This is a genomic window from Butyrivibrio sp. NC2002, assembly GCF_000702265.1.
Taxonomy (GTDB): domain Bacteria; phylum Bacillota; class Clostridia; order Lachnospirales; family Lachnospiraceae; genus Butyrivibrio.
The window spans coordinates 1-57,671 of sequence record NZ_JNKZ01000011.1; the positions used below are offsets into that span (position 1 = coordinate 1).

At 40.5% G+C, this 57,671-nt stretch carries 56 protein-coding genes and 1 rRNA gene; 2 read left to right on the plus strand and 55 right to left on the minus strand.

The genetic code is table 11. The features are described from left to right. The 3 genes from T543_RS06565 to T543_RS06575 form a co-directional block, all read right to left on the minus strand. A 16S ribosomal RNA gene (locus T543_RS06565) occupies window positions 1-188 on the minus strand; the annotation flags it as partial. Window positions 189-539: 351 nt separating this feature from the next. After that, a complete protein-coding gene (locus tag T543_RS06570) occupies window positions 540-1,484 on the minus strand; it encodes a hypothetical protein (protein ID WP_035767040.1) in 945 nt (314 codons plus the stop codon). 21 nt (window positions 1,485-1,505) lie between these two features. Then, window positions 1,506-1,799, minus strand: coding sequence for a hypothetical protein (locus T543_RS06575; protein ID WP_035767042.1), 294 nt, complete (start codon window positions 1,797-1,799; stop codon window positions 1,506-1,508). A gap of 276 nt (window positions 1,800-2,075) precedes the next feature. On the opposite strand from T543_RS06575, the gene T543_RS06580 reads away from it, so the two are divergent. After that, window positions 2,076-3,293 (plus strand): iron-containing alcohol dehydrogenase, encoded by a 1,218-nt coding sequence (locus tag T543_RS06580; protein ID WP_035767044.1) that lies wholly within the window; start codon window positions 2,076-2,078, stop codon window positions 3,291-3,293. A gap of 20 nt (window positions 3,294-3,313) precedes the next feature. On the opposite strand, the gene T543_RS06585 is transcribed toward T543_RS06580, so the two are convergent. The 5 genes from T543_RS06585 to T543_RS06605 all read right to left on the minus strand — a co-directional run bounded on the left by T543_RS06585 (window position 3,314) and on the right by T543_RS06605 (window position 7,525). Further along, the gene (locus T543_RS06585) at window positions 3,314-3,943 is read right to left on the minus strand and encodes a regulatory protein RecX (protein WP_035767045.1); all 630 of its coding nucleotides are present in this window, start codon (window positions 3,941-3,943) and stop codon (window positions 3,314-3,316) included. Window positions 3,944-3,946: 3 nt separating this feature from the next. Next, entirely contained in the window at window positions 3,947-5,017 is a 1,071-nt protein-coding gene (gene recA, locus T543_RS06590; protein ID WP_035767046.1) for a recombinase RecA, read from the minus strand. 341 nt (window positions 5,018-5,358) lie between these two features. Further along, entirely contained in the window at window positions 5,359-5,769 is a 411-nt protein-coding gene (locus T543_RS06595) for a hypothetical protein (RefSeq protein WP_035767047.1), read from the minus strand. 2 nt (window positions 5,770-5,771) lie between these two features. Then, window positions 5,772-6,536: an RNA polymerase sigma factor region1.1 domain-containing protein gene (locus T543_RS06600; protein ID WP_035767048.1), complete on the minus strand. Its 765-nt coding sequence runs from the start codon at window positions 6,534-6,536 to the stop codon at window positions 5,772-5,774. Window positions 6,537-6,643: 107 nt separating this feature from the next. Next, the gene (locus T543_RS06605) at window positions 6,644-7,525 is read right to left on the minus strand and encodes a membrane protein (protein WP_035767050.1); all 882 of its coding nucleotides are present in this window, start codon (window positions 7,523-7,525) and stop codon (window positions 6,644-6,646) included. A 366-nt stretch (window positions 7,526-7,891) separates the two neighbouring features. Here T543_RS06605 and T543_RS06610 point away from each other — a divergent pair, with 366 nt between their 5' ends. Continuing rightward, window positions 7,892-12,169: a 2-hydroxyacyl-CoA dehydratase gene (locus T543_RS06610; protein WP_035767052.1), complete on the plus strand. Its 4,278-nt coding sequence runs from the start codon at window positions 7,892-7,894 to the stop codon at window positions 12,167-12,169. A 119-nt stretch (window positions 12,170-12,288) separates the two neighbouring features. On the opposite strand, the gene T543_RS06615 is transcribed toward T543_RS06610, so the two are convergent. From T543_RS06615 to T543_RS06845, 47 genes are all read right to left on the minus strand, one after another. Further along, window positions 12,289-12,750, minus strand: coding sequence for a hypothetical protein (locus T543_RS06615; protein WP_035767053.1), 462 nt, complete (start codon window positions 12,748-12,750; stop codon window positions 12,289-12,291). Between the two features lie 108 nt (window positions 12,751-12,858). Beyond that, window positions 12,859-13,827: a homoserine O-acetyltransferase MetA gene (metA, locus tag T543_RS06620; protein WP_035767055.1), complete on the minus strand. Its 969-nt coding sequence runs from the start codon at window positions 13,825-13,827 to the stop codon at window positions 12,859-12,861. Between the two features lie 46 nt (window positions 13,828-13,873). Continuing rightward, the gene (gene ligA / locus T543_RS06625) at window positions 13,874-15,898 is read right to left on the minus strand and encodes an NAD-dependent DNA ligase LigA (RefSeq protein ID WP_035767057.1); all 2,025 of its coding nucleotides are present in this window, start codon (window positions 15,896-15,898) and stop codon (window positions 13,874-13,876) included. An 18-nt stretch (window positions 15,899-15,916) separates the two neighbouring features. Next, complete coding sequence (locus T543_RS06630) at window positions 15,917-16,636, minus strand: pseudouridine synthase (RefSeq protein WP_035767060.1); 720 nt, start codon at window positions 16,634-16,636, stop codon at window positions 15,917-15,919. A gap of 197 nt (window positions 16,637-16,833) precedes the next feature. Continuing rightward, the gene (locus tag T543_RS06635) at window positions 16,834-17,658 is read right to left on the minus strand and encodes an adaptor protein MecA (RefSeq protein ID WP_035767062.1); all 825 of its coding nucleotides are present in this window, start codon (window positions 17,656-17,658) and stop codon (window positions 16,834-16,836) included. A 68-nt stretch (window positions 17,659-17,726) separates the two neighbouring features. Then, window positions 17,727-18,722 carry a hydrogenase expression/formation protein HypE gene (hypE, locus tag T543_RS06640; protein ID WP_035767065.1) on the minus strand — a complete coding sequence of 332 codons (996 nt, stop codon included), beginning with the start codon at window positions 18,720-18,722 and terminating at the stop codon, window positions 17,727-17,729. Continuing rightward, window positions 18,719-19,765 carry a hydrogenase formation protein HypD gene (gene hypD, locus T543_RS06645; protein WP_035767068.1) on the minus strand — a complete coding sequence of 349 codons (1,047 nt, stop codon included), beginning with the start codon at window positions 19,763-19,765 and terminating at the stop codon, window positions 18,719-18,721. The genes hypE and hypD overlap by 4 nt, the downstream gene beginning before the upstream one ends. 3 nt (window positions 19,766-19,768) lie before the next feature. Then, entirely contained in the window at window positions 19,769-19,987 is a 219-nt protein-coding gene (locus tag T543_RS06650; RefSeq protein ID WP_035767071.1) for a HypC/HybG/HupF family hydrogenase formation chaperone, read from the minus strand. A gap of 1 nt (window position 19,988) precedes the next feature. Further along, entirely contained in the window at window positions 19,989-22,394 is a 2,406-nt protein-coding gene (gene hypF / locus T543_RS06655) for a carbamoyltransferase HypF (RefSeq protein ID WP_035767072.1), read from the minus strand. A 3-nt stretch (window positions 22,395-22,397) separates the two neighbouring features. Further along, a complete protein-coding gene (locus T543_RS06660) occupies window positions 22,398-22,907 on the minus strand; it encodes a 4Fe-4S dicluster domain-containing protein (RefSeq protein WP_035767073.1) in 510 nt (169 codons plus the stop codon). 25 nt (window positions 22,908-22,932) lie between these two features. Next, the gene (locus T543_RS06665; RefSeq protein ID WP_035767074.1) at window positions 22,933-24,015 is read right to left on the minus strand and encodes a hydrogenase large subunit; all 1,083 of its coding nucleotides are present in this window, start codon (window positions 24,013-24,015) and stop codon (window positions 22,933-22,935) included. 67 nt (window positions 24,016-24,082) lie between these two features. Beyond that, complete coding sequence (locus tag T543_RS06670; RefSeq protein WP_035767075.1) at window positions 24,083-24,415, minus strand: NADH-quinone oxidoreductase subunit C; 333 nt, start codon at window positions 24,413-24,415, stop codon at window positions 24,083-24,085. After that, entirely contained in the window at window positions 24,415-25,059 is a 645-nt protein-coding gene (locus T543_RS16460) for an NADH-quinone oxidoreductase subunit B family protein (protein ID WP_051638601.1), read from the minus strand. The genes T543_RS06670 and T543_RS16460 overlap by 1 nt, the downstream gene beginning before the upstream one ends. Before the next feature lie 11 nt (window positions 25,060-25,070). Further along, window positions 25,071-25,937 carry a respiratory chain complex I subunit 1 family protein gene (locus tag T543_RS06680; RefSeq protein WP_035767077.1) on the minus strand — a complete coding sequence of 289 codons (867 nt, stop codon included), beginning with the start codon at window positions 25,935-25,937 and terminating at the stop codon, window positions 25,071-25,073. Beyond that, window positions 25,937-27,877 (minus strand): NADH-quinone oxidoreductase subunit 5 family protein, encoded by a 1,941-nt coding sequence (locus tag T543_RS06685; protein WP_035767079.1) that lies wholly within the window; start codon window positions 27,875-27,877, stop codon window positions 25,937-25,939. The genes T543_RS06680 and T543_RS06685 overlap by 1 nt, the downstream gene beginning before the upstream one ends. 131 nt (window positions 27,878-28,008) lie before the next feature. After that, window positions 28,009-28,464: a MarR family winged helix-turn-helix transcriptional regulator gene (locus T543_RS06690; protein WP_035767080.1), complete on the minus strand. Its 456-nt coding sequence runs from the start codon at window positions 28,462-28,464 to the stop codon at window positions 28,009-28,011. Window positions 28,465-28,642: 178 nt separating this feature from the next. Continuing rightward, window positions 28,643-28,927 carry a cell division topological specificity factor MinE gene (gene minE / locus T543_RS06695; RefSeq protein ID WP_035767082.1) on the minus strand — a complete coding sequence of 95 codons (285 nt, stop codon included), beginning with the start codon at window positions 28,925-28,927 and terminating at the stop codon, window positions 28,643-28,645. Window positions 28,928-28,938: 11 nt separating this feature from the next. Next, window positions 28,939-29,730 carry a septum site-determining protein MinD gene (gene minD, locus T543_RS06700; protein ID WP_035767084.1) on the minus strand — a complete coding sequence of 264 codons (792 nt, stop codon included), beginning with the start codon at window positions 29,728-29,730 and terminating at the stop codon, window positions 28,939-28,941. A gap of 46 nt (window positions 29,731-29,776) precedes the next feature. Continuing rightward, window positions 29,777-30,556: a septum site-determining protein MinC gene (locus T543_RS06705; protein ID WP_035767086.1), complete on the minus strand. Its 780-nt coding sequence runs from the start codon at window positions 30,554-30,556 to the stop codon at window positions 29,777-29,779. A gap of 154 nt (window positions 30,557-30,710) precedes the next feature. Beyond that, entirely contained in the window at window positions 30,711-31,661 is a 951-nt protein-coding gene (gene tsf, locus T543_RS06710) for a translation elongation factor Ts (RefSeq protein ID WP_035767089.1), read from the minus strand. Between the two features lie 36 nt (window positions 31,662-31,697). Continuing rightward, the gene (gene rpsB / locus T543_RS06715; protein ID WP_035767091.1) at window positions 31,698-32,438 is read right to left on the minus strand and encodes a 30S ribosomal protein S2; all 741 of its coding nucleotides are present in this window, start codon (window positions 32,436-32,438) and stop codon (window positions 31,698-31,700) included. 290 nt (window positions 32,439-32,728) lie between these two features. Further along, a complete protein-coding gene (locus tag T543_RS06720) occupies window positions 32,729-33,604 on the minus strand; it encodes a hypothetical protein (RefSeq protein WP_155843196.1) in 876 nt (291 codons plus the stop codon). A 70-nt stretch (window positions 33,605-33,674) separates the two neighbouring features. Then, a complete protein-coding gene (locus tag T543_RS06725; RefSeq protein ID WP_197023940.1) occupies window positions 33,675-34,784 on the minus strand; it encodes a DUF6115 domain-containing protein in 1,110 nt (369 codons plus the stop codon). A 172-nt stretch (window positions 34,785-34,956) separates the two neighbouring features. Further along, entirely contained in the window at window positions 34,957-35,307 is a 351-nt protein-coding gene (locus T543_RS06730; protein ID WP_035767097.1) for a hypothetical protein, read from the minus strand. Between the two features lie 154 nt (window positions 35,308-35,461). Next, window positions 35,462-37,045 (minus strand): FapA family protein, encoded by a 1,584-nt coding sequence (locus T543_RS06735; protein WP_035767100.1) that lies wholly within the window; start codon window positions 37,043-37,045, stop codon window positions 35,462-35,464. A 24-nt stretch (window positions 37,046-37,069) separates the two neighbouring features. Continuing rightward, window positions 37,070-37,843 (minus strand): FliA/WhiG family RNA polymerase sigma factor, encoded by a 774-nt coding sequence (locus T543_RS06740; RefSeq protein ID WP_035767101.1) that lies wholly within the window; start codon window positions 37,841-37,843, stop codon window positions 37,070-37,072. Between the two features lie 26 nt (window positions 37,844-37,869). Further along, a complete protein-coding gene (locus tag T543_RS06745) occupies window positions 37,870-38,397 on the minus strand; it encodes a hypothetical protein (RefSeq protein WP_035767103.1) in 528 nt (175 codons plus the stop codon). Further along, entirely contained in the window at window positions 38,394-38,879 is a 486-nt protein-coding gene (locus tag T543_RS06750) for a chemotaxis protein CheD (RefSeq protein WP_035767104.1), read from the minus strand. The genes T543_RS06745 and T543_RS06750 overlap by 4 nt, the downstream gene beginning before the upstream one ends. 15 nt (window positions 38,880-38,894) lie before the next feature. Further along, on the minus strand, window positions 38,895-39,530 hold the full coding sequence (locus tag T543_RS06755) for a chemotaxis protein CheC (RefSeq protein ID WP_035767105.1): 636 nt from the start codon (window positions 39,528-39,530) through the stop codon (window positions 38,895-38,897). A 49-nt stretch (window positions 39,531-39,579) separates the two neighbouring features. Further along, a complete protein-coding gene (locus T543_RS06760; RefSeq protein ID WP_035767106.1) occupies window positions 39,580-40,059 on the minus strand; it encodes a chemotaxis protein CheW in 480 nt (159 codons plus the stop codon). 43 nt (window positions 40,060-40,102) lie between these two features. After that, window positions 40,103-42,247, minus strand: a complete 2,145-nt coding sequence (locus tag T543_RS06765; RefSeq protein ID WP_035767108.1) for a chemotaxis protein CheA — start codon at window positions 42,245-42,247, stop codon at window positions 40,103-40,105. Between the two features lie 125 nt (window positions 42,248-42,372). Next, window positions 42,373-43,446: a protein-glutamate methylesterase/protein-glutamine glutaminase gene (locus T543_RS06770; protein ID WP_035767111.1), complete on the minus strand. Its 1,074-nt coding sequence runs from the start codon at window positions 43,444-43,446 to the stop codon at window positions 42,373-42,375. Then, window positions 43,447-44,169 carry a flagellar brake protein gene (locus T543_RS06775; RefSeq protein WP_035767113.1) on the minus strand — a complete coding sequence of 241 codons (723 nt, stop codon included), beginning with the start codon at window positions 44,167-44,169 and terminating at the stop codon, window positions 43,447-43,449. A gap of 52 nt (window positions 44,170-44,221) precedes the next feature. Then, window positions 44,222-45,124, minus strand: a complete 903-nt coding sequence (locus T543_RS06780; protein ID WP_035767115.1) for a MinD/ParA family protein — start codon at window positions 45,122-45,124, stop codon at window positions 44,222-44,224. Between the two features lie 81 nt (window positions 45,125-45,205). Then, complete coding sequence (gene flhF, locus T543_RS06785) at window positions 45,206-46,507, minus strand: flagellar biosynthesis protein FlhF (RefSeq protein ID WP_035767116.1); 1,302 nt, start codon at window positions 46,505-46,507, stop codon at window positions 45,206-45,208. A 1-nt stretch (window position 46,508) separates the two neighbouring features. Further along, on the minus strand, window positions 46,509-48,572 hold the full coding sequence (flhA, locus tag T543_RS06790; RefSeq protein WP_197023941.1) for a flagellar biosynthesis protein FlhA: 2,064 nt from the start codon (window positions 48,570-48,572) through the stop codon (window positions 46,509-46,511). A 218-nt stretch (window positions 48,573-48,790) separates the two neighbouring features. Then, on the minus strand, window positions 48,791-49,939 hold the full coding sequence (gene flhB, locus T543_RS06795) for a flagellar biosynthesis protein FlhB (RefSeq protein WP_035767117.1): 1,149 nt from the start codon (window positions 49,937-49,939) through the stop codon (window positions 48,791-48,793). Next, window positions 49,926-50,705, minus strand: a complete 780-nt coding sequence (fliR, locus tag T543_RS06800) for a flagellar biosynthetic protein FliR (protein WP_035767118.1) — start codon at window positions 50,703-50,705, stop codon at window positions 49,926-49,928. The genes flhB and fliR overlap by 14 nt, the downstream gene beginning before the upstream one ends. Before the next feature lie 16 nt (window positions 50,706-50,721). After that, window positions 50,722-50,991 carry a flagellar biosynthesis protein FliQ gene (fliQ, locus tag T543_RS06805; RefSeq protein WP_035767119.1) on the minus strand — a complete coding sequence of 90 codons (270 nt, stop codon included), beginning with the start codon at window positions 50,989-50,991 and terminating at the stop codon, window positions 50,722-50,724. A gap of 47 nt (window positions 50,992-51,038) precedes the next feature. Continuing rightward, window positions 51,039-51,971, minus strand: coding sequence for a flagellar type III secretion system pore protein FliP (gene fliP, locus T543_RS06810; protein ID WP_242839489.1), 933 nt, complete (start codon window positions 51,969-51,971; stop codon window positions 51,039-51,041). Between the two features lie 3 nt (window positions 51,972-51,974). Next, window positions 51,975-52,319 (minus strand): flagellar biosynthetic protein FliO, encoded by a 345-nt coding sequence (locus T543_RS06815; protein ID WP_035767121.1) that lies wholly within the window; start codon window positions 52,317-52,319, stop codon window positions 51,975-51,977. A 25-nt stretch (window positions 52,320-52,344) separates the two neighbouring features. Continuing rightward, window positions 52,345-53,589, minus strand: coding sequence for a flagellar motor switch phosphatase FliY (gene fliY, locus T543_RS06820; protein WP_035767122.1), 1,245 nt, complete (start codon window positions 53,587-53,589; stop codon window positions 52,345-52,347). Between the two features lie 4 nt (window positions 53,590-53,593). Next, window positions 53,594-54,577 (minus strand): flagellar motor switch protein FliM, encoded by a 984-nt coding sequence (gene fliM / locus T543_RS06825; protein ID WP_035767123.1) that lies wholly within the window; start codon window positions 54,575-54,577, stop codon window positions 53,594-53,596. Between the two features lie 65 nt (window positions 54,578-54,642). Next, a complete protein-coding gene (locus tag T543_RS06830) occupies window positions 54,643-55,176 on the minus strand; it encodes a flagellar basal body-associated FliL family protein (RefSeq protein WP_035767124.1) in 534 nt (177 codons plus the stop codon). A gap of 111 nt (window positions 55,177-55,287) precedes the next feature. Next, on the minus strand, window positions 55,288-56,268 hold the full coding sequence (locus T543_RS06835) for an OmpA/MotB family protein (protein ID WP_035767126.1): 981 nt from the start codon (window positions 56,266-56,268) through the stop codon (window positions 55,288-55,290). Then, window positions 56,268-57,071 (minus strand): motility protein A, encoded by an 804-nt coding sequence (locus T543_RS06840; RefSeq protein WP_035767128.1) that lies wholly within the window; start codon window positions 57,069-57,071, stop codon window positions 56,268-56,270. The genes T543_RS06835 and T543_RS06840 overlap by 1 nt, the downstream gene beginning before the upstream one ends. 79 nt (window positions 57,072-57,150) lie before the next feature. Then, window positions 57,151-57,399: a flagellar FlbD family protein gene (locus T543_RS06845; RefSeq protein ID WP_035767130.1), complete on the minus strand. Its 249-nt coding sequence runs from the start codon at window positions 57,397-57,399 to the stop codon at window positions 57,151-57,153. Window positions 57,400-57,671 lie beyond the last annotated feature (272 nt).

Here is a 57,671-nt window from a genome sequence, read left to right on the forward strand (position 1 = left end):
TATTAACAGTCGTTTCCAACTGTTATCCCCCAGTACGAGGCAGGTTGCCCACGCGTTACTCACCCGTCCGCCACTAAGATCTAACAAGCTTTGACCGAAGTCTCTGCAGCGTTAAATCTCCGTTCGACTTGCATGTGTTAGGCACGCCGCCAGCGTTCATCCTGAGCCAGGATCGAACTCTCACGTTAAATATCTATCTCTTCACCTCTCGGTGATTTGATCGTTCGTCTGACCAGAACTAAAGCTTGGCTTTGTTCTGTCCGTTTTACCTTTGTTAGGTTTTGTTCTCTGAATATTCTTTAATGGAATTTTCAGGGTTGCATTACTATTTTATTGTCAATGTGCTTAAATACTGGGCTTCCGAGCTTTTTTGTTGTTTGCCGTGCGCCGCAGCGATATTTAATATATCACTCCCCTATATACATGTCAACAACAATTTTCAACTTTTTTTAAAAAAAATTGCAGTTTCCTTAGAAACCGCAATTTTACTGGCTTTACCAGAAATATTTTTTTGTAATTTTTGGTTGTTTTAATGCAAATCAAGCTGTTCTGGGCTTATTTACCTGAATAATTTTTGATGCTTCAAGATTTCGTAATAATAGAAGTCTTGCTTCTCCTACGCACTCAGGCTTTAACATATAATGACAATACGTTTCTATTAAAGAGAAGAGATTAGCTGTTCTTCCCTCTATCTTAAAGTTATTTATTCCCATAGGAACATATTTCTCCCACATAAGCTCAGGCGAAATATATGTATTATAGTCTTGTATGGTATAAATGCAGTTTTTATCTCCATATTCGCACTTCCACGGAATAAGAGGTTTTTGCTTATCCTTGGGAAGTTTGCGGTTCTCTCTGATTATATTCTGGTTCATTGCAATATTTTTGTAATGATCACCTCTCCTGTGGCAATCAGGTACACAACATGCATTTACAAGAACTTCCAGTTTTTCCTTGTGCTGAATTTTTTCTATAATATCCCACTGATTATTCATATTATAATCAAGTACGACATATTTATAGTCTTTCTCAAGTTCAGCGTTAAGTGAATCCAGGTCTTTTATTTCTTTGCAGGTTGTAGAATCGATTTTATATGAAGGATAGTTTTTTCTAATATATTCTTCTAGTATAGGTGAAAAAACAAGAACCTCATTATTTCCATTATCTCCCGCTTTCATACAGAAGTTGCAAAAAGGATCATCTAAGTCTTCTTCTGTTATCAAGGGGTTGGTAAATGTATATCTAACAGGAACACCTTGCGCGTTAATGCTGCTTATTACTCTCTTAACAAAAGCCTCATCACATTGATCGTTTGTGATAAGTCTGCCTCCGTTCCATAATGAAAAAGGAAATGAGCCGAAGAAAGATGCTATTTCGACGCCCTCTCTAAAATACTGAGGATATTGTTTTAACATGCTCATCCAAAACATGTTTAACGGGTAATTATATCTTAACCCCGGAAGATGAAATCTTACTGTACTCATCAAAAAAGCCTCCTGGAATCTTTATCCCTGCATTCCTGCAGATTGTCTAATCATATCTTCTACTACAATGTCGTAGATTTCTCCTACAGTATTGCAGTATTCAAGAACTTTCCATGGTTCATTTGTATGGAAATGGATTTTGATTATTTCCTCATCTCCGGCAACAATTAAACTGTTTCCTTCAAAATGTTCCATGATGTAGTCCTGAATCTTATCTTCATCAAGATCTTCATCTCTTCTGTCAATTAAAAGCTGAGTATCATATCTGTATGCAAATGCATCATCTTCAGCATCAATATTTACAAAATCTGCCATTAAGTATTTCCTCCTGTATATCAATTTTGCAGTCCGCTAACAATTATAATGCTTTAGTTACTATTATTACAATGCCTAATTATTTTTATTTCATATATTATATAAATATACAAATGATACATATTTTTATCTAAATTCAATTGAATTTTATGCACTTTTTATATATAATGAAATAGGGTTACGTTATTTTTTTAACATAGTGTGATTTGTGATTTTTCTTGTAATTTATATATGTAGGATCTCAAATCACAAATTTTATTGTAGGAGGTATTTTGCATGTCACGTTTTACACTACCAAGAGATATTTATCATGGCAAAGGGGCTCTGGAAGCACTAAAAACCTTTGAAGGAAAACGCGCTATCATTTGTGTTGGTGGCGGTTCCATGAAAAGGGGAGGATTCCTTCAGAAGGTTGAAGATTATTTAAAGGAAGCCGGCATGGAAGTTGAGCTCTTTGAAGGCATAGAGCCTGATCCTTCAGTTGAAACTGTTATGAAAGGTGCTGAGGCTATGCAGAAATTCCAGCCTGACTGGATAGTAGCAATTGGTGGCGGTTCACCGATTGATGCAGCAAAAGCAATGTGGATCAAATATGAATATCCGGAAACTACATTCGAGGATATGTGCAAGGTCTTTGGTCTTCCCAAGCTTCGTACAAAGGCAAAATTCTGCGCTATCTCTTCTACTTCCGGAACTGCTACAGAGGTTACCGCATTTTCAATCATTACAGATTATCAGAAGGGTATCAAATATCCTATAGCAGATTTTGAGATCACACCTGATGTTGCTATTGTTGATCCCGATCTTGCTCACACAATGCCCAAAAAACTTGTAGCACATACAGGTATGGATGCTATGACTCATGCCGTAGAAGCATACGTATCTACAGCTAACTGTGATTACACAGATCCTCTTGCTATCCATGCAATAGAGATGATCCAGGATAACCTTGTTAAATCCTATAATGAAGACATGGATGCCAGAGATAGGATGCACAACGCACAGTGTCTTGCAGGTATGGCATTCTCCAATGCTCTTCTTGGAATCGTTCACTCCATGGCACATAAGACAGGTGCTGTATTTGCTGACCTTGGTGCACACATTATCCATGGTGCTGCAAATGCTATGTATCTCCCTAAGGTTGTTGCATTCAACGCAAAAGATGAGACAGCTAAGAAACGTTATGGTGTAATAGCTGATTACATGCACCTCGGCGGATCTAATGATGATGAAAAAGTAGATCTACTTATCAAATACTTAAGAAAGATGAATGATGATCTGAATATACCTCACAGCATAAATCACTATGGTGCTGATGGTCTTCCTGCAGATCAGGGATTTGTTCCCGAAGATGTATTCCTTGAAAGGCTTCATGATATTGCAGCAAATGCTTTGCTTGATGCCTGCACAGGATCAAATCCTCGCCAGCCAAGTCAGGAAGAAATGGAAAAGCTGCTTAAGTGCTGCTATTACGATACAGAAGTTGATTTTTAATTTAAAAATGCAGGTTGGATTTATTCCAGCCTGCATTTTTCATATTCTGTCATCGCTTTTTGAATAACATCATTTCCAAAGCCTTTTCTATATAGGAATGCTCTGAGTTTCTGATTTTCCTCAAAAGTAGTTGTATCTGGATCGTACTTTTTCTTTTGTAAAAGCTTTATGCACATTTGTATTTCCGGATTTTCATCAATCTCGCTATAACAATCCTCAAAAGCCGACTCTATAATTTCATTGGAAATTCCTTTAGAAATAAGATCCTGCTTAATCCTATTCTTGCTACGTATATTCATGTGGTATGAAATGTAATCCGTAGCATATCTGTTATCATCTAAATAGCGCATACCCTTAAGATAATCTATAGCTTCATCTATTATTTCTGCGGGATACTCACCTTCTTTTAGTTTTTGCCTCAGCTTGTATTCTGTATAATCTCTTTTTTGAAGAAGATTCATAGCTCTTAGCTTAGCTCTCTTTGGAAGTACCTGTTCCATTATTTCTGAAAAAACAGGTGAGGATATTTCCTCGCCTGTTTTTAAATGGAGCTCTCGAATCTCTCCCTTGTATAGGATAAAGGCAAACTCTCCATCAATAAAAATCTTCGATCTTTTATTGTCAAAGGGCACGATATCCGTAACAATCATTTATTATACCTCTTCTGCCTTTGAAGCTTTGGATGATTTCTTGGCAGGAGCTTCCTCCTTCTTTACAGTAAGAGCATCTTCCTGCAGTCCGTAATGAGCTCTTACCTTTGCAGTTACTTCTGCAAGAATATCAGGATGCTCCTCAAGATATGTCTTGGCATTCTCTCGTCCCTGGCCGATTTTCTCATTATTATACTGATACCATGCACCGCTCTTATTGATAATGTCTACACTTGCTGCAAGATCAAGAACATCTCCTGTATATGAGATTCCTTTTCCATACATAATATCAAACTCAGCTTCCTTAAACGGAGGTGCGATCTTATTCTTAACTATTTTTACGCGTGTTCTGTTACCGATAGATTCGCCGCTTTGCTTAATGGTTTCAATTCTTCTTACATCCATTCTTACTGAAGAATAGAATTTAAGAGCTCTACCACCAGTTGTTGTCTCAGGGTTGCCGAACATTACACCAACCTTCTCACGAAGCTGGTTAATGAATATAACTGTACAGTTGGACTTGCTGATAACTGCAGTAAGTTTACGAAGAGCCTGTGACATAAGTCTGGCCTGAAGTCCCACATGAGAATCTCCCATGTCTCCATCAATTTCTGCTTTAGGTACAAGTGCTGCAACAGAGTCAACAACAACTATATCAATAGCACCTGATCTAACCATTGTTTCGCAGATTTCCAATGCCTGTTCTCCTGAGTCAGGCTGTGAAATATATAAATTATCTATATCTACGCCAATATTTTTAGCGTAAACAGGGTCAAGAGCATGCTCAGCATCAATAAATCCGGCAATTCCGCCTCTTTTCTGAACTTCAGCGATCATGTGAAGTGTAACTGTAGTTTTACCACTGGATTCAGGTCCATATATCTCTACTATACGTCCCTTGGGTATTCCGCCAAGGCCAAGAGCTATATCAAGGCTCAATGATCCTGTAGGAATTGTCTCCACGTTCATCTGGGCAGATGAATCACCAAGTTTCATCACAGCTCCTTTGCCAAACTGTTTCTCAATCTGTCCAAGTGCTGCTTCTAATGCTTTTTGCTTATCTTCTCTTTCCATACTAATCTCCTTCTTTTTCAGAACAAACGTTCTAAGATGATATTAAAACAAATGTTCGAAACTGTCAACTTGTTTTTTACTTATTTTTTCTTATTTGGGAATGATAAATATGAGCAAAGATTTACTCATTCTATTTAAATAGTTCTTCTTTGCCGAATATTCAAATGAAAAAGTTCGCATCTGTAAACATTTGAAAATATTTATCTTTCCTCAAAACTCAAAAACTAAAAATGGAATATACGGCGATTCACCGTAGTCAAGACTTTTGTATATTACAAAAATTCAACATATGTGTCAATAGCAAAATCCCCTCATAAGTCTCAAAACTTTTTTATATAACATTAAACAGAAAACATCAAAAGCCCCAGTTTTGACAGTATCAGCTCCCGTATAATAAAGCCTTTTTCTTCTTTTTCTTCTAAGGAAAAGGAAGAAAGCTGATCCATGGTGTAAACAGATTCGGTGTATCTGTCTGTCGTGCCTTTTTTGTATTGAGTAACACGCACCTTCGCCTTAAGCTGTTTAAAAACTCTCCACTCAGGGCTGTTATTGTCCAGATGATAAAGATGACTTTCAAGTGTGCTGCTTTCATCAAGATCTCTTAATATATATCTCTCAAGAATAGTCTTAAACTTAAAAGGTGCCATCTCGTCATCTATGATCTCTTTGTAGGATAGTCTTCCTCCAAAGTAGTATCTTGATACATCCTGCATTATATATTTGAAATCGTCTTCATTAACTATGTTATACAAAATCAGTTTTCCTTCTCGGGTTTATAGTCAATATCCTCAATCTGGTTGCCGCTTACTTTGATGGCTTCCAATATTTTGCCTCTATCCATTCCAGTCTCTTCACATAATTCGTCAACAGTGCAGCTGCGTCTTAGTTCCTGAGCCAGTTCTCTTGCCTTGTCGGCAACTTCCTGAACAAGTGCTACCGCTTTCTGACCTCTTGAAGTTTCAGCCATATCATCCTCGATCGCTGCTTCCATTGCATCCATTATTACCTGTCCCAGAAACCCTTCACATTCTGAGGGCTTATCGATTTCGGAAAGTTGTGTAACAGCTTTGGTAAGTGCTATGTTACCTTCACCTATAAGATCTTCCAGATATACTCCCTGTTCAGAATATAACTTGGCTATATCGACAACTGTTGAAAGGCTTATCTCTATAAGTCTGCCCTGGGCAGTTTTGTCCCCCGCCATAGCAGACATTATAATTGCTTCTTTCTCGCCTTCTGTAGCAGCTTCTATTCCTTTTAAATCCTCCAGGTAGTTTTCAAGATAGCCTGATTCCTCACTTGTCAGATATTCAGATGGATCGATTGCTTCACCTATACCGATATTATGTTTTTTTAGATAATCCTTTATAAGATCAAACTGGCTATCACTTAGTTCAAGTTCCTCAAAGGCCTGATCTATCTCTTCCTGAGTTATCACACCTCCCTGCTTTCTTGCGCTTTTTGTAACATCTGCAAGAATACTTGCAAATAACTGTTCTTTATTTTCCAGATTACTCATTTATTCCTCTTTTTCTCATGAAGACTGCATTCCTTTAGTCGTTTCATGAATTCTCGAATTCGATTTAATTAAATAATACTCACAAATATGTCCAATAAGTCGGACACTTATTTTACATGCTCATGTGTAAAAAGATGGTCTTTGCAATATTCATAGTTGCCATTACATTTTGAGCAGAATCTGAACTCACCGTCAGGATAATCCTCCTCAGTCCTTCCGCACACAGCACACTTATGCCTCGAGATTCCAGGCGGAGTCATCTTTACCGACCTTTTAAACTGATTTCTTCTCTTGATCTCTCTGGGACGAAGGTGCATAAATCTGCCGCTTGTAAGCCAGAATATTGCAAATGTCATAAGTGAAGCCGCTATAGGCATAAACACATAATAAGCTCCGCGAACAAGACCGTTTAATGCTTCAAATGCAAGGTAAATGCCGTAGAAAATACCAAGCCACTTCATCTTGAGCGGAATAATAAACATAAACAAAATGACATTGTCAGGAAATGTTGCTGCAAATGCAAGCAAAATGGACATATTTATATAATATGTGCTCATGTATTGCATCGAAATAAGCTGCATTAAACCGGCTATAGTCTCTTGGTTATCGGTTCCTACCTGAAAACATATTATTATGTATGTCAAAAATGCTGCAACGATCATGAGAATAAGTCCGGTAAATATATACAGGTTATACTTATATCGTCCCCATACACCCTCCATGGTCGTACCTATGGAATAATAAAAATACAGCATGATAAGTGTAAAGAAAATATTGGATCCGCCGCTGTTCGGAGGCACTAGTATCCATGAAACCAGTCTCCATACCTGACCATGCAATATTTTATACGGATCAAGCGTTAAAAAATCAAGTATTTGAACACCACTTGGTGCGTAATACAGGATATATCCAATTATGTAACATGCTATCAGTTTGATCGTCAGATTCTTGACAGCATATTTTCCAAACTTCTTTTCAAATTCACTCATATTTGTACTCCCATTTTATAGATTATTGTTTTTCATCAGAAAAACAATAATCGTACTGGACTAGGTCCTCGCGAAGCGAGGGGCGTATCCTGCAAAGCAGGATTCTTGCGGGCGATTTCCGCTTTTGCCCGCAAGAAGTTATGACTTCTTGCAGACATATGTAGAAATTCTAACATAGATTATAGTTATTTGCACGAAAGAATTGCACAAACAAAGCCTTGCTAAAGCATCATTATTAAAGAGTTTGTTCAATTGATTTTTATTATTTTCGATAGTATAATGAACACTAATGCGCGTTCGAAAACAAAGCATTATATAAATAAGTAGTAACAAAGTATTTTTTACATAAAAAAGGGGTAGTAATTCATGATATCCAAAGACTATACATTAGGCATTGATATAGGTTCAACGACTGTAAAGATCGCATTGTTGGATTCTGAAAAGCATATAGTTTTTTCTGATTACAGAAGACACTATGCCAACATACAGGAAACACTTCTTGCTCTTTTACAGGAGGCATCTAAAATAAGCGGAAATGTCACTCTGCATCCGGTTATTACAGGTTCCGGCGGACTTACTCTTGCCGGACATCTTGATGTTCCCTTCGTTCAGGAAGTAATTGCTGTTTCAACAGCTCTTAAAGCTCTTGCTCCGAAAACCGATGTTGCAATTGAGCTCGGTGGTGAAGATGCCAAGATCATATATTTTGAAGGCGAAAATGTTGAGCAGCGAATGAACGGTATCTGTGCCGGTGGTACAGGCTCCTTTATTGACCAGATGGCATCTCTTCTTCAAACTGACGCATCAGGTCTTAATGAATATGCCAAAAATTATAAGAGCCTTTATACAATTGCTGCTCGTTGCGGTGTTTTTGCAAAATCAGATATTCAGCCGCTTATCAACGAAGGTGCAACCAAAGAAGATCTTGCAGCATCAATATTCCAGGCTGTTGTAAATCAGACGATCAGTGGTCTTGCCTGCGGAAAACCTATACGCGGACATATCGCATTTTTAGGTGGTCCTCTTCACTTCTTATCTGAGCTTAAGCAGGCCTTCATAAGAACTCTTAACCTTGACGATGAGCACATTATTGATACCGACAATTCTCATCTTTTTGCTGCTATCGGATCAGCCATGAATGCTTCCGAAGAGAGCTTTTATACCATGGAGGAGATGACAAGCAAGTTATCTTCAAAAATTACTATGGCTGCTGAAGTTTCAAGACTTGAGCCACTTTTTGATTCAGAGGATGAATACAAGGAATTCCTCGACAGGCAGAGCAAATACAGAGTAAAAACTGCAAAACTGGATAATTACAAGGGCAATGCCTTTCTTGGAATAGATGCCGGTTCAACAACAACGAAATGCGCTCTGGTTTCAGAGGATGGAGATCTTCTCTATTCATTTTATTCCAGTAATAACGGAAGCCCTCTAAAAACAGCTATCAGTTCTATTCAGGAAATCTACAAGCTTATGCCGGAAGGAGTTACGATAGCCCGTTCATGTTCAACAGGTTATGGTGAAGCTCTTCTTAAGTCAGCTCTTATGCTAGATGATGGTGAGGTAGAGACTATTGCTCACTACAACGCAGCTGCCTTCTTTGATCCGGAAGTGGATTGTATTCTTGATATCGGTGGTCAGGATATGAAATGTATTCATATAAAGAACGACACCGTTGACAGTGTTCAGCTAAATGAGGCATGCTCTTCCGGATGCGGAAGCTTTATCGAAACCTTTGCAAAATCACTTAATTACAGCGTTCAGGATTTTGCAAAGATAGCACTTTTTGCTGAAGCTCCTATTGACCTTGGAACAAGATGTACTGTTTTCATGAATTCACGAGTAAAACAGGCTCAGAAAGAAGGAGCATCTGTCTCCGATATTTCTGCAGGTCTTGCTTACTCAGTTATCAAGAATGCCCTGTTTAAGGTAATCAAGGTATCAGATGCAAAAGAACTGGGTGAACATATTGTTGTTCAGGGTGGAACTTTCTACAATGATGCAGTATTAAAGGCATTTGAAAAAATTTCCGGAGCTCAGGTAACAAGACCTGATATCGCCGGTATCATGGGTGCGTTCGGTGCAGCACTTATTGCCAGAAACAGATTCCATGAAAAAGATGCCATGCCTACAACAATGCTTTCTATCGATCAGATAAACAAGCTTCAGTACTCTACCAGCATGACAACTTGTCAGGGATGTACAAACCACTGCAGACTTACAATAAACAGATTCACAGGTGGTCGTCAGCATATTTCAGGTAACAGATGCGAGCGTGGAATCGGTAAGGTAAAGAATGCCGAGGGTATCCCCAATCTGTTTGATTATAAATATAAGAGAATATTTGACTACAAGCCTCTTACTGAAGATAAGGCCAAAAGGGGAACTGTTGGTATCCCGAGAGTTCTTAATTTCTATGAGAATTATCCTTTCTGGTTTACATTCTTTACAGAGCTTGGATATAAGGTAGTGCTCTCTCCCAGATCAACACATCAGATTTATGAGCTTGGAATCGAGTCGATTCCAAGTGAATCAGAGTGTTATCCTGCAAAGATTTCTCATGGTCACATTGAATGGCTCATTAGAAACGGAGTAGATTTCATCTTCTATCCCGGACTCTTTTATGAAAGAGAAGAAGTAGAGGGTGCTACAAACCACTACAACTGCCCTATTGTTACCTCATATTCCGAGAATATCAAAAACAATGTTGAGGCAATCACAGAGGGAAAGGTTAAGTTTCGCAATCCTTTCATGTCGTTCTCATCATTAAAAACAGCAACAGATGCGCTTGTGAAGGAATTCGCAGAAATACCTTCTGCAGAAATCATTCGTGCAGCAAAGATGGGCTGGGACGAAATGGCAAATGCAAGAAATGATATAAGGAAAAAGGGTGAAGAGACTCTTAAGTGGATGGAAGAAAATAACAGACACGGTATAGTTGTCGCAGGACGTCCCTATCATGTCGATCCTGAGATAAACCACGGTATACCCGATATGATCTGTTCTTACGGAGTAGCTGTACTTACCGAAGATTCCATCTCCCATTTGGGCTCGCCCGAGAGACCACTTATCGTGTCAGATCAGTGGATGTATCATTCAAGATTGTATGCTGCTGCAAGTTTTGTAAGAACAAGAGATGATCTGGATCTTATTCAGCTTAACTCTTTTGGATGCGGACTTGATGCAGTTACTACCGATCAGGTAAATGATATATTGTCCGGCTCTGATAAAATATATACTTGCCTTAAGATAGATGAAGTAAACAATCTGGGAAGTGCAAGAATAAGAGTGCGTTCTCTTCTGGCCGCTATAAGAGTAAGGAATCAGAAGCCGCACAAGAACAGACAGATCAACTCAACAGCTTATAACAGAACACTGTTCACAGAGGAAATGAGAAAAAAATATACTATTCTCGTTCCTCAGATGTCACCTATTCATTTTGATCTTTTAGAGCCTGCGCTCTCTGCCTGCGGTTACAATATGGTAGTTATGCAAAATGACAACAAACATGCTATAGATATGGGTCTTAAGTATGTTAACAACGATGCCTGCTACCCTTCTCTTTGGGTTGTAGGTCAGATAATGGATGAGCTGTTATCAGGAAAATATGATCTTTCAAGGACTGCCGTGCTTATGAGTCAGACAGGTGGTGGCTGCCGTGCAACCAACTATGTTGGTTTTATTCGTAGAGCTTTAAGAAAAGCAGGTCTTGAACAGATTCCGGTTGTATCTCTTAACCTTAGTAAATTAGAGAGCAATCCCGGTTTCCATATAAACCTTGAGATGTTACAAAGAGCTGCTTATGCTGCTGTATTTGGTGATATCTTCATGAGATGTATATACCGTATGCGTCCCTATGAAAAGGTAAAAGGATCTGTAAATGCTGTTCATAATAAATGGAAAGAAAAATGCATCAGCTTTGTATCGGCGAAGCATACAAGTCTTTTCAAATTCAATCGTATGTGCAAAGAAATCATCGAGGACTTTGATAAGATTGAATTAACAGATGAGAACAAGCCAAGAGTTGGTATTGTCGGAGAAATACTTGTTAAGTTTGCACCTGCTGCTAATAATCACCTTGTAGACTTACTCGAATCCGAAGGAGCTGAAGCTGTAGTTCCTGATCTTCTTGACTTCATGCTCTACTGCTTCTACAACCAGATATATAAAGCAGATGAGTTTGGTACAAGTGCCAAGGCAAAAGCATTCTGTAAAGCCGGTATCTGGGCTTTGGAGAAGCTTAGGGGAAGTGCTGCAAAGGCATTTAGAAACAGTGTTCATTTTGAGGCTCCTACAAGCATATACAAGCTTGTAGAATATGCTAAGCCTATTGTTTCAATAGGTAACCAGACAGGTGAAGGATGGTTCCTCACAGGAGAAATGGTAGAACTCATAAAAGAAGGCGCTGCAAATATTGTTTGTACTCAGCCTTTCGGATGTCTTCCTAACCACGTTGTAGGTAAAGGTGTTATTAAGCATATGAGAAAGCTTTATCCTGAAAGTAACATCGTAGCTATCGACTATGATCCCGGTGCAAGTGAGGTTAACCAGCTCAACCGAATCAAACTTATGCTTTCTACTGCTCACAGAAAAGCTCATGAAAAATCTGCTGAGTATATGGAAGAGCAAAAAGAAGCTATCTGATCACTAAATTATCTTTACAGTGATAGAACAAAAAAGAGGAGCACAGCTCCTCTTTTTTGTTCATAAACACTTCATTTGGTGCTCCAGGAGCACCTACCCTCATAAAAACAAACCGCTTATCACGATTTAGCATTTATCTTGTCAATGTCATCCTGAGTTCTTTCTATAGCAAACTCAGCAGAACTAAGTGCAAGTTGAGATTTCATGGTTCTTGCATGTATATCGTTAGCTTTTTTATAATAATCAAGAAGTTCCTCGTCAGTAATTACAAGGTAGCCGTCAGCTATAGCACCCGGAAGAACAAATTTTTTTACAACACTCTCGAACTTAACCTCAACATATTTTCCATCCTGAGTAATGATCGTGCCCTTACCAAACTTTTCGTGGTTAATAACAAGGCCAACAGCAGATTTTTCACCTAATGCAGAAGCTTCTGTTTCAAGTGCTTCTATTTCCTTCTGCATAGCAGCCTTCTCTGCCTTTAATTCCTCCATACGAGTTTCAAGTTCCTGTAGCATTTCTTTAACTCTCTTAGTTTTTGCTTTTGGTGCTTTTACTTCGTTTTCAACCTCTAATCCCATTTGTCACCTCTTTTTATAAATAAAGTTTTACTACGAAACTATATATATTTTAGCTTATATTTTATCGTTTGAGCATTAAAAAAATCATAATTCATAAAACTTTTATTATTATAAATATTCCTCCGTAAGTTCTTTCTGAGCCTTATTTTTACGCTCCTCGTCGAGTATCTGTCCCCACTGATAAGGTGTTGCCTGATATACGTAATAGTCTATCCAGTTAGCATACAGGTTATTGCAGTGAGAACGCCATGTAAGCTTAGGAGTATTATCAGGATTATTATCAGGATAATAATTTTCAGGCATTTTTATGGGAAGATTCTTGTTAAGATCCCTTATGTATTCATTATGCAGTGTAAGTCTGTCATATTCTGCGTGTCCCATTACAAAAATATTTTTGCCGTCTCTGGACATACACAAGAACACACCTACAGCAGTGGATTCTGCCAAAACTACAAGATCCTTACAAGCGTGAATGTCTGCGGCCGGTGACTCCGTATGTCTTGAATGAGGCATAAGGAATACGTCATCAAAGCCTCTTACAAGCGGAACCTTTCTATTCTCTACTCTGTGTTCAAAAAGGCCAAATACTTTTTCGGGAAGCATTCTTTTCTGTATTCCGTAATGATAGTACAAGCCTGCTTGGGCGCCCCAACAAATATGGAAAGTCGATGTTACATTAGTCTTAGACCATTCGAATATTTCACAGAGCTCCTTCCAGTAGTCAACTTCTTCGAATTCCATCTGCTCTACCGGAGCTCCTGTAATAATGAGCCCGTCATAGGTATTCTCTTTGAGTTCGTCAAACGTATGATAAAATCTGTTAAGATGGTTTGGCGATGTGTTAAGAGATTGATGGCTCGATACTCTCATAAATGAAACATCTATTTGAAGCGGTGTATTAGAGAGTGATCTTAAAAGCTGAAGCTCAGTATCTTCTTTTAAGGGCATCAGATTAAGAATACAAATATTCAGAGAACGAATATCCTGATGCATAGCTCTGTTCTCATCAACAACAAATATATTTTCTCTTTCAAGGATTTCTCTGACCGGTAGGTCATTGAGTATTTTTATAGGCATTATATCGACCTCCAAAGTAATATTTGTAATTAAGTTTAATGATCATTTATGAAAGCATGCTTAGAAACTCTGCTTCATCTATGATTTTGATTCCCAGATCCTGTGCCTTTGTAAGCTTACTACCTGCTGCTTCTCCGGCTAGAACCATACTGGTTTTCTTTGAAACGCTGCCCGAAGCCTTGCCACCGTTTTTGACTATTAGTTCTTCTGCTTCTTTTCTTCCAAGTGTCGGCAGGGTTCCTGTCACAACTATGGTCATTCCTGATAATTTATCTGAAGTGCCTTCCTCCTCTTTAACAACCATGTTAACTCCAGCTTCCTGCATCTTAAGTATCAAGCTGCGGTTATCCTGGCTGTGGAAAAATTCATAGAGGTCTCCTGCTGTCGTATCACCGATATCAGGAATTGACAAGAATCCATCTCTTGTCACGTTAAACAACTCGGTTAGATTGGAAAAATGCTTCATTATTTCTCTTGCTGTTGATTTTCCAACATTTCTTATAGCAAGACCTGTAAGAAGTCTTACCGGATCATTGTCTTTTGATTTTTCAATTTCTAAAAGAAGCTTGTCTGTATTTTTTTCTTTTCCTATTATGCCTTTTTCTATCATCTCCTCGCGATGATTTTTCAATTCATATATATCAGCATAATTTTCAAGATATCCATCCTTTACAAGAGAATCAATAAGTGTATCACCTAGTCCCATAATATTCATGGCATCGCGCGATACAAAATATGCAATAGTACGCACTACCTGAGCAGGACATGTGGGATTTACACATCTTATATCAGCTGTGTCCTCTTCTCTTACAAGAGGATGCCCGCAAACCGGACATGTGTCAGGAGCGCTGTAAACTAAAGTAGGCTCTTCCACGCATCCATTCAGCTTAGGAATGATTTCTCCTGACTTAAACAGCTTGTAGGATCCGCCTATTCCTATCTTCATTTCCTTTATATAATCTATGTTATGCAGAGTAGCTCTTGAAACTGAGGTTCCACAAAGTCGTGCAGGTTTTCCTGTTTCTTTGTCATGGAAACTTCCGGTAAATGTAAGCTTTCCGGTTCTACCCACATCAACAAGGATTTCATCCATAACTACTATTTTTTCTTCGGGCGGATACTTGTAAGCTATATGACCGCTGGAATACTTACTTCCTGCAGGGAAATCATTTCTCCATGGAGTATGGTCAACTTTAATAACCGCTCCGTCAAGGTCAAATAACAGATCTCCCCTCATGTTTCCTATCTCATCTATCGCTGCATTTATTTCTTCAAATGTCTTGCATTTTTTATGATATACAACAGGAATTCCCAGTTTGCTTAGCTTTGTAAGCCCTTCCGAATGATCATCCATAAGCCAAGAGGGGCCATCCTGAATATTAAACACAAACATTCTAAGACCACGCTTTTTGGTTATACTGCTGTCAAGCTGTCTAAGTGTCCCGGCTGCAAGGTTCCTCGGATTTGCCGCTTCTTTCCTGCCTAGTTTTACCTGCTCCTCGTTATATCTGTCAAAGTCCTCATGAGACATATATACTTCACCTCTAAGTTCCAGATATGTCTCATCAAGCTTTATCTTTTGCTTAACATCGGGAATAACGAGTGCATTTACGGTGACATCTTCTCCGATTCTTCCATCGCCTCTGGTTTCAGCAAGTGTTAGTTTCATAAATCCGGGATTATTCTCATCTCTTTCATATCTAAGGGTCATGCTGAGTCCATCGATTTTTTGCTCTACGGAAAATAAAGCATCCGGATGTTTTTCATGCACCTTGTTTATCCAGGCTTTGACATCTTCTTTATCAAAAACATCCTCAATTGAGAGCATCGGAACGTTATGTTCAACTTTTACTCCGGCTTCTCTTTTTGCAGTTCCTCCGATAATCTGTGAAGGCGAATCAGCTGTAACAAGCTCAGGATTTTCCGCTTCTATCTTCTTTAATTCCTGCATCAGATTATCGTATTCAAAATCTGATATTTCAGGTGCATCCTCGTCATAATATCTTTTCATGTGATACTTTATGGTATCGCAGAGTTTTTCATACCTTATCTGTAATTCATTATCAGCCATATAATCTCCCCATTTATATCATCTTAAGCCGGCAAGGGAATAGAGTTTTTCAAGTTCGTCTCCCTCTATTTCCCTATACTCAGAATGAGCAAGCCCTTTCAGCTCAATATTCATTATCCTTACCCTTTTTAGAGTTTTCACTTCATATCCAAATGCTTCGCACATTCGCCTGATTTGTCTGTTAAGCCCCTGTGTCAGTATGATCTTAAAGCAGTCATCCGAAATTCTCTCTGTCTTGCAAGGTCTTGTCGTTTTTTCAAGGTCGGCTAAATATACTCCCTTTTCCAGTGCATCCAAAAACTTGTCGGGAAATTTCTTATTTACCGTAACTACGTATTCTTTTTCGTGAGCATTGATTCCCTTCATCATCGCCTGGATCAGATCCCCGTCATCGGTAAGTATCATCAGTCCCTCTGAGTCTTTATCAAGCCTTCCGGCATAAGTTATCCTTCTATGATAATTAATATCTTCAATTATGGTTCTTTCCGCGTGTGCATCTTTTTCTGTACACACAACGCCTACAGGCTTATTGTATGCGATAACGACATACGATTTTACAGGACTGATTGTCTTGTTATCAAACTCCACCAGGTCTTCTTTGGATACTTTATCACCGGCTTTAGCTGGATTGCCATTTATCGTGATCCTTCCTTCAGAAATTAAATTATCTGCTTCACGGCGCGAGGCAATTCCGCACATTGCTATGTATTTATTTAGCCTTATTTCTTCATTATCCATCTTTTACCTTTTGATCAAACTTACGTCAAATTTTTTTATAAAAAAGAATGTCGCTCGCGACATTCTCGCGCCGAGCGCGGTTGCAGAATGCAACATATTCCTTTCGCGCGAGTGCGCATCCATAGCGGAGCGTTTTTATATCATAGGAAGCTATGATATAAAAAACGGCCTCCGCTATAGAAGCCGTTTTTAGACAATTACAATTTTCTAAGTCTGCCTGCTGCATCATCTTTTATTATAGTATCAAAATTCTCATCCATGAAATAAATCATATTTTCTTTTGATGTTATGTATTTTCCAAATTCATAACATATAGAGAATATTGCAGCAAATTTCTTAGCCTTCTCATCATTCCTGCTAAATACCATATAATATTTGCCATCAGCGTTATTCTTGTATAATGACGTTCCAATGGTTGATTTTTTGGGTATCTGTCTGCTCAGTTCAATAACTGTGCGCATATTGTCAAAGGCAAAAACAAACGCATCAAAGCCAAGTCTATCAAGTTCATTGTTATCTGCGTCATTTTTAATTTTGGTTTTTCTACCGCTGTCCTTGCTCTTTACAGGACTGTCTATAGAATCGGAAACTTTGTCTTTATTCTTTTCAACCATATCTCTTACAGAATTGGTAAAATCCTTAAGATTCTGGAGATACTCCGAAAGCTTTGGAATCCTGTCGGATTCGGGAACATCACCAAGCTCTTCCAGAAAATTCTTCGGGAAACGAAGTCCTGCCTTATCTGTGAGATTTTTTAACATCTCAGCAAAAGCTTCATCTGTATTTTCAGAAAGAGTAAGGGAAATCGAATGGTCAGGAAGAACGGTTATCTGCATGGGAGTGTATGCACCTGATGGCTTATAATCAACCTCCTGGGCTGCCCTCTCCATTACCTCATGCAAAAAATCCATAGCCTCTTTGCTCTTATCAAACAGATCCTCAAGCTTGATTCCCTGCTCATCCATATCATCTTCGGTGATTATGCAATTCACTGTATCCTTATTAACTCTTGTAAACTTCATAAAAAATAACCTCTTATCTAAGTAAAAAAACACACTCAGAAATTACGCATCTTCACCATTATACCACATTAGCAAATTCTTGGTAGACCTTCTCCGAATAAAGGCCCTATAACGCGTTCTCCGCCGATTTCAGTATGCATTACAACCTTTGGATCGTCTGTTTTTTCAACATCTCCAATGATTGCTGCATTTTCACCGTATTTTGACCTGCGTATAGCTAAAAGAGCTTTATCTGCATCGCTGCCATCTACAACAACGATCATTTTTCCTTCATTGCCCATGTAAATTGGATCAAGACCAAGCATTTTACAAAAATCTCTGACTTCTGCGCTTACAGGCAATTTTTCCTTGTAGATATTCATCTGTGTTCCGGATGCTTTGGAAAATTCTGATAAAACAGTTCCAAGGCCTCCTCTTGTTACATCTCTCATAGCCTTTATCTTTATTTTCTCAGCCATCAGATTGTTTACTATTTCCACAAGAGGTGCATTGTCTGATTCTATGTTGTTTTTTATATTCATCCTTCCTGAAAGGATTGCTGCATGATGATCACCAAGGTTACCTGATACTATGATAACGTCGTTTTCTGTTATCCCCTTAGGTGATAATGAAATATCCTCAGGAACAAATCCAACACCTGATGTATTTATCATTATTCCGCCAAAATCACCGTGTTTTTCGACGACCTTAGTATCACCAGTGACTATGACAACTCCGGCTTCTTTAGCTGTTTGTGCCATGGATTCGATTATCTTATCAAGTTCATCTATGTCCATGCCTTCTTCAATTATGCATCCGCATGTAAGATATTTGGGCTCTGCTCCGCTCATAAGAAGGTCATTAACCGTTCCGCATACAGACAGTCTGCCTATATCTCCGCCGGGAAAAAACACGGGAGTAACTACAAAGCTATCTGTTGTCATAGCAAGTTTACCGTTTCCCGGAACTACTGCAGAGTCTTCCATCTTATCCAAAAACTCATTTTTAAAGTGCTTTGCAAATATATTATCGATTAGTTCTGAAGTGGAAGCACCACCGCTTCCGTGAGCCATTGTAATTTTCATCTTTTTCTTCTTCCTGAAATATAATAGTTATAGCAACTTCCCTCAGTAGAAACCATGCATGCGCCATGAGCATTTTCAGGAGTGCATCCCTTACCAAAAAGAGGGCACTCATCAGGAGAAATTTCTCCTGTCAAAACTCTCGCACAGCTACAGCCGGCGGGCATTACATCACTATCAAGATCTGTGCTGCCTGCATCGTACTTCCTGAACTCTTCTTTAAGGCGCATTCCTGAGCCCTCTATCATTCCCATTCCTCTCCAGGAAGCATCGCATACTTCAAAGTATTTATTTACCATTGCCTTCGCCTGAAGGTTACCTTCATTTGTCACAGCCCCTCTGTAAAGGTTTCTTATTCCGCTTTGTCCCTTCATTCCAACTAGCGCATAGATAGCAAAAAGAAGCTGTGCTCCTTCAAAGCCTGACACCGCAAAAGGAAGCCCCGTTTCTTTAGAAAGGTTTCTGTATTCATCAGAGCCTGTAATTACCGCAACATGTCCGGGAGCTATAAATCCATCGATATTGCCTGTATTCTTGCATACCCATCTTATAACCTGTGGCATTGTCTTTAACGAAGTAAGAAGTCTTAAATTCTTGACATCATTTTTTATTATTTCCTCCATCACCATTGCATAAACAGGTGTAGTTGTCTCAAAACCGATTGCTGCAAAAACGTACTGTTTCGTCTTGTTTGCAATCGCCATCTTTACTGCATCCATTGGAGAATAGAGCATCTGAACACTTCCACCTTCTGCCCTTGCGTCTGCAAGACTCATCTTCGATCCCTTAACTCTTATGAGATCTCCAAATGTAAGAACAGTAGTATTTTCTGTTAGGCAAAGTTCAGTAAGCTTATCTATTACTGCTGTCACAGTAACGCACACAGGACATCCGGGACCAGAGATCAAATGTATCTTTGGAGATAACATACTGGGAATTCCGTTCTCCGATATAGCTGCTGTATGTGTACCACAAACCTCCATGAATCGTAGAGGTTCTTTGTCATAGTTTTTTAGTTTATCTTTTATCTCATCTAATTTGGTCATAATTTAAATCTGAATATCCTCAATCTCGGAAAAAAGGCTCTCAAGTTCATCTGCCTCATCATCGCTCATGGTCTGGATTATACATCCTGCATGAACAAGAACTCTGTCTCCTACCTTTATTTTTACCAGGCCCGCTTCGGCTTCAACCGTATTACCGGAGAAGTCCACAATAGCCTTTGTTCCGTTTATGGAAGTAACTCTTCCGGGTAACGCTACGCACATATTAACCTTCCTTTTCCTTAAGAGCGCTCAGCCCTCGCAAATATATCTGTCCAAGGCTTATACCACCATCATTTGTCGGATAAGCACTATTATAGTATACCATAAAATCATTTTTACAAAGAAGCGACAGACACATGTTAAAAAGCAGTCTGTTTGTAAAAACGCCTCCTGATAGAGCAACTGCATTAAGGCCGCTCTTTTTTCTTATATCAATACATGTTTCGCATACAATCTGCGAAATAGTAGCATGAAATAAGTATGCAGTTTTTTGTGCTCCGTCCTTATTTAGGTGCTCAACTACACTTTTTATGATTGTTGTCGTATCTACAACTCTGCGACCCTCATAGGATATATAGCCATAATCAAGCAAAACTTCTGTGTTTTGCGAGGATATAGACAGGTACGATTCTCGTTTTTCTAAGGAAAAACACAAATCTGCATATTCTTCTGCGGCATTTTGCAGCATAACTGCACATTTTCCTTCATAATCATTATAGGAGTTCAAATGAAGCAAACAAGAAACAGCATCAAAGATTCTTCCCATTCCGGAATTTTTATGAGTTCCGATATTATTCGTAATAGCAGCTTTTAGAAGTGTTACCTTGTCGGAAGACATTATTTCTTCAGGTACATTCATTCCTGCTTCTATAAGAAAGCATGCCGCCTGCATTGCTGCATCCTTAACAAGATTATCCTGTCCTACCATTGTTATAGGCATAAAACCTGACTCGCGCTCATACTCATCATATCTGCATATCAAAAATTCACTTCCCCAGATAGTATTATCAGGTCCATATCCTGTTCCATCAAATGCTACGCCTATACACTCTTTCAGATTATTTTCAGCCATGACAGAACCAATATGAGCATGGTGATGCTGAACCCTGAAAACATTTTTGCCTGCAAAGTTATCATTATGTCTATAAAACTCATCTGCAAGATTTGTAGATACATATCCGGGATGTAGGTCACATATTATCTCTGTTTTAGTTGTTTCATTTTTTTGAGCGACTTCCTTTGTCTTAAAAATGCGAATCGCATTCTCAAGTTCTTTCTTTTGAAGCTTAGTAGTTCTAAGACTGTCAAGATCACCGAAGAACTGACTCATTATTATTTTGTCTTTATAACCTATTGAAAAAGTATTCTTAAGGTCTGCTCCAAATGAAAAATAAATAGTATCATCGCTTAATCTGTTTTGTATAAAAAGAGGAAGTGGAACATAACCCCTTGCTCTTCTTATAAAACGGGGTATTTCTTTTCCCTCATCGCCCTTAACAATTTGTATAACCGAATCATCAAGAGGGCGTATTATCTCTCTGTTATATATAAGAATGCCGTCGACTTTATCTTTGAACCTGTCATTAAATTCAGAGTCTGATACTATCATTGGATCCCCTGAAATATTTGCACTTGTAACTATGAGTGCAGATTGACTTTCAAGGAGCAAAACATGAAGTCCGGTTGACGGCAAAAAAGCTCCAATCTGCCTGGATATTCCGCCAAGGTTTATATCCTTTTTTATTTTATCAAGAAGGACTATCGGTTTTGCAGATGATAACAGATACTGCTCTTCTGTATCTGAAACTACGCATAATTTCCTGATTTCGGCAATATCTTTAAACATTACCGCAAAAGGTTTTCCTTCTCTTCCTTTTATCTCCCTTAACCTTTTTACAGCTTCATCATCATAAGGTGAAACCGCAAGCTGATAGCCTCCGATTCCTTTTACAGCGATTATCTTTCCATGACTTAGATCATCTGCCGCTTCCACCACCGCTTTATTACCTGAAACTTTTTTATCTCCCTTAATAAATAAAACCTGCGGACCACAGTCATGGCATGAAATTGTCTGCGCATGTCTGCGTCTCCCATCTTTATATTCAGATGAACACGCCGGGCACATTTTAAAAATGTCCATTGTGATATTTTCTCTATCATAAGGAAGGTTCTTCAAAATACTGTATCTGGGGCCACATGAAGTACAGCTGATAAGCGGATAGTTATAGCGCCTGTCAGATGTATCAACAAGCTCACTTCTGCACTTGTCACAGATAGCAATATCTGGAGGAAAAACAGGAAGGTCGCAAATCTCTTTGTCGTCACTGCTTTTAGTAATTACAAACTTACCGTCAAAAGAGCCGGAACGGTCATAAAGACCATCCGGCTCTACATTGTCACCAAGTTCTTTTAGCAAAACATCCAAAATAATCCCACCGGGAGGACAGTCATTTTTTAGTCTTTCGCAAAACTCATTTATTGACCAGCTCTCACCAACAACAATTATTTCAACAATTCCGCCTAGATTTTTAACATCACCCTCAAGCTTATATTCAGTTGCAAGCTTCGCCACAAAAGGTCTGTACCCTATTCCCTGCACAGCCCCGGTGACGCGGATAAGTGCTTTCATAAATTAGTTATCCTTCTTCTCAGTGGCTGCAGGCTGTGCTCCGCCGGCAGGTGCTGCGGGCTGTGCATTTGCTGCAGGCTGTGCGTTAGCTGCTGCAGCTGCCTTAGCTGCGGCTGCCGCTGCTGCACGCTCTTTTGCTGCCTTCATAAGAGCTTCCTGTGCAGCTATAGCTTTCTCTGACTGATGGAATGTCTTAGTGATCTTTTCAGATCCGGGCTCAGTAAAGTGAGTATCCATTGAAAGACATTTCTTCGGGCAGTTATCAACGCAGCATCTGCACTGAATACAGCTCATAGGTCTAATAGACCATGTCTTTTCAGCCTTATCAACTGTTATGGCATGTGTAGGGCACTTGATGGAACATAAACCGCAAAGTACACATACATCCATGTCGTTAACGACATGCCCACGAGTACGCTCAGGATATTCCTTAGGCTCGAAGGGATACTTTCTAGTTGCAGGCTTTGAGAACAGATTCTTAATTACTGTTTTATTAAAATTAATCAGACTCAAATCTTCCTACCTTCTTTCCACTTAATTATCTCTCAGTACAACTGATACAAGGATCAATTGTAAGTACCAAAATCGGAACATCCGCAAGCTCGCATCCTGCCATAACTTCTACAAGTGCCGGTATATTTGCAAATGTGGGAGTTCTTACTCTCATACGATCGATAAACTTAGTACCGTTTGCCTTAACATAGTAGAGGGCTTCTCCTCTGGGCTGCTCGATTCTTGTCATCCATTCACCGTTAGGGAATCCCTTGATAGGAGTCTCAACAGCGCCTTGAGGAATCTTATCGATACACTGACGAATAATATCGATAGCCTGGTAAATTTCCTTGATTCTTACTTCTGTTCTTGCATAAGAATCGCACTGTGTGCTGATTATAGGTTCAAACTCAATCTGATCATAAGCACAATAGCCCTTAGTAGATCTGATATCTCTTGCAATGCCGCTTGCACGAAGGAAAGGGCCTGCTGTTCCAAGAAGATCTGCCTTCTCAGGTGTAAGAATACCAACACCTACAAGACGATTCTTTACAGCAACATCATTAAAGAAAGGCTTGCTTACTTCATTAAGCTGCTCCTCTATCTTATCAAGTCTTCCTCTGAAATCTTTAAGCATATCATCAGGAAGATCTCTTCTCAAACCGCCGATTTTCATTACTGAAAAGATAACACGGCCACCTGTTGCTATTTCAAACATATCAAGAACTTCTTCACGGATTCTCCAGCACTCCATATAAAGTGACTCAAATCCAAATGCATCTGCAAGAAGTCCAAGCCAAAGCATATGTGAATGAACTCTGCTAAGCTCTGAAAGAATAGTTCTAAGATATTTTGCTCTGTCGGGAATCTCAACATCCATGATGTGCTCTACAGCATCACAGTATCCAAGACCATGTCCCATTGAACAGATACCGCAGATACGCTCTGCTACATATACCATTTCCTGGAAATCCTTTTTATCTACAAGTTTTTCCAATCCACGGTGAATAAATCCTATTGATGGTATTGCCTGAACAACCTTCTCATCCTCGAGAACCAGATCAAGATGAATGGGCTCGGGAAGAACCGGATGCTGAGGACCAAAAGGAATTACACTTCTCGTTGACATATAATCTCCTCTTTCTTTTAGTTAATTGTCAAAAAAGATATTGAAAGTCTAAGCTCGCAATCAGCTCTTACTTAAACGGTGTCTCAATAGCTGTTCTGTAGAATGTGCCCTTATAATCAAGGCTGATCATCTTTATATCTACACCGAATAAGTCATGCATTTCATTTTCATATAAGAATGCACACGGGAAAACACTGCTTATACTGTTAATTGACTGGTCTTCCGCAAGAACTATCTTAAGCTGTGTAACATCGAGCGCTTTGCCAAATGTATACACAAGTTCATATCCGCCTTCTGTTCTGGTAGCGCACTGCTGCATAAGATGAAATCCATCGTATAAAAGCTTCTGGGCTTCGTCGATGATCTCTTCAGCCTTTACAATCTTAAATTCTGCATTCATCAGGCGTTCCCTCCTTCTTTAGGTGCTGCAGCCGGTGCTACCGGCTTAGGAGCTGGCTTGGGAGCCGGCTTTGCTGTCTGAGCGATCTTTGCTTCTGCCTGCTCGCGAAGAGCTTCTTCTGTAAGAACTTCATCATACTGTGTAGCAGGATCGTAATCCTCTGCTTTCATACGAACAGCGATCTTACTGTAATCAACTGTACAGTAACCCTGCTTCATAGACTCCTTAACTTTAACTCTCTTCTCTTCAAGTATAGCAAGAGCCTTAACAACACCATCGATCAAAGCTTCCGGACGAACTGCACATCCGGGTACATATACATCAACAGGAACTACCTTGTCAGATCCTCCGAGAATGTTGTAGCATTCCTTGAAAATTCCGCCATCACAAGAGCAGATTCCACAAGCAATAACAACCTTCGGATCAGGCATCTGATTGTAAAGCTGTCTGACAACTGGTGCTGTCTGAGCATTGATACCGCCTGTCAAAAGAAGTATGTCAGCGTGCTTGGGATTTCCTGTATTTATAATTCCAAATCTCTCTACATCATATAGAGGAGTCATTGTTGCAAGTACTTCAATATCGCAACCATTGCAACTTGAACCATCATAATGTAACACCCAAGGTGATTTTGATATCTTCATAGTTTCTCCTTTTAGTTTAATACACTTAATATAAGCAGGTTTGTTCCTGCTGTGACAAGTATTACAACCCAGCTTGAGATAAGCATTGTAATATACTTAACACGCGGGAATACATTGTCTATCAGTGTCTCCATCAAATAGAAGATCACACACATAACAATTGCAACTACAATACTTACAGGATTTTTGCTAATGAAGAACATAGCAACTATGCCCATCATAAGAACCTGGTCATACCATTCTGCAATTTCATAGAAAGCGAGGTTACTACCTGAAATATCAGATGTAAGACCTTTAACCATCTCCTGGTGTGCATGGTGTGATGTACTCATATCAAAAGGAGATTTTCTAAACTTAATAGTAAGGATGAAAATAAATCCAATAAGCATACCGGGAATCTTGAATACAGCAGGATTCTGGGCTGCAGCAAGTTCACTTACCATAAAGCTTCCGTTTGCCTCATAAAAACCGATCGCAACAAGAAGGATCATGGGTTCATAACACATCATCTGCAGAAGTTCACGGTTTGCACCGAGTGCACTGTAAGGTCCGTTTGTAGAATAAGCTGCAAGAACCATCATAACTTCTGACATTGACAGAGCAAAAAATACAAGAAGCATATCGCCACCGCCAAAGAACAGTGAACCTGTAAAAATAGTAAATATAAGATAAGCGATCACAAACAGAATCTGAATACTGTTAACAACAGTTGTCTGCTTAGCAAGGAGCTTATAAACATCATAAAAAGGCTGAAGAAGCGGAGGACCCTGTCTGCCCTGCATTCTTGCAGAAACAACTCTGTCCAAACCTTCCATAAGCCCTCCCAAAACGGGAGCAAGTAAAATATATAAAGCGACTTTCAGAACTACCATAGCCATCAGATAGCACCTCCGATAACGATAATTAGCATTACAACCACGATAACGGCAGAAATTGCAATACTGGGCATAAGGAGTTTATCCTCTCCAAAATACTCTGTCATATACCAGTTTGACATATACAGAGCTCTCTCTTTGCCAAATGAATCAATAAAGTGACGGTCATCACCGGCATTAACACCGGCAACATAAGACATAGTCATCTTATTCTTCTTACCGATAGCAAGGAATCTACTGCCAATCGGAATAGCGAATATCATGCCAACCATGATCATCATGATAACTACATCTGATCCACCGATAACATTGGGAATGTTCTTATGGAAAGCCTCATTAAGTATAGGCTGGATCATTGTGTTTGACATCCACGGGAATGCAAAGCACATGATAATGATCATGCATGTTAACGGAACAAGTGAGATCATCTCACTCTTAGGTGTAATATCCTCAAGTTCGTATGACTGATGTATAACGGTACAGATCTTTCCGAGCCATTTTGCCCAGTAGAATAAAGTAGAACCTGAACCAAATACAAGGAAAAGAACAAGCCATACTGAATTGGAATCAACAAATGACTTAAGAGCTGCCCACTTGGATACAAGCATACCAAAGGGAGCCATAAACATTCCACAGATACCGATTATCATGATAAATGCAAGTCTTGGAAGTTTGATAATAAGTCCGTGCATATCTTCTATATCACGGCTGTGCATGCAGTTCTCGATATCACCAACAGTCTGGAACAGAAGTGACTTGGATACAGCATGGAAAAGAATGAGCATAGTAGCTGCCCATACACCCTCTGTGGTACCTGTTCCTGCGCAGGCTGTGATAAGACCAAGATTTGAAATTGTGGAATAAGCAAGTACTTTCTTTCCATCGCTTACGGTAATTGCAAGAAGTGATGCTGCAAAGAAAGTAAATCCACCAATTACAGTGATCATAACGCCTGTAAATGTTCCGTAGAGCATGGGTGAAAGTCTGATCAGCATATAAACACCGATCTTAACCATTGTTGCCGAGTGAAGAAGTGCACTACTGGGAGTAGGCGCAACCATGGCACCAAGGAGCCATCTTGAGAACGGGAACTGAGCACTCTTTGTAAGTGCTGCGAAAGCAAACAATGTAACAGGAATCATAACAAGCATATCTTTTCTCGGTATGATTGTAGTAAGTTTGCTGAGTGTGCCGATTTCAAAGTGGATATTGCAATACATAAGACCGAATGCAAATCCGCATCCACCAAGAAGGTTCATCCACAATGCTCTAAAGCTGTTATTAACTGCTTCCTCTGTTCTTGTATAGCCGATAAGAAGGAATGAACATACGCTGGTAATTTCCCAGAAGAAATAGATCCAACCAAGATTATCAGAAACTATGAGTCCGAACATCGCACCTATGAATACAAACAAAAGTGCAAGAAAATAATTTGATCTGTCACCTACTTCTGTGTGGTGATTATGATAATCCTTCATATATCCGCAAGCATAAATGCAGATCAGGATACCAACAATACCAACAATAAGAATCATTACAGCAGAAAGATAATCAACTCTTACATGAGCTGCACCCTCTACTGCTCTGCCTGACAGATCCATCCAGAGAACAGGAATTGTTCCCAAGGCAGAAAGAAGAATCGCATAGTATTTTTTGTATTTAATACTAAGGAATATTACGATACACATAAGCAGAACTTCGCCGCCCATGATAACGTGATCAGCCAAAACGGTTTCTGTAAAGAATGTATTATGCGTTGTGCCCTTAAGACCAAGCACCTTTACACCGACCATAATAGCTGTGGCCATAATAGAAAAGCCTCCTACTACAGCTACAAGATTGCGTAGCAATGATGCATTCCTTATCAGATACATGATAACCGCCATAACAAACGGGAACAGTATCAAAAATGTCACTGCTGCTTTAAGGTTTAATAAAGTCAAGGAATCTCCACCCCTTTCAGGATAAAATTTTAACGAATTTTCGCCTTTACTATACTATCACAAAACTATAAGGAATAGATAAAAAATTTGTTATAAAAAATCAAAATATTCTATTATTTTTCTATGGCTATTTATCTGATATTATCAATAACCATATAAAGCAATCTGTATAATTCTTTTGCATCTTCTTTATTAAGTTTTACGCAATTGCCAATCTTAGCGGGAATATCTTTTGCCTGCTCCTTCAACTGCTCTCCCTCAGGAGTAATCGTAACCAAAAGATTTCTCTCATCATCCTTGGATCTGTTTCTCTTAAGAAGTCCCTTTGTTTCAAGCTTTTTTAGCACAGGAGTAAGAGTTCCCGAATCCAAAAACAGATTTTCTCCGAGAGTTTTGACATTCATCTCTTTCTTTTCCCACAGTACCATCATAGTTATGTACTGCGTGTAAGTAAGATCAATCTCATCCAAAAACGGCTTATATGCTCTTATGATTTCCTTGGAGCATGCATATAACGGAAAGCATAATTGATTCTGCAGTTTTAATACGTCATATGTACCATTATTTTCAGCTTCGTTTTTTTCCATAGATAATTTCCTCTTTTTACATTTTAATTGCACACAAATTAGTTTTGCTTTTACATCATACAACGGATGCTCAAAAAGTTCAATGCTGATATTACAAACCATAGTATAAGCATAAATAATCTATTTATAAAAATAAGCCAAAGACGAAAAAATATTTCATCTTTGGCTTAAAAATATCTTATTTAGCTGTATGTCTCATATTTTTAATAGGAATATTTGCATATAATGCAGGTACGCTCTTGTTATCCTTATCAGCTCCTTCAGTATCCATCTGAGTGAACTTGATATCAAGTCCGGTCTGATCAACTTCAACATATTTAGAGAGTACTTCAAGAATATCATTTTTTATTCTCTCCATGATTTCAGGCGAACAGCTTGAACGGTCAGAAACAAGAACCAGTTTAAGTCTGTCTTTTGCCATTTCACTTGAAGTTTTTTTCTTGAAAATATCTGTAAGCTTCATCGGGCGCCTCCTTATGATTTACGAAAAACGCTTGCAAGAGTTGCAAAGATACCCTTCTTATCATCAAGGTTGAGGAAGGGAACTGATTCACCCATAATTCTACGACAAATGTTCATATATGCCTGACCGGCAAGTGAACTGTCACCCGCAAGCGGTTCGCCGTTGTTTGTAGCAACAACTATATTTTCATCATCCGGAACAACACCAAGAAGCTCAACTGCAAGGATATCAATAACGTCCTCTGCGCTCATCATATCGCCGCGCTTAACCATATCAGGACGCAGTCTGTTTACAACAAGCTGTGTTTTACCTATCTCATTTGCTTCAAGGAGTCCGATGATCCTATCAGCATCACGAACAGCTGATACCTCAGGTGTAGTAACTACAATTGCTCTTTCAGCTCCTGCAATGGCATTCTTGAAGCCCTGCTCGATACCTGCGGGGCAATCCATGATAACATAGTCATATTCCTGCTTGAGCTCTTCAGCAAGCTTTTTCATCTGATCAGGAGTTACGCTTGTCTTATCCTTGGTCTGAGCTGCAGGCAAAAGGAAAAGTGTATCATATCGCTTATCGCGGATCATAGCCTGCTTGATCTTGCAGCTACCTTCAACAACATCAACAAGATTGTAAACTATACGATTTTCAAGTCCCATTACCACATCAAGGTTACGAAGACCTATATCTGTGTCAATAAGTACTACCTTTTTATTCAATTTAGCAAGTCCGGTACCAATATTAGCAGTTGTTGTAGTCTTACCAACACCGCCTTTACCGGAAGTAACAACTATTACTTCTCCCATTTATATCCTCCAGAAAATATTTTTACTAAACTATCATATCACAAGCTCATTTTGCTCCCAAGTGGTTTTTTAAAAAGGAAGCGCCATAAGCATCTTTAACTACGTGTCCGTTTAAAATAAATGCAACCTCAGTGGTTTTTTCATCGACTTTTTTTCTGAATCTGCGCATCTTAAGCTTCGGTCCTGTCTCAGAATCAGGCGAAATCGCAATCGCATTCGCAATCCTTACCTGAAGCGGATCAAGCTCTAATGCAACAACAAAAGCTCTTTCATCTCCACCTGATCCTGCAAAGGCACTTCCTCTGAGCGCACCCATAACAAAAATCGAGCCTTCAGATGTCACCGAAGCTCCCGGCTTAACATCGCCGAGAATAACAACACTTCTATTATCTGAAATAGACTGACCTGACCTTAGGCTTCCGGGATAAATCTTTGCTATTCCATCCAGTGAATCAAGTATATCCCCCTTTACATCAGCATCATCATGGTCATTTTCTATATTTGTTTCTTTCTTATCACTTTCTTTTTCTGAATCATCGTTATGTTTTGCATAATGGACAAATATCTGATCCAGCTCAGAATTTTCTCTCAGGATACAACTGATATCAATATCGCTGTTAGCCCTTATGATGTCTACTATTTCGTTTTCTTCAACATCATTTATAGCTCTTCCCTTAATAAAAATCCCCATACTGGCTTTCCCTAGGAAGTTCCTGGATTCCTTGAATTTCCTTGCAATTTCTGTTTTTAATTCATCAAAAGCCGGCTCGGAGCTAAGTTCCAATACTATCCCCGAGTTTGTCCCCTTTAAATTTACTAAATTCATGTATTATACAAATCTCCCGGTGAATCGCTAATTATCAAATTATCTGACTAGCACGCTCTGGACTAATAAAACTTGTCAAGTGCTCTATTTGAAGGAAAAGCCCTTGCCGTATAAAACGACAAGGGCATAGTCTCTACTTGTAATGAGAATAAAATTACTGCATACCTGCCTGCTTAGCAACTTCCTCAGCAAAGTTCTCTTCTCTCTTTTCGATACCTTCGCCTGTCTCGTAACGAACGAAACGCTTGATAGAAAGGTTTGCACCATTGTCCTTGCCAACCTGTGCAATGTACTGGCCAACAGTCTGCTTACCATCCTCAGCCTTAACGTAAACCTGCTCATTAAGGCAGATTTCCTTAAGCTCCTTCTGAAGACGTCCAACAAGCATCTTCTCGATGATCTGCTGGGGCTTTCTCTTACCTTCAGGAAGTTCCTCATTTTCTTTAAGAGCCTGAGCAAGAAGGATTTCTTTCTCGTGCTCCTTGAATTCTTCAGGAACATCATTCATATCAACATACTTAGGATAAAGTGCTGCGATCTGCATTGCAACATTCTTAAGTGCATCCTTGATGTTATCGTTAACAACATCTGTATCAGCCTCAACAATAACACTGATTCTTCCGCCGCCATGAACATAAGGAACTGCTACACCGTTCTCTGCAACAACCTTCTCGAAACGACGAATGCTGATCTTCTCACTGATAACTGCAGTGATCTCAACAAGTGCCTCCTGAACTGTCTTGGAGTTGTCAAGAATCCACTTCTCAGCCATGAATGAATCCATATCCTTAGAATCTGATTCAACAGCCTGCTTAGCAACTGCCTCTACGAAATTCTGGAACTGCTCATTCTTTGCAACGAAGTCTGTCTCTGAGTTTACTTCTACAACTGCAACTGTCTTGTCATCCTTGACAGATACTCTTGTAAGACCTTCTGCTGCAATTCTGCTAGCTTTCTTCTCAGCCTTAGCCTGACCGTTCTTTCTAAGGAACTCAACTGCTGCATCCATATCGCCGTTAGTTTCTGTAAGAGCCTTCTTACACTCCATCATACCTGCACCGGTAGATTCACGTAACTCTTTAACCATTGCTGCTGTGATAGCCATCTATTTAATCCTCCGAATTATTTTTATTTTAAAAAATTATTCCTCAACCTCAGCCGCTTCAGCTTCTGCCTCTGCCTCAGATGTTAAGTTCTCAGCACCCTGATTAGCTTCGATAACAGCATCTGCCATCTTACCAACAAGAAGCTTTACTGCACGAATAGCATCATCATTTCCGGGGATGATGTAATCAAGCTCTTCAGGATCACAGTTTGTATCGCCGATACCGATAAGTGTGATTCCAAGTGTCTCTGCTTCCTGAATGCAGATTCTTTCCTTCTTAGGATCTACTACGAAAATAGCATCAGGAATTCTCTTCATATCACGAATTCCGCCAAGAACCTTGTTGAGCTTCTCATACTCTTTGTTGAGCTGAGCAACTTCCTTCTTGGGAAGTACATCAAATGTTCCATCTTCCTGCATCTTCTCAAGCTTCTTAAGACGCTCGATTCTGCTCTGGATTGTGCGGAAGTTTGTAAGCATACCACCAAGCCAACGCTCGTTTACATAATACATACCGCAACGCTCAGCTTCTGTCTTAACAGCATCCTGTGCCTGCTTCTTTGTTCCAACGAAAAGGATTGTACCACCCTGCTGTGCGATCTCAAATACTGCCTTGTAAGCCTCGTCAACCTTTACAACTGACTTCTGAAGATCGATGATGTGGATACCATTTCTCTCTGTGAAGATGTAAGGAGCCATCTTAGGGTTCCATCTTCTTGTCTGGTGTCCGAAATGTACACCTGCTTCAAGTAACTGTTTCATTGATACAACGCTCATGTTATTACCTCCATTTGGTTAATCTTCCCCATGTCTTTACCCATTGATCTGCAGGGGCGTTATTTCCTGCAGTGAGCACCCGTCCTATCACAATGGACACCGGACAGATTACGGACATGCGTGTTTATTTGTTACACTATAAGCCTGTTTTTGGGCATAGTTAAAGCCCGAAAGCTCACAGCTTCATTAGAATACCATGTTTTCGGGCTCATGACAATATATTTTTATTTTTTTCAGGTATAAATTGCATAAAGCAAAACATTTTCAGTAACTAAATCCGTTTTATCTCTTTACTTTGTAATGATAGCGGCTATCTCTTCATAAGATGATCCCTTAGGAATCTGCTTGGTTCCGGATCTGATCTTTCTGTCAAGACCACTGTTTACCAGATATCTGTTAAAAGCAATAGCGTCATCCACAAGACCTGCTTCTTTTATGACAGCAGAACATGTATCCGATCCGGTTCCTCCCGGAAGAACTACAACCACATAATTAACTTCAGCGGCTGATTCAGTATTACTGCTTTGCTCTGATGAAGCCGCCTCTGCACCTATATCATTTACCTGCTTATTTTCTGTTTCGGTTTCTGAAGTCTCATCTGTTTTTGTTTCGTTTTCAGAAGCCTCGCTTTTCTGGGTTTCTGATGTTTCATTGGAGCCTTGATTCTCTTCAGGTTGTGTCTTTACTTCCTCTTTTACAGGCTCTTCAGATACCTCCTCTTGCGAAGAAGTGGTGTTCTTTGCGCTGATGCTTTCCGTATAGGAAGCTGTCTGATCATCTTCAGGGGCAAGAGCAATATCAGCGTCCGTTTCAATGCTTTCACTGCTTTCTCCAGACGAAGCGCTTTCCTGCGCCTTCTCATCCACCTCAGGAACTGATTCACCTGTCTGAGACTCCCCTTGGTCTGCTTCTTTAGTTTCTTCTTTTCCGTCTTCAAGAACCGCCTGATCGGATGTAGTACCATCGTCTTCCTCCTCTGCATTTTTCTGGGCACCGGAGTATTCTGACAATGTATTTTCCGCTTCGACCATGCCAAGCTGTTTTGCTCTTCTTATGACTTCCTCATCACTCATGCTCTTATTTTTTCCGGAAAGAGCAACCCCCATGATTATCGATGTCAGAAGAACCCCCAGTCCGAGTCCTCGTAAATAGTATTTTAATTTCATATTATTTTTTCATACCCTCATTTTTGATGTAATAATTACTGTTCCCACCTGAAAACAGATATCTGATTCTTTATATTATTGAGCTTCTTGTCTTTTTATGCTTTCCCGCAAGGTCAATGACAAGCTTAACTTCGCCGATTCCAAGTCTTAATTCTCTTGCTATAACTACAGCGGATTTTCCTGCCTTGTGCATATCAAGGATTCTCTGATTCCTCGAAGCGGGATTGTTTATATTCTGTGCCTCCTGCGGAACTTCAGCCTGAGCCTTTTTCCTTGAAGCCTCTGCAAGGGAAACAACTTTGGCGGAATTCTCAGTCTCTAAAGAAGCGATCTCAACAGGCTGCGCCAACTCATTATTCTGCACTATCTCCTGATCCTGCATCAGATTACCACCGGATGCTCCGGTGCCTTCCTTAAAGGAATCTTCTCCTACAGGCTCTAAGATATTGGACATCTCATCATTTTCATCATCTTCGTCAAAATATGACATATCATCTGCGTCATATTCTTCCGCGCCTTTTTCGTAAGCATTGTTATTTGCATTTTGGTATGAATTATCAGGAGCGCTTTCATAGCTTACGGCCTGTTCAGCTACAGGCGCCTTAGCCTGTTGATATTCTGTATCAATATATGTAGGAACATACTCTCTTTGAGGAGCAACTACCATTTCACTATAATTTTCCGAACGGATAACTTTATTCTGAGTCTTTGCTGCAGCAACAGCATCTGCTCTGTCAAGGATATCTGTAAGGGAAGAAAATTCGCTGCTTCTTTGAACCTTGTTCTCGGTAAATTCTCTTGTAGCAGCTTCAGCCTTCTTCTCAGTAAGCTCCCTTGTAGCAGCCTCAGCATGCTCAGTGGTTTCAGCGACTTCTTTTGCAGTCTGCTTTGCTTCCTTGGCAACACGATCAACCTCAGAAACAGTGTTTTTGAGGTTCTTGTGCTTATCGTTGAGCATGTCGTACATAAACATTACTTCATCATGATTTTTATGGATATCATTCATAACGGTATCTGAATACTCACTGATAGCGGACATTTTCTCATTGGTGACTCTGTCCATTGCTCTCTCAGCCTTATTTATGGCCTCTTCCATGCAATCATCGAGCATGTCATCAATTTGTCCCTGTGAATTTTGAATAGCACGTCTGACCATCTCACTTATCTTCTGTTCAGACACACCACTTTCCTCCTCGGAAAAAGCACTTCCGGAAGGAATCAGATACCCCAATATTACCGCCAGGATCCCGACGACGATTAAAATTATTTCTGTCACACTTATCATATTTTCCCCACTCTTACATCAGTGTTCCGCTCCCATACAGAATACACTATTATGTATTATAGAGGGTTCAGATTTTGAAGTCAAACCCTGAGGAAATATGCATATCTAAAGGGCGCCCGTCAGACCCGATTATCGATTCGGCGAGCTTTTCAAGTTCTTCCTGTGTCTGACCGCGCTTACTTCCGCCATTTCCATGGTACTCATTCTTTCCCTTTTCCTTGGCATCGTGCTTTTCTTTCTGCTGATCGACATTTTCCTTATGATTAACAGAATTTGTCTTTTGATCAACTTCTTTTTTGAACTCTGTCTGAAAAGCATTCTGGTCAGTTACAACTTTATTGTCTTCATTTTGTTTTAGCTGCGAAAAGTCCCCCGTTCTCGCAACCGACCCCTGAAAATCAATCCTGCTTATTGACATAATTTCCTCCCTTCATTTTTGCATCTGATGCTGTTTTGATAGAACAAAAGTCGCATCCATAGCGGAGCGTTTTTATATCATAGGAAAGCAAGTTCCCATGATATAAACAATCGGCTATAAATCCCCATGTTTATAGCCGATTACATTGCAAGCATCAGATTGGGCCTGATTTTACATAGCCGTCTCTAAGTTCAAATCTGCAGTAAGTAGATGCACTCTTAAGAGTGGTGAGCTGATCTCCGATCTGAATTGTGGTTCCGGGATAAGCCGTTTCCTCAACAACCACATAAGCCTCCTTGGAATCAGCCAGTTTCTGCTGAAGCTGAGCAAGCTCCTCGTTGTTTTTCTCAATCTGGCTGGTCAGGACCTTGTTCATAGTCATGAGCTGCTGAGCCTGCCTTGTCTGTTCGGGAGTAAGCTTTGCTCCACTCTTTAAACGTTTTGTGATAGCTCCCACAGTAGGAGTTATGTTCTCAAGTTTCTTTTCCGAGTCTCCTATCGCCTTTTGAAGTTCTTTGATCCTTACCTTCATATTTGGATCAGCGCCAACCTCAACTACCGTATTGGATCCCATTTCGCTTCCGAGAACCTTGGCAGTGATCTTATCGGTAGCAGTAACTTTTCCGCCTGCGATGAAGCCTCTTTTTCCGCGAACTGTAATCTCTGTTCCTGCAGCAACAACTGAATGCATGATGCATTCGCTGGTTATACTGCCCTTCGCAGATGCTTTTGCATTTTCTATAAACTTAGTAATGATATTGCCGCCGGCCTTAATTTCACCCTTTGACATACCATTTATTCCTCTTTCAAGGATGATGTCATTTCCTGCAGTAAGTGATGCGCCTTCCACAACACCTTTAACAATGATGTTTGCGCCGGCCCTTATAGTAAAGCCCGAAGCTACTGTTCCTTTTACTTCAACGCTTCCGTCATAGTCAATATTTCCTGTGGACACGTCAACATTTTCAAACTGTATGACATTACTTACAGTAACCTTTCCTTCCTTTATGGTTACATGTCCGTCGACCGCTGCTTTAAGCATCAGACCGTCTTCAGTAAGTATTGTATTTTTTCCGGGAACAAGCTTTAGGGGTTTTACAGGGTGAGGCCTTTGCTCTTCTCCAAAAATATTTGTTCCTACATCACCCGGATCTTCGGGTATCAGCTGTGCCAGATCATCGCCCTTTTTGACATGATTGATTATGTTCAGGTTAAAATAGTCTACGCTGCCATCTTCCCGCATTGTAGGCTTTGCTCGAAGGTTCTGCTTAAATGCATATTCAATCCTGGCATCCGCTCCCTGTCTTACATGAGTGCCTCTTGCTATGGTTATATCTTTGCAATATTCTCTGTTAGCAAAAAAGCCCGCTATGGCATCTCCATCTATTCCGTAAGAAATATTCCTGTAAGCCAGATCCTCCAGAAATTCCTTTTCGGTCATGAGTTCTGCCCCTTCGGAAGGAGCATAAAAATATGCTATGGCCTCCATTTTATCCCTGGTTATCGTTAGCTTGTAACTTTCTCTTTCAGGAAAAATAGTATCATCACAAAGAATTACAACCTTCTCTGAAGCCTCATTCAGAGCATCATTTAAAACCGCAGGAGTAAATCGTACCGAACGATCTTCTAGGTATTCTTTGACATCGTCATACCTTAACTTATCGCCTCCATCAGTAGGCGGATAAATTCTTATACCTGTGGAATTTGGAGTAATAACAAGCTGAAAATAACCGTTCATTTATACCACACCCCTCAATAATTTTTAGTGTAATTCCGTAAGTATACCCATATATTTTCCCAGTTTAGTGCGCATCTTCTGAAGTGCCCTTGTGTGCAACTGGGATACGCGAGATTCTGAAACCTCTAAAACATTACTTATTTCTTTTAGCGTCAGCTCCTCATAGTAATAAAGAAGGATGACTTTCTTTTCTTTGTCAGTCAAAAGCTCAAGGCTCTCAGCCAGCATTTTTTTTAGTTCTTCCTTCTCTACCGCTTCCTCCGGCTTCTCAAAACTTGATGAAAGATTATTGGAGTCCTCAGGAACATCACTTCCCTGTTCCATAAATTCATTAAGGGAAACAACTCCGGTAACCTTCATCTGATTTTGCCAGTTTACATATTCATCCTCGGAGATTCCGAGTTTTGTCGCAATTTCCGTATCTGATGCAGGATGGCCGTTCTCCTTTTCAATCTCATGAATCGCAGCTTCAATCTTCTTCTGCTTCTGTCTGATCGTTCTGGGAATCCAGTCCATCTTCCTTATCTGGTCAAGGATAGCACCTCTGATTCTCACGCTGGCATATGTTTCAAACTTAACATCCTTCATAAGATCGAACTTATCTATTGCATCGATCAGTCCGAAAATACCATACCCAACAAGATCATCATACTCCACATTAAAACCCAGATACATGGAGAGACGCCCCGCCACAAGCTTGACCAGCGGAGCATACTCTAAGATTAGTTTTTCTCTAAGCTCAGGAGCTTTGTTCTTATGATATTCAGCCCAAAGCTTATTCTTTCCAGCTTCATCCATGTCTATAATTACCCGTCAAATTCGAGTTAAACCTCTTCGAATTCATCACTTTCTCCGAATGCATCATAGTCATTCGGCAGGTCAGACTGCACGTTCAAAGCTTCTTCGCTATCGTTTTCAGCCTGCTGTGCAAGTTCTTCAAGCCTTCTTTGCTTTTCTGCTTCTTCAGCAGCAAGTTCATCGGCCTGTCTTTGAGCAATAGCTTCTTCCTGAGCTGCAATTGCCTCATCTTTGGCATTATTGAGCTTAAGGAAGTGAACTACCATCCATTCAAGAAGCAGACCTGCAATGAGGAAAATAATAAGTGAAACAAAAAGGATATAAAGCCAGGTACTGGTATCATACCCCTCAAGACCTGTGTAGATAGCAACACATAGGCCTCCCGCAAGCATTACAATAGCTGTAATAAGCCTCGTTTTTGGAGCTTCGACGACTACCTCATACCTGACTTTTTTAGTTTTACCGCTATCCTTCTTTTTACTTTTTTCCTCGCTTATGTTCTCTTCTTGATTGGTTTTAGTTTTTTCTGTTTTATCTTCGTTATCTTTACTCATATTGTTTTTTCCGGTTTGCCTACAGCTCTGATTACAAAATCACCACTTTCCGGATAAAAGATTACTGTACGACCATACGAATCTCCCGTATCCTGTGCAAGTACCGGTATATTGAGTTCCTTTAATTTCTTCAGTGTGGCAGCAACATTTCTTTCGCCCACTCTCATGGTCGCATTGCTTGAGGTAAAAGCAAACATCTGCGCACCTCCGGCAATTTTTGCAACGAGACGGGAACGGTTTGCTCCCTTTGCTACCACCTGTTTGATCAGTTCATCAATACCTGTATCGGCAAATTTCGGGATATTGGAGTTATTCTTAATCTCCTTGGAATCCGGAAGCATTATGTGCGCCAGTCCGCCGATCTTGGTCACAGGGTCTCTGACCGCAATTCCCACGCAGGAACCAAGACCCAACGTTGTAATTCCATCGGGGCTTACGCAAATATTCAGATCAGCCATACCAACCTTGATTATTTGGCTCATGTATATGCTCCTTTATCAGCTCACGGTAATATCGCCCATTCCAAGCGACGTTAATATCTTACTGTAACCCTCCATATCCGGCAGAAGGATAAAGTATCCGCTAAGGCTCTCCGTATCAAAGAATCTGGTTTCAATAAGAAGAATCTTATCTCCCATCATACCGAATTCGATCGCAGGAACAGACAGAATAGCTCCTGCCATATCGATTGCTATAAAAGGAACTGAAGGAAGCAGTTTCAGATTCGTTATCATCGATAATGAATTCAGATATGAACCTGTAATGATATTTCCCACTTCTTTCATTGCCGAGAGCTCTGTCTCATCAAATGGTACATTTTCATCCTTGTCTGTAATGCCCATAAGCATATTTACAAGATGTCTGGCTGCTTTCATACCTAGAAGGAACATTATGCTGCCATTGATGTCGCCTTCAACACTAAGGTAAATGCCTGTCATTATCTGCTCTGCACCACCCATCAGGTCTCCAACATCCTTAAAATCGAGTAGTTTAACCTGCGGAACAGACATATCAACCTTGGTATTAAGCATCTGAGCAAGTGCTGTGGTAGCATTCCCCGCACCGATATTTCCCAATTCTTTCAGTACGTCATAGTACTGGCTGGACAAACTATCCAAATTCATCTCACCCAAAGGTATTCCTCCTTCGCAATATAAAAATGATCATCGTGCCATAGTTTTATCAGGCTTTAGTTTTATCCTCTTCCATCTCAACCATATTAAGATCAAGGATAGATACCAGACCGCCTTCATATTTTCCTACGCCACTTATGAAGCTGTTGATCTTTTTACCTTTATCAGCCGAATATGTAACCTTTTCAATACTATTAGAGCCAAGTGTAAGAACCTGGTTAACCTGATCTACTATGATTCCGATAAGAGTGTCTTCCTCTGCCTTAAGGATGATAATACGGCTCTTATCCGTAATCTCATCGGGATCCATCTCCATTTTCAGTCTAAGGCTCATTACAGGAACAATGACACCTCGGATGTTGATAACGCCCTTGAGATAATGCGCAACCTGAGGGACTCTCGTTATCTGCTGCATACGTACAATGTTATCAATATATTTAATATCTATTCCATACTGCTCATCGCCGAGTCTGATTATGATGTATTGGATCAGTTCGCCGACATCCTGTGTATCTCTTAATTCATTCATAATGTCATCCTTTCTTTAAAAAGACTTCGCCAATTGATCACTTTTAAGCAAGCTGATTAGTATCAAGGATCAGAGCAATCTCGCCATCACCGAGAATTGTCGCACCACTTATCATGCGGCATTTACTCATATATCTGCCAAGTGGCTTAATAACGATTTCCTGCTGTCCCATAAGTTCATCGATAACCAGACCAAATTGCTGATCACCTTTCCTTGTGATAACAACTACAAGATCTTCGTTTTCATCCTTGTTGCTCTCTGTTTCAAGTGCGTCGCTTACACGAATGATAGGAGTTACACTACCTCTTAAATTGATAACTTCCTTATTTTCTACTGTCTTAATATCTGTGGGAGCTACATCCTCAATACTCTGAATGGAATCAAGAGGAATAGCATATTTTTCTCCGCCAACAACAACCATGAGTGCCTGGATAATAGCAAGTGTAAGCGGAAGTCTGATCTGCCATGTACTTCCTTCACCGAGTTTAGTCTTAACGCTTACTTCACCGGATAGTGATTCAATCTTTGACTTAACAACGTCAAGGCCAACTCCTCGTCCGGAAACTTCAGTAACCTTCTTGGCTGTAGAGAATCCGGGGTGGAAAAGGAAATCTATGCACTGCTGTTCTGTAAGTGAAGCAGCTTCCTCTGGTGTTACGATACCCTTTTCAATCGCTTTGTTCTTAACTATCTCGGCATCGATACCATTACCATCATCACCAACTTCGATAACTACGCTGTTACCGTCCTGGAAAGCATGAAGGAAAATGTGTCCTTCTTCTGTCTTTCCTCTCTCAGCACGAAGTTCAGCGGACTCAATACCGTGGTCAGCACTGTTTCTTAAAAGGTGCATCAAAGGATCACCGATCTCATCAACAACAGTTCTGTCCATTTCAGTATCTTCACCGGTCATGGTCAGTTCCATGTTCTTGCCAAGCTGTTTATTCAGATCTCGAATCATACGAGGGAATTTCTGGAGTACGCTTTCAATAGGTACCATTCGAACTTTCATGACAGATTCATGAAGATTGGTAGTAACGCTTTCCAGATATTCTATCTGCTCGTTTACGTTGCCACTTACAATACCTGCAGAATTTGCAGCAGATATCAAAGAGTTTTTAGCTATGATAAGCTCACTTACCAGATTCATGAGGACATCCAGTTTGTCGATATCAACACGAACTGTACGATTGACAACCGGCTTACCAACAGGCTTTTTGCCGCCATCCTTTGCAGGGGCTTTTCCTGCAGGCTTAGCAGCAGGTGCTGCAGGTGCTGCGGGAGTGGCAGGTGCTGCCTGTGCAGGTGCTGCATCAGCTGCGGGTGCTGCCTCTTCAGTACTTGCTGCTGCATTGGGATCGTAATCGCCTATTTCGCAGTCCTCGATTTCCGATACACTCTTTACTATATCTTTGATCTTATCTTTATCTTCTTCGTCAGTAGAAATAATTAAGCTGAAATTGAATTCGAATTTTTCATCCTCGATATCCTGAGTAGAAGGCTCGGAAATTATCAATTCACCGATCTCTTCAATACCCTTGAATACAAGGAATGCTCTTGCTGCTTTAAGGATGCAGCTCTCCTGGATCTTAACATTAAGTCCATAAAGTTTCTTGCCCTGACTCTTAGCATCTTCCAATGTCCCTTTAGTATCAGGGTCAATTTTAATTGCTCTGTAATCCTTAGTAGGATCTGCATCCGAAGGCGGTGCTGCCTGTGCGGGTGCTGCAGGTGCTGCTGCGGGCGCAGCTTCAGCGGCAGGTGCTGCGGCAGGCGCAGGTGCTGCTGCGGGTGCTGCTCCACTTGCTCCCGCTCTGATATCAGCCAAAGCCTTGATCAGGTTGGCATTCTCTTCTGTTCCTTCATCCTGTGACTCAGTAATGTTATCCACATAAGCCTGAATAGCATCCAAGCACTGGAACAAAGTATCGATCATGCCAGAGTCAATTTTCAAAGTGCCGTTACGCACATCTGAAAAGACATCTTCCATATCATGGGTCAAGTTCTGCATGTTCTTGTAACCCATAGTACCGGCCATACCTTTCATGGAATGTGCCGAACGGAAGATCTCATTAATACAATCCTCGTTCTCCGGATCCTGCTCCAGCTGCATGATGCTGTCGTTCAGTGTTTGGAGATGCTCCTTTGCCTCGTCAAGAAAGACGCCTAGATACTGAGAAACATCCATAATCCCTTTACCTCCATAAGAAAATGTTCACGAAGGCGTTTAGAGTAATCAGGGACAGATGATCCTACTGACCAAGAACTTCTCACAGGAAGTTCAGCTCCTTGGCTAATAACCTCGCTAAGCGATTACTTAACGCCAACGTTCATTATTATTTCCTGGGCTATATCATCAAGTGTTACCACCTGATCAACAAGTCCAGCAGTTGCCACTGCCTTAGGCATGCCATAAACTGTGCAGGAATCAGCATCCTGACCGATGACATGAACCTTTTTCTTGGATTTCAGATTTTTTATTCCCTCGGTACCATCAGCACCCATTCCTGTTAAGACTACACAACAGATTGAGTCGTAATCGGAATCCATGAGCGATTCATACATGAAGTTCGCACATGGTCGAACCCCTTCTCTTGTCGGTCCGTCAACATAATGGATAGTGTGCTTTCCACCTGAAGTTATCACATGCATGTGCTTACCGCCTTTTGCGATATAACAGCAACCTGCATTTAGTACATCACCTTCAGCTGCTTCCTTAACAGTTATCTCAGAAAGAGAATCAAGTCTTTCTGCAAGAGAAGCTGTAAAGCCTTCCGGCATATGCTGCACCAGTACAACAGGTGTTTTAAGATTTTTGGGAAGTTTTGGAATTACCGATTGAAGCGCACGAGGACCACCCGTAGAGCTGGCAATCGCAACGATACGATTACCTGTGACCTTGTCCGCATGCTTAGCGACAATATCCACTACCTTACGAGAGGCTTTGATCTCATCGATTGAAAAAGCCTTCGTACTTACAGGAGCTCTTGACTGACAAACAGCTGCCAGAGTCCTTGTAATATTTGTAGTAAAATCATCGCCACGGCAATCCGAGGCGCGATCCGGTTTGTGAACAAAATCTAATGCTCCCAGTTCGAGCGCATCAAGTGTTACCTTGGCACCTTCTTTGGTGTCCGTGCTGCACATCATAACTTTAGCCTTGATCTTGTTTTTGTTAAGCTCTTTCAATAACGTAATACCGTCCATTCTTGGCATATTTACATCAAGTACTACTGCATCGAATGTTTTTGTTTTTAAAATCTCAAGAGCTTCAACACCGTCTTTAGCCTTATCTACAACCTGAAATCTTGAATCTGAGTTTATAATATCACTAAGAACGGTTCTCATGAGTGCAGAATCATCAACTAATAAAATTTTATTTGGCATTTAGTTTTGCTTCTTTCTGATTTTTCGTTCTTCCTCAAAGATAAAATGAATGATATCTTCTCTGGAAGTCTCATCGATGTAGGCATACTGTATGCGGTGTTCATACAGTCCCGGCCTGTTTTCCAGTTCCTGAACTCTGAGTACGTTACACACCATTTCGTACTCAACATTATTAATATTTCCGGGTAACCGATAGGAGCAATAAATCATACTACCCTCTTCATATTGGAAGTTAGCGACAAATCGTAAACCTCCTCCACTTATGTCAACGATAACACTTCGTTGCAGTGGTTTATTTGCTCCCAGTAGTAATCCCCAATTCCTCCGAATGGCTTCCACCTCTTCTTCGGAAAAGATCCTTGATCGTAACTCCAGCGCACAACTGAATCTATAATATTCTCTCCTTTGCAGCCTCTGCAAATTACTGAGAAGATCAAGCACAAGAATATAAACATTATTACTGCGATACCGGTCCACTATTCTGGCATAACATTGGAACAATCCGCGGGAGCTGTAAAAACATAAACTGTACTCACCGTCAACCGGCAATAGAACAAGCTTCCCTTTGTCCATAGGCATCAGCACTTCAATTCTATCCTCTGATAAAATATCCGTTATTTTACTGAGGTGAATTTTTTTGGTACGTGCATCCGTATCCATCCAGACCTTGCCAATCGCTTTAAGTTCGATTTTATTGCCGGGTGCAATATAATCTGCAAGCATTCTCAGGTCCCCCTCTTACCATTTATTTGTATGTTGCAAACCGGGTACTGTTTCACCCGGAAACTTTATCTGCACTAAGTTTTCTTCCGGTAATTATATGTGAGAAAAATGCTGCCATTCCTCTTGGTTTTATCTCATTGGCTGCACTTCCCTCCGACAAACCTCTTGCTATCTCCTCAAAAGCTCTTGCGGACTTGGATGTCGGATACTGAATTGAAACCGGTGACTGCTGCATAACACCGCGCGCCAGCATCTGATCCTGCGGGATTGCTCCCAGATAATTAAGCGGAAGTTTTAAATATCTTGCGACTACTGCATTTAATTTATTATACAATTGTTGTCCTTCCTCAGCGGAAGATACCCTGTTGGAGACAACCTTTATTACTGTGTTTTCTCTAAGGAACCTGGGCTGTTGGTTCAAAGCCTTAAGCAGTGAATATGAATCCGTGATCGATGTAGGCTCCGGAGTTGTAACAAGGATTATCTCACCGCTTGCAACAAGGAATTCCATTACCGCACTTGATATACCTGCGCCCGTATCGATTATTATCGTATCTGCTATAGCATCAAGCTCAGCCAGATTAACGATTATATAAACCAGATAATCTCTGCTTAAATTATACATCCCCGAAATTCCGGATCCGCCGGATATAAAACCGACACCTTCCGGTCCCCAGGTGATGATATCCTTTATATTTTTGCCCTGATAAATCAGATCGCTTAAGTTATGCTTGGGTACTGTTCCAAACATTATCTCTATATTGGCAAGGCCAAAATCCGCATCCAGAATGATCACTCTTTGTCCCATTCTGCGAAACTGAATTGCAAGATTGATCGCCACATTTGATTTACCTACTCCTCCTTTGCCACTGGTGACTGTAATTATCCTTGCCAGAGGCCTCTGAGGAGCATTTGATGCCTTTATAATTTTTCTAAGCTGTTCAGCCTGATCCATAAACTAATACCTGTTTCTATTTTATCAAAATCTGGAAAAAAGTCGACCTTTTGTTAACATTAAAAGCATTGCAAAAAAGCCTTATTTTCCGCCCAATAAACCTTTAACACTTCTCTGCGCGTCAAACACAGCAATATCGCTGGGAACATTCTGACCATTCGTAATATAGGACATAGGAGCTCCCGTATGTATGTGGATGTTATAGAGATTACCTGCAGAACTTGTTTCATCCATCTTGGTAAAAATAAGTTTATATTTTACAAGTTCTGAATAACCATCAGCTATTTCGATAAGATCCCTGTATTTTGTTGTAGCACTTAAAACAAGATAGTTCTCGGTTTCAACTACTTCTTCAAGAGCTTTGATAAACGATACCATCGTATCTCTCTGCTCTGTATTATGCAGGCTGTGTCCCGCAGTATCGACCATAATGTAATCATAGTCCCTAAAATCTTCCGCTGCCTGTTTCATCTCTTCAACAGAATAGATCACCCTGAACGGGATCTCCATTATTGTCGCATAGGTTCTAAGCTGCTCCGCTGCTGCAATCCTATAAGTATCCACAGTTAAAAGAGCAACCTTCTTTTTCTGAGAAACTCTAAGCTCCGATGCAAGCTTTGCAATTGTAGTTGTCTTACCAACGCCTGTAGGCCCTATGAAAATCTCAGCGATCGGTCCGTCGGTGTTTTCCTTTATCGTATCTGCCTGACCAAACTTAAGTACCATCTTCTGATATACATTTGCAAGCACAAATTCCATCGGAATATTGGGCTTACTTACTTTCTCAACTTCATCAGTAAGCTGGTTTGCATATATCTCGTCAACCTCATTCTCTATAAGTGTGTTATAGAGCACCTTGACAAAAGACATCGTTTCATCGGAAATGGTATTCTTCTCTTCCATTTCCTCCTCTTGTACCTTTTGCGGCTCATTTTCTTTATTATCATCTTTTTCGCTTTTCAGATTCTTCTCTATGAGATTGTGGAGGCTGTCAAGCTTTTCCTCTATAGCGCTGCTCTCTTCATTAAAGGAAGCTGCCTTCTCAGTAGCAACCTTATTTGGAACGATCGGGCTGTTATTCACCTTAAGAGGAGGTATTTCGCCCTGCTCCTGCGCTTTCAAAAGTTTGTCCGCCATCGAAGTCTTTTGTTCAGGAGTCTTTACCTGTTTCACGGATGTCTGAGGTTTGACAGGTCTTACTGTTTTAGCAGGTTCCTCCTCAAGTGCAACCGTAACTTCAGTTCTTGTCGGAGCAAAAATAGCAAAAAAGCCGCTCTTTTTTACCGGTCTGACATTCATAATGACTATGTTGTCGCCCAGCTCCTTCTTCGCAATCTCAGTAGCTTCCGATTCAGTTTTTCCGGTGTATTTTTTTATGATCATATTAAGCCGCTACCATTCCTACTGACTGCATTTCAACATTTGGTTCAACTTCATTGTATGAAATGACTATCAGGTCTTTATAATAATCTTCTGTCATTTTCTTAAAATACATGCGCACTATAGGCGATGTCATAATGATCGGTATTCTGCCCGCATCTTCGAGCTTCTTAGCCTGTTCTCCCACCGACTTGAGTATAGCCTTGGTCCTGGCGGGATCAAGTGTAAGATAAGCCCCCGTCTCTGTCTGTTTTACTGACTGCATGATCTCCTGTTCAATCTTGGGATCAAGAGTGATAACACTGGTGGTTTCTCCGGGATAAAAATACTTGCTTGAAATAGCTCTTCTAAGACTCTGTCTTACATATTCCGTCAGAATATCGCTATCTCTTGTTGAAGCCGCATAATCGGCAAGCGTTTCAAAAATCGTAACAAGATCTCTGATTGAAATACCTTCGCTCAAGAGATTCTGAAGAACTTTTTCTATTTCACCAAGGCTCATAAGCTTAGGCACAAGCTCGTCCACAAGAGCAGGATTGTTTTCTTTTAAGTTGTTTACAAGATTCTGTACATCCTGACGTGTAAGGAGTTCTGCGATATGGCTCCTTATTACTTCGGTCAGGTGTGTTGCAATGATTGATGGCGGATCTACTACTGTATAGCCGAGCGATTCCGCTCTTTCTCTCTGACTCTCTGTGATCCAGGTAGCCGGCAGATGGAAGGAAGGCTCGAACGTAGGGATACCTGTTATTTCCTCCTCGACATTTCCGGGATTCATAGCCATATAATGGTCAAAAAGAATTTCGCCGTCGCTTACCTGTATTCCCTTTATCTTAATGATGTACTGATTGGGATTTAGCTGGATGTTATCTCTTAGTCTGATGATTGGTACAACTGTACCAAGCTCCAGAGCTATCTGTCTTCTGATCATTACAACTCTGTCTAGAAGGTCACCGCCCTGGTTGACATCAGCAAGCGGAATAATACCATAACCAAACTCAAGCTCTATTGGATCAACCTGAAGAAGGCTTGTAACATTCTCAGGCTGTCTGATCTCCTCAGCCTGCTGTTCTTCTTCAGCCATAACCTCTTCTTCCGTGCTTGCAACCTTCTGCTCTCTGTCCATAAGGAATCCAAGCCCTGCAACTGCCATTCCAAGCGGGATATAAAGCATATTCGGAAGGGGCGTAAGTATACCTAGCGCCGCAACAACAGCGCCTACAAGGTACAAAGTCTTGGACATAGAAAAAAGCTGTCCGATAAGAGCAGGACCAAAGTCCGCCTCTTTCGAGCCCTTGGTTACAAGAATACCTGTGCTAAGCGATACTAAAAGTGAAGGAATCGCACTTACAAGTCCATCACCCATGGTAAGGATCGCATATTTATCAAGTGCCTCATTAACAGGAAGCCCCTGTCTTAATACACCCATCAGGATACCACCTACAATATTAATTACTGTGATGATAAGACCTGCGGTTGAATCTCCCTTTACGTATTTGGTAGCACCATCCATAGCTCCAAAAAAGCTTGCTTCATTCTGGATCTTCTCACGGCGAAGCTTAGCTTCCTGATCGGAAATAGCGCCTGTATTAAGATCAGCATCGATAGCCATCTGCTTACCGGGCATAGCATCCAATGTAAATCTTGCTGATACTTCAGCAACACGTTCAGAACCTTTGTTGATTACCATGAACTGAACAAGAATAAGCATACCATAAACAATAGCACCTATAATAAGGTCACCCGCACCAACGAATGAACCAAAAACCTCGATTACCCGTCCTGCATCTCCACCGGTAAGGATAAGTCTCGTTGAAGAAACGTTAAGCGCAATTCTGAAAATAGTTGTAAAAAGGAGTATTGTTGGGAAGAAGGACATATCCAAAACTTCCTGCGAGAACATGGCGGTAAAAAGTATCACAAAGGAAAGTGACATATCGAATGCCAAAAGAATATCCATAAGCCATGTAGGAATAGGGATAATAAGCATCATAACAGCTGCTACAAAGTAGAGCGCAACACCATAGTCAAATGCACGTTTTTTGACGATATTAAGAAAATTATTCATTTGCATCCCCCTTTCCCCATAATTTTATTCATACTTATACATATCTAGTATAACTCACACTATATATGGTATTCAAGAAAAAATTAAAGCACAAGACTAGGGGTGAAATTAGGAACATCCTTAGCGGAGCGCTTTTTATTTGATAGGAATTACCTATCAAATAAAAAAGAATGCCTTTTGACATTCTTTTCTACTGATTACATTATTATTTTCACATTTTAAACCTTGCCCTGCAGATGATATACAAAGGCAAGGACTTCGGCTACTGCCTGATACAGCTCAGGCGGAACAAACTCGCCCACATCAACGTTTGCAAAAAGCATCCTTGCAAGCGGCTTGTTTTCAACAATCTCTATTCCGTTTTCTTTTGCTATCTCTTTTATCTTCTGTGCAAGATAATCTTCACCTTTTGCTATGACCTGAGGCGCATCCATCTCTTCTGCGTCATATCTTATTGCAACAGCATAATGAGTAGGGTTTGTAATGACCACGTCCGCTTTTGGAAGTTCCTGCATCATACGCCTCTGAGAAGCCTGCTGCATTCGTCTTCTCTGCTGCGACTTGATCTGAGGATCTCCTTCACTATTCTTATACTCATCTTTTACTTCCTGTTTGGTCATCATCATATCTTTTTTGAACTTACGACGCTGGAAAATGACATCCGCAGCAGCAATGATAATATAAATGGCGGCAATTCTTATTCCAAGGTCTATAACAATGCTCCCCATAAGTCCGATCGCCTGCCTAAGAGGCATATCATACAGGGAAAAAATCGAAGCTTCAAGCCCGGTCAAATAACTGTAAACAACAGCACTTATAACGACTATCTTGGCAATTGATTTTATAAGTTCAAAAATAGATCTCGTAGAAAATATCTTCTTAAAGCCGCTTATAGGATTTAACTTGTTAAGTTTAGGCTGCAATGGTTTGGAAGTGATCTTCCAGCCTACCTGAGCGATATTTGCAACAAGTGCAATAATGATAGCAACTGCAAAAAAAGGAAGTGTAAGCAGCATTACCCTCAAAAGCGCTGTATTCATCACTGTCCTGAGATTTTGGATTGGAACATAACCATCATACAGTTTTATATACTCGGGTATCTGGATATAAACATGGTCAAAAAGATTTTTAAATCCATCCCCCATCCATCCATACAATGTCCTAAGGAGCACAAAAAGCGCAAGAAGTCCCGCAGCATTCCCAACTTCTCTGCTGTTTGCAACCTGGCCTTCATCTCTTGCATCGGAGAGCTTTTTGGCTGTGGGTTCTTCTGTCTTTTCGCCGCCCGGACCGTCTGCAAAGAACTGAAGATCATAGGGAATAAGCATTACTTTATTTAATTTTTCGTTTTCCCTATATAAGATCATTGATAAACTCCGTCATCAGAAACTTTATCCTCTGAAAGATAAAATCCGATGCCCCGTAAAGCATGCCGCTTGTAATATACATAAGCGACAATCCCACTATAAGTTTTAGCTGCATTCCCACAGCAAACATATTCATCTGAGGCGCTACCCTTGCAAGCACGCCCAATATCACATTCAAGATAAAAGTAACTATAAAGATCGGCAGAGCGATCCTGAAACCGATCACCATGTAATCCGACATAAACTTCATAAATGAAGCAAGCAGTTTGTCTGTATTAAATACCGCACCGTTTAGCGGTACCAGAGTAAATGAATCAACAAGCGCGGAAATAAAATATCTGTATAGTCCGCTAACAAGCATCATTCCCATAAACGCATATTGATAAATACCGGCAGAAACAGGCACCTGTTCCCTTGAGCCGGGGCTCATTACCTGCACCATGGATAGACCGACCTGCATGTCAACCACGTTACCTGCAATGGTTGATATAAGTGTGCAAAGCTGTGCACCAAGCCCTATAAGGATTCCGGTCGCAAATTCTTTAAGCACAATTAGCGTAAATCCAAGTACCGAATCATAATCAAGTGTTTTTACAGGAACAAGTCCGTATAAAAGTATCGTAAGGAGCACAGAAAAACCTATACGAACTCTCTGCGGAGTATTACTCATACTAAAAAAGGGTGCAACGTAAACAAACATCGTTACACGCACCAAAATAAGTAAAAATATCTCAAGATCGCCATAAGTAAAGGTATAATCTATCAAACCGCATCCCCCTACTCTAATGGATATACAGGCTAAAATCCTGCCAGATCTTAATGACATAATTGGCCATTTCGGTGAGCATCCAGTTTCCAAGCACCATGAGCGCAAGGAATGTCAGGATTATTTTCGGAACAAATGTAAGTGTCTGATCCTGAATGGAAGTTACTGTCTGGAAAATAGACACAGCAAGACCCACTATCAAAGACACCAAAAGAACAGGTACTGCTATTTTAATAACCATAAATAGGCCATTACCCATGATTGCTGTAACGTCATCGACTGTCATTTTCCTCCTCCTTTCAAGATCGTATTCAATGTCTCTGTGTCTTTAAATCAATAAAATGTCTTAACAAGGCTTCCAATAAGCAGATTCCAGCCATCCGCAAGCACGAACAAAAGAATCTTAAAAGGAAGCGATATCGTCGTAGGCGGCAGCATCATCATACCCATACTCATAAGTACCGAAGAAACCACCATGTCTATTACAATAAAAGGAACATATATCAAAAATCCTATTATAAAAGCTGTCCTAAGTTCACTTACAAGGAAACTCGGAACAAGTACTGCGTTTGGAATGCTGTCAAGCTCTCCGTCCCACTCTATCTGATCGATTTCCATAAACAGTCTTACATCTTTAGTCTGCGTCTGACCATACATAAACTCCCTGATGGGAATCATTCCTGTGTCAAAAAGAGCCTGCTGATCGATCTCTCCGTTTTCAAAAGGAACAATAGCTGTTTTGTATACTTCCTCTATCGTAGGCTGCATTATGAAAAATGTAAGTATAAGTGCAAGCCCTAAAAGCACCTGGTTAGGCGGAGAAGTCTGCGTACCAATTGCAGATCTCGTAAAGTGAAGCACAATAATGATCCTGGTAAAACAAGTCATCATTATGAGAATGGTCGGCGCAAGTGCAATAAGCGTAAGTGTGATCAGGATTCTAAGTGCGCCATTGATCGTACCATTGCCATTGTCATAAGTGACAGTTACTGTATTTGCGATATTCAGTTCTTTTAAATCATCTGAATCTCTGGCAGATCCGGGATCAGTTATGTTGGTCCTCTCACCGCTTGTTCCTGTCAGATTGGTCTCTCTGTCGGTTGTAGGATCTGTGGGATGCGTATCATCCACATAAGAGGTGGACGCAAATGCTACCTGCGGAGCTGCCTCAAAAAGAAAAAAAGCCATAACAAAGCAAAGGCACGCACATAATATGCCTTTTCTTAGCAGTGGCTTTATATCATTCATTCCCCATTTCTTTTTCATACCTTACTTCTTTTTAAACTTCTCCATTACTTTAGCCAGTTCCTTACTAAATTCCGGAACTTCGCTTTTTTGTATAGCAGGCGGTGTATAATCATCGCTGCTAAGCTCCGCAAGGAGCGTTATCGTATCTTTGCAAACACCTATTACCAGGTACTTATCAGAAACCCGGACTATCTGCATATATTTGCTTGCAGACAGCCTCATGGTTTCAACAATTTCCATATTGCTGCAGGATGTAGATACCTGCTGATATTTGGCGATCCACTTCGTCACATAATAAGTAAGTACCAAGACCGCCACAAATAGTATAAGTACGGTAATAAGCTGTGCCACTGATGAAACATCCATAGCTGTAAAGCTTTTCCCCTTTATCTTACTGAATAATCTCAGTTACTCTGACACCAAAACTTTCTTCGATTACAACTACCTCGCCCTTTGCAACGAATTTGCCGTTTACAAGGACATCTACCGGCTCACCTGCAACCTTTTCAAGTTCTATGATAGTACCGGGTGCAAAATCAAGGATATCCGAAATTGCCTTGGCTGTCCTTCCAAGTTCAACAGTTACCTCAAGAGGCACATCCTTGATAAGTCCGATATTTTCTCCCGCTGCCATAGGATTTGCAGGAGCAAAGCTCTGGAACTGAGCAGGCTGTACATTCATTCCCGGCATCATTTGAGGCATCATCTGCGGCATCATACCCATATTAGGCATCATGCCCATCTGAGGCATACCCATCTGAGGCATACCCGTCTGACCGCTCATATCGGGCATTCCCATACCCATGCCCATATTAGGATCTGCAGCCGGCATAGGAGCAGGCGCAGGAGCAGCTTCAGGTGCGGGTGCAGCTTCTTCAGCCGGAGCATCAGCAGAAATCGTATCTTTAAGACTCTTTGCAAAGTCTATAGGGTATAACTGCATAAGAGTTGAATCCACAAGTTCTCCGATCTGGAGCTTGAAGGTTACTCTACAGAATGTACCTGTAAGGAAATCTGATATCTCGCTCGGATCATCATCGATCATATCAAGAAGCGTCGCTACCGGCGGACTGATATCAACCTTCTGACCTGTCATGGTAGAAAGTGATGTAGCTGCAGCCCCCATCATCTGGTTCATTGCCTCAGAAATAGCCGACAGCTGAAGTTCTCCAACCTCACCTTCAGTATTTGTACCATCACCACCCATCATAAGATCAGTGATAACCATAACGTCATGTTCCTTAAGAATAAGGATATTGGTTCCCTCAAGACCTACTGTATATTTGATCTGTATAAATACGCAGGGCTTTTCGTAATTGTTAAGAACCGTACCCCAGTTAGCTAGCTCAACCTGAGGTGTTGTGATATTAACCTTCTGATTTACAAGTGAATACAGCGTTGTCGCAGATGAGCCCATACTGATATTGGCTACCTCTCCGATTGCATCCTTTTCATCATCTGTCAAAAGGCTCTCATCAATTTCTCCCGGAACATATCCGCCACCGCCTGATGCAGGAGCATCTGTAGCAGGGGCATCCGCCGGAGCATCCGCGGCCGGAGCGTCTCCTCCACCACCTGATGTGTCCATACCGGCGAGCAGTGCATTAATTTCGTCCTGTGAAAGCATTCCATCCATGCTGCTACTCTTCCTCCTCTCTTACAACCGACGTTATTTTGACGGCATATTTATCTTTAGTAGTTCCCGGCAAAGCCGTAAATTTGTAAATATCTCCAACGTAAACCTGAAGTTCACTATTTACCTGATTATCAAGTCGTATGATGTCTCCTCTTTGTAGCGATACAAAATCACTGACGGAAACATTACACTTTCCAAGGATTGCCTTAACAGGCACATCCACATGTCTTACCAAGGTCTCAAGGTGTTCACCGTAGGTATCATCATCATGCTTCTGCATGGTAGAAAACCAGAACTTGGTATTTAGTTTATCCATAACACTCTCCAGAGTGAAATATGGAAGACAGATATTCATAAGGCCTTCGGTATCACCTATTTTTATATTAAGTGTGACGATAGCGATCATATCTGTCGGTGAAATTACCTGTGCAAACTGCGGGTTAGTCTCGATCCTCTCCATGATAGGATTTATGGCAAGAACGTTTTCCCACGGCTCAACCATAAGCTGCATACATATGGTTATCAGCTTTTCAATAAGCGGCATCTCTATGTCGGTGAATGGCCTTGGTTTATCAATACCGTTTCCCTCTCCTCCAAGCATTCTGTCTATGAATGAAAAGCCAATATTTGCCTGTAATTCCAATATTATTGTTCCCTGCAACGGTAGGAAATTGATAATTCCAAGTATTACAGGGTTACTTAACGCATTACTGAATTCTGAGTAGGTAACCGTCTCGGAGTTCGCAACCGTAACCTGTACGTTTTTTCTAAGGTAAAGCGGAAGCGTTGTTGATAACAGTCTCCCGTAATGCTCGTAGATCATCTCAAGTGTTCTTAGATGCTCCTTAGAAAACTTAGCCGGTCTCTTAAAGTCATAATCCTTGACTTTTTTCTCGTCCGCAGCGGACATCTGATCCACGTCGAGTTCACCGGTATTAAGCGCCGCGAGTAGATTATCTATCTCATTTTGTGATAATACTTCACTCAAACGCAGATCACCTCTCTTTTATTCCCCAAAAATAAAACATAACAAAAACTTTTCCCCACAATCTATTACTGATAAACTTTACTACTAAAGCTTACGTCATAAATAAAGTTTGATCCGAACAGTTCCTGGATCTGTTCAAGTATTGTAGCTCTTGCATCATCCTCATACTCTTTGATCTCATCAAGAGTATAGCTTCCAATTACATTAGTAATCTTAGCTTTTATTTGATCAACATAAGTAGGCATTGCCTCTTCTGTTCCGTAAGTATTATATTCTTCAGTACTTCCATCCATAGACAGTACAACTGTAGCCAGCATGTAATGTGTCTTACCATCTCCGCTGTCCTTAAGCGAAATGGTCATGTCAGGAATTGTGTAACTCTTTACATTCTCAATTGCAACATTGCCACTGGCGGATCCCGAAAATCCCTGGCCGTTTTCTCCACCATTGGCTTCTATCTGCAGTGCAGCAGCAATATCGCCTATAATAGTAACCGCCTGATTGTTGGTGGTCATAACTGTCAGCATCATAAATCCCGTCATACCTGTGTTAACAAGTAAAAGAGCAAGTATGATGATCGATAGAAGATTCTTTTTCATGTTTTATCCCCCTGATATTAGGTTAAAAATTTTAAGTCGCGTTATTTAAATAGTGCTTATTGTTTTTTCTGCCTTACATTACTTTTTCTTGTTTTTCTATGAAAGCAAATATCAATACATTGCACTTAGCGGATTATATATCCTTATTTCTACTCTTCTGTTTCTTGCTCTTCCTTCAGGTGTTGAATTGTCAGCCACAGGCTCATATTCTCCTCTTCCGGAATGCTTAAGATTGGAAGGATCAAGTGTAGTATTTTCCAGGAAGTAATAGAATACTGAAAGCGCTCTTCCGTCACTAAGTTCATCATTGTTGGTATACTTACCGCCGCTTCTGTGCATGGGAACGTTATCGGTGTGACCTTCTATTTCAATTGTTCCGCCTGCATATCTTTCAAGTACAGCTCCAACCTTGGAAAGGATTGGCGATGCCTCTTCCTTAAGAGTTGAATCACCCGAGTCAAAAAGGATTGCTCCCTGAAGTGTCAGCTGAACATACTGGCTGGTAAAGTTGACATCAACCTGATTTGTGATATCCATCTCATCAAGTGTATCTTCTATTTCATTAGCAAGCTGTTCGGAGGCTTTAAGCTGCTCCTCTTCAAGAGTTTCCTGAGCTTCTTTCGTTTTTTCTTCCTCAGTCTTCTCAGCTTCGCCTTCTGTTTCTCCACCTTCGCCTGCACTGTTTTCCGAATCAGATTCTTCACCTTTTCCTATATTAGAACCGGCTGAATCACCTTCATCATTAACACCTGCGCCACCGGATTCACCCTCTTCTTCGCCCTGAGAATCGGTAACCTCATCCATCTGGGCTCCCGACTGGGAAATACCCATTGAAATAATATAATTCGACAGCTGATTGAGCTGTGAAATACCATCGCCTACCAATGCGCCCTGTCCGAATGCATTTTCACCGCCGTTAAAAATACCAAAGGCTGAACTGAACGATGCTGCAACTTCTTCGAATTTGGCTGCATCCATATTTGCCATTGAGAAAAGCAAAACGAAGAAGCACAGAAGCAGATTCATCAGATCTCCGAATGTACCCTGCCAGGCCGGCAAACCGGGTTTTATCTCTTCTGGTTTCTTTGCCATTATTCTCCGCCTCCATCGCCTGAACCGTTCTCTGCTTCATATGCTGCTCTGTTAGCAGGAGAAAGGAATGATTTAAGCTTTTCTTCAGTAACACGCGGGTTCTCACCTGCCTGAATAGAAAGAAGTCCCTCAATAACAATACTCTTCATTGTATATTCTGCATTATCCCTTGCTTTAAGCTTATTCTCAGCAGGATAGCAAAACCAGTTAGCAAGAACCGAACCGTAGAATGTTGTAATAAGGGCAACGGCCATGGACGGTCCGATTGAAGAAGGATCTGACATGTTCTGTAGCATAAGAACCAGACCAAGCAGTGTTCCGATCATACCCCAGGAAGGTCCCATACCTGCAACATCCGCAAAGAATGTGTAATTTTCTTTATGTCTCTCAGACATGGCGTCTATTTCAGCTTCCAGAATAGCCTTAACAAGTTCAGGCTCAGTACCGTCAACGATAAGTCCAATGCCTTTTTTCATAAAAGCATCTTCCAGATTACCGGCTGCTTCTTCAAGGGCCAAGAGTCCCTCTTTTCTTGCTGTATTAGACAGGTCAATTATCTGTTTGATGATCGCCTTGGTATCATCTGCCGGCATCTTATAAATAAGCGTATATGACTTTAATCCGTTTATAAAGCTGGGCATTGACCTCGACGCAAGAACTGCCATGAAAGCTCCGCCGAAAGTGATCATCGCAGAAGGCGCATCCACGAAGTATTTAACACCGGTGATTCCGGCACTAAACACAATACTCAGGATCATGAATATAAAACAAAGACCTACGCCAAGTAATGAAGCTATATCCACTTATTTTTCCCCCTCAATTTAGTATCTTTTATTAACTGTCGTTATCATTTCAGGCAAAAGCACCTCAAACAACTTCATATCATATTTTTGGGACTGCCGCATTTATCTTGCTCTTAACAGCCATATCGCTCATAGATACAAGTTCTGAACCATTTAAAGCAGCAAGTCTCTCGTTACACTTTCTCAATACCTCATTTATTGATTCCTGAACCACAAACTTCCTGCCATTTGCCATGATTATCACCGTGTCAGGATTTGATTCAACCGTCTCTATCAAATTCTCATTAACCAAGAAAGACTGACCGTTAAGTTTGGTAATTTCTATCATAAAAACCACCTGTAACTTGAAATATTATTTTCAAATTCTAATACTATTATCATTTTATCACGCAAAATAAACGTTTGTCCGCATAAAATGAAGCAAAATCATAGGTTTTGAAATTAATATTCAAATTTGCTTGCCGACTGTGAAATATTTTTTCGTGCTATATATAGTGCATACTTCAAATTAAATTATACAACATCTCGTGGATTAAATAAACACATTTCTTATTGGGCGGGCATAATTACATTTATTATCTTCTGTTTATAAATATTTTT

Coding starts and splice junctions, on each gene's coding strand:
- T543_RS06720 (WP_155843196.1), bottom strand. CDS start 33,604: ATGAAATTAAAATACTATTTACGAGGACTCGGACTGGGGGTTCTTCTG.
- T543_RS06605 (WP_035767050.1), bottom strand. CDS start 7,525: ATGAGTGAATTTGAAAAGAAGTTTGGAAAATATGCTGTCAAGAATCTG.
- fliQ (WP_035767119.1), bottom strand. CDS start 50,991: ATGACAGTCGATGACGTTACAGCAATCATGGGTAATGGCCTATTTATG.
- minE (WP_035767082.1), bottom strand. CDS start 28,927: ATGAAGCTTACAGATATTTTCAAGAAAAAAACTTCAAGTGAAATGGCA.
- T543_RS06735 (WP_035767100.1), bottom strand. CDS start 37,045: ATGAACGGTTATTTTCAGCTTGTTATTACTCCAAATTCCACAGGTATA.
- T543_RS06680 (WP_035767077.1), bottom strand. CDS start 25,937: ATGGCTATGGTAGTTCTGAAAGTCGCTTTATATATTTTACTTGCTCCC.
- T543_RS06750 (WP_035767104.1), bottom strand. CDS start 38,879: ATGAGCCAAATAATCAAGGTTGGTATGGCTGATCTGAATATTTGCGTA.
- fliP (WP_242839489.1), bottom strand. CDS start 51,971: ATGAAAAAGAAATGGGGAATGAATGATATAAAGCCACTGCTAAGAAAA.
- T543_RS06765 (WP_035767108.1), bottom strand. CDS start 42,247: ATGGATGTTTCTCAGTATCTAGGCGTCTTTCTTGACGAGGCAAAGGAG.
- T543_RS06580 (WP_035767044.1), top strand. CDS start 2,076: ATGTCACGTTTTACACTACCAAGAGATATTTATCATGGCAAAGGGGCT.
- fliY (WP_035767122.1), bottom strand. CDS start 53,589: ATGGATGGAATGCTTTCACAGGACGAAATTAATGCACTGCTCGCCGGT.
- T543_RS06665 (WP_035767074.1), bottom strand. CDS start 24,015: ATGTCAACGAGAAGTGTAATTCCTTTTGGTCCTCAGCATCCGGTTCTT.
- T543_RS06815 (WP_035767121.1), bottom strand. CDS start 52,319: ATGGATGTTTCATCAGTGGCACAGCTTATTACCGTACTTATACTATTT.
- T543_RS06635 (WP_035767062.1), bottom strand. CDS start 17,658: ATGAAGTTTACAAGAGTTAATAAGGATACAGTGAATTGCATAATCACC.
- T543_RS06585 (WP_035767045.1), bottom strand. CDS start 3,943: ATGATTGTTACGGATATCGTGCCCTTTGACAATAAAAGATCGAAGATT.
- T543_RS06670 (WP_035767075.1), bottom strand. CDS start 24,415: ATGAATGCAGAATTTAAGATTGTAAAGGCTGAAGAGATCATCGACGAA.
- minD (WP_035767084.1), bottom strand. CDS start 29,730: ATGGGAGAAGTAATAGTTGTTACTTCCGGTAAAGGCGGTGTTGGTAAG.
- flhF (WP_035767116.1), bottom strand. CDS start 46,507: ATGATCATAAAAAAATACACCGGAAAAACTGAATCGGAAGCTACTGAG.
- T543_RS06730 (WP_035767097.1), bottom strand. CDS start 35,307: ATGTCAATAAGCAGGATTGATTTTCAGGGGTCGGTTGCGAGAACGGGG.
- T543_RS06610 (WP_035767052.1), top strand. CDS start 7,892: ATGATATCCAAAGACTATACATTAGGCATTGATATAGGTTCAACGACT.
- T543_RS06575 (WP_035767042.1), bottom strand. CDS start 1,799: ATGGCAGATTTTGTAAATATTGATGCTGAAGATGATGCATTTGCATAC.
- T543_RS06630 (WP_035767060.1), bottom strand. CDS start 16,636: ATGGATAATGAAGAAATAAGGCTAAATAAATACATAGCAATGTGCGGA.
- T543_RS06690 (WP_035767080.1), bottom strand. CDS start 28,464: ATGGAAAAAAACGAAGCTGAAAATAATGGTACATATGACGTATTAAAA.
- T543_RS06600 (WP_035767048.1), bottom strand. CDS start 6,536: ATGAGTAATCTGGAAAATAAAGAACAGTTATTTGCAAGTATTCTTGCA.
- ligA (WP_035767057.1), bottom strand. CDS start 15,898: ATGGCTGATAATGAATTACAGATAAGGTATGAAAAACTCTGCGATACC.
- T543_RS06650 (WP_035767071.1), bottom strand. CDS start 19,987: ATGTGCGTAGCGTTACCCGGAAGAGTTACTTCCATAAACGGAACAAAG.
- recA (WP_035767046.1), bottom strand. CDS start 5,017: ATGGAAAGAGAAGATAAGCAAAAAGCATTAGAAGCAGCACTTGGACAG.
- T543_RS06770 (WP_035767111.1), bottom strand. CDS start 43,446: ATGCCAAATAAAATTTTATTAGTTGATGATTCTGCACTCATGAGAACC.
- T543_RS06760 (WP_035767106.1), bottom strand. CDS start 40,059: ATGAATGAATTAAGAGATACACAGGATGTCGGCGAACTGATCCAATAC.
- T543_RS06740 (WP_035767101.1), bottom strand. CDS start 37,843: ATGGATGAAGCTGGAAAGAATAAGCTTTGGGCTGAATATCATAAGAAC.
- T543_RS06615 (WP_035767053.1), bottom strand. CDS start 12,750: ATGGGATTAGAGGTTGAAAACGAAGTAAAAGCACCAAAAGCAAAAACT.
- T543_RS06745 (WP_035767103.1), bottom strand. CDS start 38,397: ATGAGTAAAGATAACGAAGATAAAACAGAAAAAACTAAAACCAATCAA.
- flhA (WP_197023941.1), bottom strand. CDS start 48,572: ATGAATAATTTTCTTAATATCGTCAAAAAACGTGCATTTGACTATGGT.
- T543_RS06780 (WP_035767115.1), bottom strand. CDS start 45,124: ATGGATCAGGCTGAACAGCTTAGAAAAATTATAAAGGCATCAAATGCT.
- tsf (WP_035767089.1), bottom strand. CDS start 31,661: ATGGCTATCACAGCAGCAATGGTTAAAGAGTTACGTGAATCTACCGGT.
- hypE (WP_035767065.1), bottom strand. CDS start 18,722: ATGAAAATTACAATGGCTCACGGAAGCGGTGGTGCTTCCACTTCAGAA.
- T543_RS06835 (WP_035767126.1), bottom strand. CDS start 56,268: ATGGCAAAGAAACCAGAAGAGATAAAACCCGGTTTGCCGGCCTGGCAG.
- T543_RS06570 (WP_035767040.1), bottom strand. CDS start 1,484: ATGAGTACAGTAAGATTTCATCTTCCGGGGTTAAGATATAATTACCCG.
- T543_RS06845 (WP_035767130.1), bottom strand. CDS start 57,399: ATGATAGAAATTACCAAACTTAACGGTCAGTCTTTCTTGGTTAATGAG.
- T543_RS06775 (WP_035767113.1), bottom strand. CDS start 44,169: ATGCTTGCAGATTATATTGCACCCGGCAATAAAATCGAACTTAAAGCG.
- T543_RS06830 (WP_035767124.1), bottom strand. CDS start 55,176: ATGAAAAAGAATCTTCTATCGATCATCATACTTGCTCTTTTACTTGTT.
- hypD (WP_035767068.1), bottom strand. CDS start 19,765: ATGACCAAATTAGATGAGATAAAAGATAAACTAAAAAACTATGACAAA.
- metA (WP_035767055.1), bottom strand. CDS start 13,827: ATGCCTATAAAAATACTCAATGACCTACCGGTCAGAGAAATCCTTGAA.
- hypF (WP_035767072.1), bottom strand. CDS start 22,394: ATGAAAGCACTTATCCGCGTCACCGGGGCTGTGCAGGGAATAGGGTAC.
- T543_RS16460 (WP_051638601.1), bottom strand. CDS start 25,059: ATGAAGATATCAAAATCACCTTGGGTGTTACATTATGATGGTTCAAGT.
- T543_RS06705 (WP_035767086.1), bottom strand. CDS start 30,556: ATGAATTTAGTAAATTTAAAGGGGACAAACTCGGGGATAGTATTGGAA.
- flhB (WP_035767117.1), bottom strand. CDS start 49,939: ATGATCTTATATAGGGAAAACGAAAAATTAAATAAAGTAATGCTTATT.
- rpsB (WP_035767091.1), bottom strand. CDS start 32,438: ATGAGCGTTGTATCAATGAAACAGTTACTTGAAGCAGGTGTACATTTC.